40 protein-coding genes (1 of these 40 only partly in view) are annotated in these 57,671 nt (G+C 46.7%); 17 read left to right on the top strand and 23 right to left on the bottom strand.

The window, feature by feature from the left end; all coding sequences use genetic code 11:
- Positions 1–252, top strand: the final stretch of a protein-coding gene (locus ADIS_RS13220) for a LytR/AlgR family response regulator transcription factor (protein WP_010855049.1). The gene continues 465 nt to the left of window position 1, outside the view; only the last 252 of its 717 coding nucleotides appear in the window; the start codon falls outside the window, past its left edge; the stop codon is at positions 250–252.
- Here the strand turns inward: ADIS_RS13220 and ADIS_RS13215 are convergent.
- Complete coding sequence (locus ADIS_RS13215) at positions 247–606, bottom strand: response regulator (RefSeq protein WP_010855048.1); 360 nt, start codon at positions 604–606, stop codon at positions 247–249. The genes ADIS_RS13220 and ADIS_RS13215 overlap by 6 nt on opposite strands.
- A gap of 231 nt (positions 607–837) precedes the next feature.
- Here ADIS_RS13215 and ADIS_RS13210 point away from each other — a divergent pair, with 231 nt between their 5' ends.
- The gene (locus tag ADIS_RS13210; protein ID WP_010855047.1) at positions 838–1,773 is read left to right on the top strand and encodes a hypothetical protein; all 936 of its coding nucleotides are present in this window, start codon (positions 838–840) and stop codon (positions 1,771–1,773) included.
- 546 nt (positions 1,774–2,319) lie between these two features.
- Here ADIS_RS13210 and ADIS_RS13200 read toward each other — a convergent pair.
- On the bottom strand, positions 2,320–3,429 hold the full coding sequence (locus ADIS_RS13200; protein ID WP_010855046.1) for a PorP/SprF family type IX secretion system membrane protein: 1,110 nt from the start codon (positions 3,427–3,429) through the stop codon (positions 2,320–2,322).
- Positions 3,426–9,002, bottom strand: coding sequence for a PKD domain-containing protein (locus ADIS_RS13195; RefSeq protein WP_162141571.1), 5,577 nt, complete (start codon positions 9,000–9,002; stop codon positions 3,426–3,428). Before ADIS_RS13195 ends, ADIS_RS13200 begins: the two co-directional genes overlap by 4 nt.
- Positions 9,003–9,459: 457 nt before the next feature.
- Between ADIS_RS13195 and ADIS_RS13190 the strand changes: the two genes are divergently transcribed.
- A complete protein-coding gene (locus ADIS_RS13190; protein WP_035805948.1) occupies positions 9,460–10,749 on the top strand; it encodes a DUF445 domain-containing protein in 1,290 nt (429 codons plus the stop codon).
- On the opposite strand, the gene ADIS_RS13185 is transcribed toward ADIS_RS13190, so the two are convergent.
- The 4 genes from ADIS_RS13185 to ADIS_RS13170 form a co-directional block, all read right to left on the bottom strand.
- Entirely contained in the window at positions 10,723–11,376 is a 654-nt protein-coding gene (locus ADIS_RS13185; protein ID WP_010855043.1) for a nucleotidyltransferase family protein, read from the bottom strand. The two genes, ADIS_RS13190 and ADIS_RS13185, sit on opposite strands and share 27 nt — an antisense overlap.
- Positions 11,377–11,464: 88 nt before the next feature.
- The gene (locus tag ADIS_RS13180; RefSeq protein ID WP_010855042.1) at positions 11,465–12,496 is read right to left on the bottom strand and encodes an SMP-30/gluconolactonase/LRE family protein; all 1,032 of its coding nucleotides are present in this window, start codon (positions 12,494–12,496) and stop codon (positions 11,465–11,467) included.
- A gap of 10 nt (positions 12,497–12,506) precedes the next feature.
- Entirely contained in the window at positions 12,507–13,670 is a 1,164-nt protein-coding gene (locus ADIS_RS13175) for an aldose epimerase family protein (RefSeq protein WP_010855041.1), read from the bottom strand.
- A complete protein-coding gene (locus ADIS_RS13170; protein ID WP_081634940.1) occupies positions 13,667–15,517 on the bottom strand; it encodes a glycoside hydrolase family 2 protein in 1,851 nt (616 codons plus the stop codon). The genes ADIS_RS13175 and ADIS_RS13170 overlap by 4 nt, the downstream gene beginning before the upstream one ends.
- Before the next feature lie 184 nt (positions 15,518–15,701).
- On the opposite strand from ADIS_RS13170, the gene ADIS_RS22360 reads away from it, so the two are divergent.
- The 5 genes from ADIS_RS22360 (at position 15,702) to ADIS_RS13145 (ending at position 25,765) form a co-directional block, all read left to right on the top strand.
- Positions 15,702–16,523: a glycerophosphodiester phosphodiesterase gene (locus ADIS_RS22360; protein WP_010855040.1), complete on the top strand. Its 822-nt coding sequence runs from the start codon at positions 15,702–15,704 to the stop codon at positions 16,521–16,523.
- A gap of 153 nt (positions 16,524–16,676) precedes the next feature.
- Positions 16,677–17,369 (top strand): phosphoadenylyl-sulfate reductase, encoded by a 693-nt coding sequence (locus ADIS_RS13160; RefSeq protein WP_010855039.1) that lies wholly within the window; start codon positions 16,677–16,679, stop codon positions 17,367–17,369.
- A gap of 552 nt (positions 17,370–17,921) precedes the next feature.
- On the top strand, positions 17,922–21,122 hold the full coding sequence (locus tag ADIS_RS13155; protein WP_010855037.1) for a SusC/RagA family TonB-linked outer membrane protein: 3,201 nt from the start codon (positions 17,922–17,924) through the stop codon (positions 21,120–21,122).
- A 102-nt stretch (positions 21,123–21,224) separates the two neighbouring features.
- Positions 21,225–22,667, top strand: a complete 1,443-nt coding sequence (locus tag ADIS_RS13150; protein ID WP_010855036.1) for a SusD/RagB family nutrient-binding outer membrane lipoprotein — start codon at positions 21,225–21,227, stop codon at positions 22,665–22,667.
- A 449-nt stretch (positions 22,668–23,116) separates the two neighbouring features.
- Positions 23,117–25,765 carry a DUF7133 domain-containing protein gene (locus ADIS_RS13145; protein ID WP_010855034.1) on the top strand — a complete coding sequence of 883 codons (2,649 nt, stop codon included), beginning with the start codon at positions 23,117–23,119 and terminating at the stop codon, positions 25,763–25,765.
- A gap of 542 nt (positions 25,766–26,307) precedes the next feature.
- Here ADIS_RS13145 and ADIS_RS13135 read toward each other — a convergent pair.
- Complete coding sequence (locus ADIS_RS13135; RefSeq protein ID WP_010855033.1) at positions 26,308–27,744, bottom strand: sodium:solute symporter; 1,437 nt, start codon at positions 27,742–27,744, stop codon at positions 26,308–26,310.
- Positions 27,745–27,897: 153 nt separating this feature from the next.
- On the opposite strand from ADIS_RS13135, the gene ADIS_RS13130 reads away from it, so the two are divergent.
- The gene (locus ADIS_RS13130; RefSeq protein ID WP_010855032.1) at positions 27,898–30,912 is read left to right on the top strand and encodes a glycoside hydrolase family 3 N-terminal domain-containing protein; all 3,015 of its coding nucleotides are present in this window, start codon (positions 27,898–27,900) and stop codon (positions 30,910–30,912) included.
- Here the strand turns inward: ADIS_RS13130 and ADIS_RS13125 are convergent.
- Entirely contained in the window at positions 30,909–31,313 is a 405-nt protein-coding gene (locus tag ADIS_RS13125; protein ID WP_035806074.1) for a response regulator, read from the bottom strand. The two genes, ADIS_RS13130 and ADIS_RS13125, sit on opposite strands and share 4 nt — an antisense overlap.
- A 400-nt stretch (positions 31,314–31,713) precedes the next feature.
- Between ADIS_RS13125 and ADIS_RS13120 the strand changes: the two genes are divergently transcribed.
- Positions 31,714–32,034 carry a Dabb family protein gene (locus ADIS_RS13120; protein ID WP_238325441.1) on the top strand — a complete coding sequence of 107 codons (321 nt, stop codon included), beginning with the start codon at positions 31,714–31,716 and terminating at the stop codon, positions 32,032–32,034.
- A gap of 51 nt (positions 32,035–32,085) precedes the next feature.
- Here the strand turns inward: ADIS_RS13120 and ADIS_RS13115 are convergent, their stop codons facing one another.
- The 10 genes from ADIS_RS13115 to ADIS_RS13070 form a co-directional block, all read right to left on the bottom strand.
- Entirely contained in the window at positions 32,086–32,331 is a 246-nt protein-coding gene (locus ADIS_RS13115) for a hypothetical protein (protein ID WP_010855028.1), read from the bottom strand.
- A 155-nt stretch (positions 32,332–32,486) separates the two neighbouring features.
- On the bottom strand, positions 32,487–33,932 hold the full coding sequence (locus tag ADIS_RS13110; RefSeq protein WP_010855027.1) for an efflux transporter outer membrane subunit: 1,446 nt from the start codon (positions 33,930–33,932) through the stop codon (positions 32,487–32,489).
- A 49-nt stretch (positions 33,933–33,981) separates the two neighbouring features.
- Positions 33,982–37,143: an efflux RND transporter permease subunit gene (locus ADIS_RS13105; RefSeq protein WP_010855026.1), complete on the bottom strand. Its 3,162-nt coding sequence runs from the start codon at positions 37,141–37,143 to the stop codon at positions 33,982–33,984.
- Between the two features lie 28 nt (positions 37,144–37,171).
- Positions 37,172–38,389: an efflux RND transporter periplasmic adaptor subunit gene (locus ADIS_RS13100; RefSeq protein WP_035805940.1), complete on the bottom strand. Its 1,218-nt coding sequence runs from the start codon at positions 38,387–38,389 to the stop codon at positions 37,172–37,174.
- A 192-nt stretch (positions 38,390–38,581) separates the two neighbouring features.
- The gene (locus tag ADIS_RS13095) at positions 38,582–38,941 is read right to left on the bottom strand and encodes a hypothetical protein (RefSeq protein WP_010855023.1); all 360 of its coding nucleotides are present in this window, start codon (positions 38,939–38,941) and stop codon (positions 38,582–38,584) included.
- A gap of 101 nt (positions 38,942–39,042) precedes the next feature.
- A complete protein-coding gene (locus ADIS_RS13090; RefSeq protein ID WP_010855022.1) occupies positions 39,043–40,617 on the bottom strand; it encodes a solute:sodium symporter family transporter in 1,575 nt (524 codons plus the stop codon).
- Between the two features lie 122 nt (positions 40,618–40,739).
- On the bottom strand, positions 40,740–41,621 hold the full coding sequence (locus tag ADIS_RS13085) for an inositol oxygenase family protein (RefSeq protein ID WP_010855021.1): 882 nt from the start codon (positions 41,619–41,621) through the stop codon (positions 40,740–40,742).
- A 142-nt stretch (positions 41,622–41,763) separates the two neighbouring features.
- Positions 41,764–43,440, bottom strand: a complete 1,677-nt coding sequence (gene menD, locus ADIS_RS13080) for a 2-succinyl-5-enolpyruvyl-6-hydroxy-3-cyclohexene-1-carboxylic-acid synthase (RefSeq protein WP_010855020.1) — start codon at positions 43,438–43,440, stop codon at positions 41,764–41,766.
- Complete coding sequence (locus tag ADIS_RS13075; RefSeq protein ID WP_010855019.1) at positions 43,437–44,648, bottom strand: chorismate-binding protein; 1,212 nt, start codon at positions 44,646–44,648, stop codon at positions 43,437–43,439. The genes menD and ADIS_RS13075 overlap by 4 nt, the downstream gene beginning before the upstream one ends.
- Before the next feature lies 1 nt (position 44,649).
- Complete coding sequence (locus ADIS_RS13070; protein WP_035805937.1) at positions 44,650–45,072, bottom strand: hotdog fold thioesterase; 423 nt, start codon at positions 45,070–45,072, stop codon at positions 44,650–44,652.
- Positions 45,073–45,127: 55 nt separating this feature from the next.
- Here ADIS_RS13070 and ADIS_RS13065 point away from each other — a divergent pair, with 55 nt between their 5' ends.
- Complete coding sequence (locus tag ADIS_RS13065; RefSeq protein WP_010855017.1) at positions 45,128–45,742, top strand: histidine phosphatase family protein; 615 nt, start codon at positions 45,128–45,130, stop codon at positions 45,740–45,742.
- 3 nt (positions 45,743–45,745) lie between these two features.
- On the opposite strand, the gene ADIS_RS13060 is transcribed toward ADIS_RS13065, so the two are convergent.
- The 3 genes from ADIS_RS13060 to ADIS_RS13050 form a co-directional block, all read right to left on the bottom strand.
- A complete protein-coding gene (locus ADIS_RS13060) occupies positions 45,746–46,156 on the bottom strand; it encodes a hypothetical protein (protein ID WP_010855016.1) in 411 nt (136 codons plus the stop codon).
- A gap of 106 nt (positions 46,157–46,262) precedes the next feature.
- Entirely contained in the window at positions 46,263–47,030 is a 768-nt protein-coding gene (locus ADIS_RS13055) for a zinc ribbon domain-containing protein (protein WP_010855015.1), read from the bottom strand.
- Positions 47,031–47,033: 3 nt separating this feature from the next.
- Positions 47,034–48,134, bottom strand: coding sequence for a Nif3-like dinuclear metal center hexameric protein (locus ADIS_RS13050; protein WP_010855014.1), 1,101 nt, complete (start codon positions 48,132–48,134; stop codon positions 47,034–47,036).
- Between the two features lie 44 nt (positions 48,135–48,178).
- Here ADIS_RS13050 and lpxK point away from each other — a divergent pair, with 44 nt between their 5' ends.
- The 6 genes from lpxK to nhaA all read left to right on the top strand — a co-directional run bounded on the left by lpxK (position 48,179) and on the right by nhaA (position 56,617).
- On the top strand, positions 48,179–49,246 hold the full coding sequence (gene lpxK / locus ADIS_RS13045; protein ID WP_010855013.1) for a tetraacyldisaccharide 4'-kinase: 1,068 nt from the start codon (positions 48,179–48,181) through the stop codon (positions 49,244–49,246).
- Positions 49,236–51,188, top strand: coding sequence for a putative porin (locus tag ADIS_RS13040; RefSeq protein ID WP_010855012.1), 1,953 nt, complete (start codon positions 49,236–49,238; stop codon positions 51,186–51,188). Before lpxK ends, ADIS_RS13040 begins: the two co-directional genes overlap by 11 nt.
- 5 nt (positions 51,189–51,193) lie before the next feature.
- The gene (miaE, locus tag ADIS_RS13035; protein WP_010855011.1) at positions 51,194–51,805 is read left to right on the top strand and encodes a tRNA-(ms[2]io[6]A)-hydroxylase; all 612 of its coding nucleotides are present in this window, start codon (positions 51,194–51,196) and stop codon (positions 51,803–51,805) included.
- A gap of 74 nt (positions 51,806–51,879) precedes the next feature.
- Positions 51,880–53,124 carry an ABC transporter permease gene (locus ADIS_RS13030; RefSeq protein WP_010855010.1) on the top strand — a complete coding sequence of 415 codons (1,245 nt, stop codon included), beginning with the start codon at positions 51,880–51,882 and terminating at the stop codon, positions 53,122–53,124.
- A gap of 10 nt (positions 53,125–53,134) precedes the next feature.
- Entirely contained in the window at positions 53,135–54,823 is a 1,689-nt protein-coding gene (locus ADIS_RS13025) for a GMC oxidoreductase (RefSeq protein WP_010855009.1), read from the top strand.
- Positions 54,824–55,237: 414 nt separating this feature from the next.
- A complete protein-coding gene (nhaA, locus tag ADIS_RS13020; RefSeq protein ID WP_010855007.1) occupies positions 55,238–56,617 on the top strand; it encodes a Na+/H+ antiporter NhaA in 1,380 nt (459 codons plus the stop codon).
- A gap of 11 nt (positions 56,618–56,628) precedes the next feature.
- On the opposite strand, the gene ADIS_RS13015 is transcribed toward nhaA, so the two are convergent.
- Positions 56,629–57,645: an alpha/beta hydrolase family protein gene (locus tag ADIS_RS13015; protein ID WP_010855006.1), complete on the bottom strand. Its 1,017-nt coding sequence runs from the start codon at positions 57,643–57,645 to the stop codon at positions 56,629–56,631.
- Between the last annotated feature and the right edge of the window lie 26 nt (positions 57,646–57,671).

Genomic DNA, 57,671 nt, shown 5'->3' with positions numbered 1-57,671 from the left:
GAAGGCTTGTATACGATGATCGTTACGAGAGATAGAAACACATTCACAGAGCGCAAGTTGCTGAAGGATTTTCATGCGGAACTACCACAACATCAGTTTATCCGGGTGCATAAGTCCCATGTTGTAAATATCCATCATATAAAATCATTCAATAGTAAACATCTCTTGGCAGGCCACCTGCGGATTCCCCTTCGACGAGGCCTTTTCAGCAAGTTAAGCAGATTAATGGGTACGGATGAACGGAATTTATAATAGCTCGAACACCTTTGCAGCCAAGTTTTTCAGATCTACAGGTTTTTCGAAAAAAAGGTCAAACTGGTTAATTTTTAGACGTTCAAAAATTTTCTCTTTATTGCCAGCAGAAAAGCCAATAATGGGAACATGGCCTTTTGCCGGAGTCGATCGGATATAATCCAATAATTCTATCCCGTCAACGATCGGCATCATAATATCAGTAATCACCAAATCTATCTGGTTAGAATCGAAAAGCTCGATCGCTTCTTGCCCGTTAAATGCACTCAGAACTTGCAGCCCTTTAGAAGTCAATACTTTGGAAACCATTAGGTTGGCTCCTTTGTCGTCTTCTGCAAGTAGTATTTTTTGCATTGTTTTATTTTTTTATTCAAATCTAAACTAATACAAAAGTAGGTATAATTTCTGATAACAAAAAATCCCAAACTATGGGTAGGTGGATATTATAAAGAACCTATCGTGTTAATCATGCTGATTAACTTTTTGCTAAATACAAAGTCAATTCATTTATAAAATGAGTCTTTTTATTTTTTATTTTTAAGGCGTGTTATTTATTTTTCTATCTTTCTGGAAAAATTTGTATATATGATAAGTAGGGGATTTGGGGGTATTTCTGATATTTCTATTGACAACCGAATTGATCTATATCCGCTTACAGAGGGGGGAAGTGTCTATCCGATCGATGAAAAGGATAGTATTTTTATTTTTAACAATAACTGTGTTGTAAAATTGGGGTTGAAGCCACCTGCATTAAATAGCTATCATGGTCGTCCAGCTTTTGATGATTGGGTTAGTTACGTTATTCATGCCGGTATCTGCTTACTTAACACTTCAAAGAAATACTTAAATGCTAAGATTGGAATTGGATTGAAGGACTACTATCAAAACTATCATGACTTTTCATCCATTATTCCCATAAGGAAAGTACGTTTTTTGTATAACGGAAGAATGGGCAGTAAGTCAATTAGTATACGAGGGTTACAAATATTCCCCAATCTTTTTGGGCAAGCCAATTGGATTTCTAACAGGTACGGGATTAACCGGTTTGTGGTCCTAAGTTTTGGGATGGATTGTTTGGAAGGACTTTATTTTGAACAGGGAAAGCCATTTCTAAGCCAACGATATGTTTTGGGGCCGGGATTTAGTGAATTGGTTCGGATTCAGAATACAGAACCCTTCTTTGAAACCAATAATCTATCCGCCAAGCTTACAGAATCAAAAGTTAAGATGGAAATTGAACACGAAGAGTTCTATAATCAATTTCTTAAAAAGAAGATTGAATTTATATGTAGATCAGCTAGTTCTATTCCTGTTTTTTATATAAAAACAAGTGAAGTAAGTCAGGAATTTCATGGGTTTTTATATAGGAAGCTAGGCGGATTTGGTAAGGTGACTTCTATTGCTGACGGAGCTAATGCCTCTGCCCATGGACTTGCTTCAATTAAAATGTTTAGGAAAAGCAATCTATCCGAGGAGGTTAGTATATCTGTTTTTCCCGACCATACCACCTTTGTTTTGTAATATTTTATGATTATGTCAGTGGATTAAATTTAAGATATTTGATAATGTATGAGACTCTTTGAGTTGGTTAACGTTTTATCTGAAGGTAATAACTCAATTAAATTAGACATAAATGAAAGTGAATTGAGGTTGGACGATTTACGACATAGTAGTAATTACATCCTATCAATGAATATTGAAAGGATGGCCATTATGGATAATTCTTTGCTGATATATCTAGAAGATTCAATAGCAAATTCGCAACTCGAAGATTATGGTTATAGCTTTGAGGCTGGTGTATAGAGGTACCGTTAAAAGGAATTTTTTGGATATTTTAATGCGCTTTGTGTAGGCTTCATTTATACATGGTTAGATTGGTGCAAATTAGTTTTGAAATACTTTCACCCTTGGCGATTCATGTGTCTGGAGTTATCCTGCCATTTCACCACTTAGACGAAATTCCCGATCACTATCTTTTCATGACCATTATTGCAATGGAATCAACAGGTGACTACCTGCATGTTTACTTAGAATAGAAGTAATTTGTTTACCTTTTTTAAGGGTTCTTTAAAACGGGCAGGACAAAATAGTCCGTCGCTGATTGCGCTGACGGGGATCGCCGGCATACCAGGCATAGCGGAGGGAAATCTCGTGTGCGCCCGCCGTGGTGCGCCCAAATCGTGACAGGATATAGTCGTAGCTGTAACCAATGGCCAGCCCGCTGTCCAGGGAGACGCCAAAGAGGCCAACCAATGTAGCCTGATAGGGTAGGTCTTCGGAACTTACCAAGCCCCGGTAGCCGATACCGCCGACCACCATGCCACGCTGTTGCTGCATAGTCAGATCCAGCTGTTTGAAGGGCCCCTGTTCCTTGTAATTGGCAGAAAGTATCAAAAAATTATCTGGTATATGGGTACGGTAGTCCCGCACGTTCAGATCGATCATGTATCCCCCGTGTACACTCCACTTTACAGGTAGCCGGTTGTCGTTGTCGTTGGCAAAAAAGGTATAGCTGGGGCGGGACACATGATGGGCACTGCTGCCTAGCCAAAACCGTTCGTTCATAAAAAGAAGTCCAAAGGAATAATCCAGGTAATTGACCGGCTCTTGCAATGCCATTGCGTCCAAACTGCTGAGATTGATGGATCGGTCAAATAGATTGATTTGATCCCCAAACACCAAATGGTCCAAGGCAGCATTTCGCATCACGTAGGATAGCTGACCTCCAAAGCGGACGGAATTGTAGTCATCCAATGCCAGCTTATAGGCATAGTGAAGGCTGACATCCGTAAATTTCAGCTTCATATGGGTTTCCTCAAAGCTATTGATAGCGAAACCCACGCCGCTATTGTAATCAAAAATAAAATGATCGATGTAGGCGGAGTAGGAGTTGAAATCATATCCCAATCCCGGCCATTGTTTTCGGTAATTTACGCCAACCCTAGAGAGTTCCGTTGAGCCGGCAAAAGCGGGACTGAGGTATAGCGGAGCGGCATAGAACTGCGAAAACTGAAAGTCTTGCCCTTGGACCTGCGTTGCGAAGGCTAAGAGAAGTATCAGCATCCATTGAATCCGCTTCATCGGGTATTTGGTAGGTGTTGAGGCCAAGGCAGTTTTATTCAGGCTTACCGAAGGAAAGCGCTCCTTTCTGATTTCTTTCCCTTTTCTTTCCATCATCTAACCAATAAGAATACCCCAGTTTTGGTAAATGGCCTACCGTCTACGGTACTATATCTCACTTGGTAGACGTAGTTTCCGGGCACGGCGTCTTCTCCGTTCAATCTGCCGTCCCATCCGATTGACTGTATTTGATCCGTATGGAAGATAACTTCTCCCCACTTGTTCATGATTCTAAAATCAATACTCGCAATCTGCAAGAACTTAGGGTAGAAGTAATCATTCAAGCCATCTCCATTGGGACTGAAGACATTCGGAACAACCATAAAATGGTCGAGAATGGTGATTTCCATCGTATGTACATGCTCACAACCCACTATATCTATGGCCCGTAGGGTTACCTCATAGGTGCCTTCCGACTGGTAACGATGGGTGGGGCTGAATTCATCACTTCCATTTCCATCTCCAAAATCCCAATAGTAATTCACAACATCGCCACTGCTTTCGTTGATGAAGTTTATATCAAAATTTACCAAGTGCGCCTGGTAGGTTAAAAACGACTGCGATCGGTAGCTTCCCCCTAAAACCACCCGGCTGTTGGCCACTTCAAAGGACTCCATGTAACTACAGCCCTCCCCGTCGGTAACGGTAAGGGTGTACAATCCTGGTTCGCTTGCTTCCATGCGGTAGCCATTATTGGAAACTGCGCCACTACTCCACCGGATAGCGTAGGGTGCCACGCCACCTTCGATGTTAAGCTCGAATACGTCGCGAATTTCCCTCGGTTCACACTGCGCCTCCCCGTATTGTATCGTACGTACTTGGATAGGAAGGGGGCGGCGGACGGTAAACCGTTGGGTGGCATAGCAGCCGGCACTATCCAATACTTCCACAGCATACTGGCCCGAAGAAAGGTTTTGTACATTTTGGGTTACTGCGCCGTTACTCCACCTAAACTGGAAAGGGGGTCGGCCGCCCGAAATTATCAAATCAATGGAACCACTCTGACCATTGTCGCATGCCAACGCATCTCCCACGAATCCGGTGACGAGCAACAGGTCGGGTTCTGTGATAAAAAATTCTCTTCTGATTTGGCATCCATCATTTTCGGTGATGGTAACACCGTATTGACCGGGGGCCAAATTGAACAATGCAGCCGCCTCCGGTCCATGATCCCAAATGGCCCGCACTGGACGCTGCCCCCCGACCAGATTTAAATTGATAAATCCATCGTTTGCGCCAAAGCAGGTAATATGTCCAATCTCCGGATCCACATCAAAAATGGGTACCTCGGGAATTGTAACCGATTCCACGGTAGTACATCCATTGGCATCGGTGACGGTCATCTCATAAAAACCCGGGCCAAGGTTAGCAAGGTTGGGCTGTATGGATCCAAAATTCCAGCTGATCTGATACGGTGCCACACCTCCTGCGATTTCCGATTGGATGCTTCCGTCGTTTGCATTGTAGCAGGTGACCTCGGTGGCTGACAGCGATATCGTTAATGGAGCGTCCGGTTGTAGAATCGCTATGTCGGTTAGGGTTACCTGGCAGCCGTTTTCGTCGGTTATTTCAACCGAGTACACGCCCGCAGCCAGGGCCGTTTGATTTTGGCCACTAAGGGTTGTTTGGATTCCATCGCGAAGCCATACAAAGGAATAATTTGCATTTGCTCCTCCGGAAACGGATAGCGAAATGGCCCCAGTAGATTCACCATGGCAGAGTACGTCAACAGTACCCAAAACTGCTGCCTCCAAAAGAGGAGGTTCTGCCAGTTCAAAGGAGTCGCTGATTATACAGCCGTTTTCATCGGTTACCGTCACTGAATATATCCCAGCAAGTAAGCCATCAATGTTTTGTTGGGACGAGGTAAAGCCACTTGGCCCAATCCAGGAAAAGGAATAGTTGTCGGTACCTCCGGTAGGGTTTAGTTCGATGGAGCCGTCATTTCCCCCAAAGCAAGAAATGGAAAATCCACTATAGTCGGAGCGTGTGCCATCCAGCGCAAGTGGGGCAGGCTCCGTGATCTCAATAGGCCCGGTCTCCACTATACATCCATTGTCATCGCTGATGCTCAGTTCATAGATGCCGGGCGCCAGGGATTCTATAAGGGGACGGTCCGCGGTAAAACCATCCGGCCCTGTCCATAGATAGGTATAGGCACCGGTTCCTCCGGAAAGTACTACCTCGATTCGCCCATCGTTGGCTCCAAAACAGGAAATCCCGAATCCATTGTAATCTTCCACCAAGGTGTCCGCTATGGAGATTCCCGTATCGGGTTGGGAAATCACCAAATTATCAATTGATTGGGAACAGCCGTTTACGTCGATTACGGTTACCTCATAGGTACCTGCCGCGAGGTTTTCGAACACCCAGGTGGTACTGTTTATGCCTTCACCGCTTCCGGCACTGCCCAGTTCATTGCCCACTAACTGTATGTAGAAATTATAAGGTCCGGCGGAGGGCCGTGTGATTTCTATATGGATAACACCGGTACTTTCACCAAAACAGCGCACGTCTTCTCGAAGGGCCACAAATTCGGTTATCTCAAGGCTTTCTGGTTCGGTGATCACAAAGGTTCGGGGAATCTCACAGCCATTGCGGTCGGTGACGACCACTGAGTAGGTTCCGGCAGGGATGTTTTCCAATTGGGCTTCGTTGCTGGAAAATCCGTTGTCACCGGTCCATTGATATTGATAGTCTGGATTGCCTCCACTAGGGAATAGGCGGATATACCCGTCGGATGCGCCGTTGCATTGGATTTGGAAACCGTTATAGTCAGAAAGTTGATCCGCCAGAATAAATGGTTCCGGTTCTACCAATTCAAACGAATCCTCCAAGGTACAGCCGCTTTCGTCTTCAATCCGCAACCGGTACGTTCCCGGACCTAAATCGGCAAGGGTAGGGGTGTTGGCAGTGAAGCCATTCGGTCCCTCCCAGAAATACTGAACAGTTCCCTGACTTCCAGTAAGTTCGTAGAAAATCGATCCATCGGCAGCTCCATGGCAGGAGATCTGGAATCCATAGAAGTCCGAGACCACCAAATTTGTTAGCTCCAGCCCTTCTTCCGGTTGGGTGATCGGGATGTCGTCAATCATTTCCGCACAGCCATTGGCATCGGTAACCCGTACCCAATAGGTGCCGGAAGATAGGTTCTCGTAGGTATAGGATGTGCCGGTAAATCCCGAAAGCGATCGAATAGGATCCATGGAGCCACTTTCTCCCAATTCCAGAAGATAGGGGCCAATGGACTGAGAGACAAAGTCAAAATGAATCACGCCGGTTTCTTGGCCGAAACAGCCCACGTTTTGTCGAAGCGACTCGTCTTCTTCGATTTCCAAGGGTTCAGGTTCGGTAATCTCGATGGTTTCCGGGGCAATTGCACAGCCATTGGCATCTGTTACTTGAAGCACGTAGGTGCCCGGGGGAAGTTGGTCGATATCCGCATTTGTGGAGGAAAACCCATTGGATCCTGTCCATCGGATAGTGTATTCACCGGCACCGCCTTGGATAACGCTTCTGATAAATCCATCGTTTGCACCGTTGCAGCTGATCTGAAACCCGTTGTAACTGGAGATTTCAGGGGAAACCGTCAGCGGATCCGGTGCGGTCAGGGTTACCTGACCGGTGGTTGCCGTACATCCGTTTTCATCGGTGACGGTAAATTCATAGATGCCTGCGGCAAGGTTTTCGATTTGTTCGGTGTCCGCAGTAAATCCATTAGGTCCAGTCCAAGAGTAGATCAGTGCACCAACTCCGCCAACAGCTCGTAGACGTATGAACCCGTCGTCAGCGCCACTGCAACTTATTTGAAACCCGTTATAATCCGAAATTACTTGGTCTTCGATAGTCAGTCCATCATTGGGCTGGGTCAGCACGATACCGGAGATTTCTTCAAAACAGCCTCTTGTATCGGTAATTCGGACGTTGTATTCCCCGGCCCCCAGATTGTCTATGGTAAACAAGCCGGTTTCGCTGCGGGAGAAAGAGCGAACGGAGCCAAGGTCACCGCCCGCTAACTGAACCTGTACCAAATAGGGAGCGGTAGATCCCTGGTCTATTGAGATAGCAAAGGAGCCATTCGTTTCCCCAAAGCAGCGTATATCTACCCGCTCACCAGCATCCTCACTGATCGCAAGCTCTTCCGGTTCCACAATGGTAAAGTTTTCGGCAATAAAGCACCCGTTCTCATCCCGAAGCAAAACAGCATAGTCACCTCCTGTCAGGTTTTCACGCAGATTGGGCGTGGATCCGGGCGGGGCTGCCAATGAGGTCACCTCGGAAAGATCCGGATCCGTAAGATCAGTGAAGTTGCCCCGGTACCAATTGATTTGGTAATTTCCTACTCCTCCAGTAGGATTTATTGAGATAAACCCATCCTGTTGTCCGAAGCAGGAAATATCGTCTGATTGGCTGTTTAATCTAAGGATCTCGGGCCCTTCTATTTGGAACAGTGGCGTGCGCGTAATGCATTCTAGTGGATCGGTTTGAGGGAATTCAAATATTCTGCCCCGATCGTAGATTTCTGCATAATAAAAACCGGAAGTAAGCCCTGATACTTGGTTTCGTACACCACGAATGCCTCCACTACCATCCAATAGGAAATTGCTTTCAGAACCGCCTACCATCTGCCCCGACTGGGTATACCAAAGGACCGTATACATTGCATAGGATTCCCGAAGGCTACCCGGGAACGGCTGGGACCATCCTCCTGTGATATCCAATTGGATTGCGCCATCGAAGTTTTCGGGACAGGAAATTGGCGTTATTTCGGACTCATAGGAGATCGGGCTGGGGACAAGGATTTCGAACTCCCTTCCACCCTCGCAGGTGAATCGGTCCCGGATCTCTACCCGATAGGATCCAGGCGGAAGGTTGGCTACTTGTGCCACGACGAGTCCACCTTCTTGGGATTGGACGTCAAATTCAGTAGTGAAAAGGTTGTCGTTTTGGTCGTAGACAACAAATTCCATCAACGGCAACGCCGCATTGTTGATCACAAACTCGGCAACGCCTGTCCTATCTTCCGGGCAAACCAGCCCACCGAAGTTCATGGCCAAATCCAACGAATAGGCTTGCCCGATTGGTCCTGCTGCCCGTTCGTATTCACGACCTATCCTGTCTCTTACCACCAGTCTATACTGCTCATCCCGGTCTAAAGGGTTGGCAAGACTGCCGAAGGTAGCCGTTGCACTTTGGTCGAAAGGTGAACCGTTCATAACTATTCGCTCATCGAATAAATTGCCTTGGCTGTCAAATAGTTGAAAAACAAATTCAAAAGAAACCGTACTGGTTATGGTGGGTTTATAGGCAGAAGCGGTGATGCTGATAGTCCCTTGGCAACTATTTTCATTGTAGCTTAGTGGCAATATAGGAGGAACCACCACTATCTCTACCGGAAAGATATTGCTTTGATCTGTACCATCGCTCAGCTGTACGTTGACACGGATTCGGACACCTTCCGCCGGCCAACTGGGAAGATAGGTGACTGTAGGAATAATTTGGTTTCCCGGTAAAACGTCGTACCCATCCCCCGGCAGAACGGAAAACGTAAGCGTTCCAGGGCTTCCTCCATGGTCATATTGGTATTCAATAAAGCTAAAGTCTATTGTAAGGGTCTCTCTATATAACATGGACAACCTTGGGGCTTGTCCGGTAATAGTGATCCTATTAAATGAGAACCGCACGTCCGCACCGGAGTAATAGAAGCTTAAAAGGGATAGAGAGATCGCTAAAAAAGTTGCAAAAATAGGCCTTAGACTCGGCTGATATGTAAAAAACCGGGAATTCATTGCTAAAAGTCGTTTCAAATATGATTTGTTAGGTGTTGCAAACTTTCTTGTATCCTCCCCCTGTTTGGGAAAAAGCAATAACCAAGCAGCAATAATATTTATATTTTCCCACATATTTACATGTTATGTCTCATAAATTTTGCTCGGGAATACCAATAGGATTTATTGCACCGACCGGAGGTAAAGGAATTGCCGTTAGTTATAATTTCTTTTTATTTGTCGTCGGTAGAATTCAGAGTTGCTTGCTGGTCTTCGTATGGTTTTTTGGTTGGGGCACCTGGTTTGTAATGGGTACATTATGCAATTGACAAAAAGCAGCATTGGAAAGAAATCCTTGGTAGCGGCTGTGCTTGGCTTTGCCTGTCTTGAGCTGATGTGGCAGCTCGGCTGGGTTCAGGGACCCTTTTGGCGGATCCTGCTGGCCGGCTTTGAAGCAGCTACCATTGGTGCAATCGCCGATTGGTTTGCGGTTAGCGCATTATTTTATGAAATCCCCATTCCCCTGGTGCGAAGACATACCAATATCATCGTAAAAAACCGTCGAAAGTTAACCGAGGGGATAGTCGACATGGTCACCAATAAATGGCTGTCTCCCGAGCGTATTCGTGAGAAGCTGGCGGACGTACGGCTGGGCAGACGACTGGTAGAGGAACTGCATGAGGGGGAAGCATTGCCCCGATTGGTCAATTTGCTGAGGAAAATAATGCTTGATCTGATCGTTCAGTTGGATATGGCCAAGTTGGCGATATGGCTACAGTGGCAGTTGAAAAACAAGGCTGAAGGGTTGGAAATAGAGAAGCCATTGGGTCAATGGCTTGCGGATATGGTGAACGGAGGAAGGCACCACCGGTTAGTTGAAATCCTATTACAGGAGGCTCAGGAATCGATCCGAAAGCCGGAAATTCGCGAGGTGGTCTATCGAAAGCTTCGTACGGCGCTCGATGCCTATAGCCGACAGGATTGGGTCAAGGGAACCACTGTCTGGCTAGGGAAGAAATCTGGAGGGATAGACCTGGATCTGTTGGCAGACCGGCTTATCGACATTGCGCTGGTTTTGGCCAAAGAAGTAGAAAGGGATTCCACGCATCCCTTAAGGGACAAATTGGATGGAGCCTTATTGGAATTTGCCATCAGCCTACAGGAAGCTGGCTCTCCCTCGCAGCAGTATTTGAAGCAGCTGAAGCGAAATTTGATGCTACATGACGGTATGCAGGATGTGATCGCGAAGGCCCTTACCGAGACAAAGGAGGGAGTGGAAGCGCAGCTTTCCCACATAGACACGCCTTGGATGCGGTTTATTTTGGATAAAAGCCGGGGATACGTAGAAGAGCTGCTTACGGATGCAGCAAGCATACAGGCATTGGATGATTGGCTAAAGGGCACAATCTCCAACCTCTTGAACACCTACCATCCGGAAATAGGAAACATCGTGCGCGAGAGCTTGGAAAAGTTGGATAACAAGGGGCTGATGGAGCAAATCAGGGACAAGGTGGGCAATGACCTGCAGTATATCCGTCTGAATGGGGCCGTGGTGGGTGGTTTGGTAGGGCTTTTGATTGCGTTAATCCGGTGGTTTGTGGGAGGATGATTTTTCAAGAAAATACGGCCGGTCGTTGGCCAAGAAGGCTTGGTAATCTGCTTCCGTATCGATATCAATATGGCCCAACGGAAAACGAACATGGGTGACATCCTCGTTAAATTTATGGATGAGCTGCTTGGCACCTCCCTTTCCTGTCAGTGCCAGCAAGTGTGGGAAATACTGTTTCTTAAACAGAACAGGTACCCCAAAGGACTCTCCGTACGTGCTGGCAACGATGCCCTTGTCGGTTTCCAGCCCACACTGCAACAAAGCCGTTAGCTGCTCTGCATCCAAGAAAGGCTGATCGCACACGGAAACGATGACCTGATCCAGGGTAGTTTTTTCCAGCAAACACGCCATGCCAACGCCTACGCTTGATCCCATGCCCTCTCTCCATCGGTCATTGGTGACGAGGGAGAATGAAGAAGGAGAAATGTTCTTTTGCAAGGTTTCGCTAAATGCCCCCAATACTAACACCTTTTTATGAAAGGGCACCTGCGCCGCCTCCTGCATTAGTTTGCCCAGCAGGTGGGAGTCACCCGTTCCCAGCAGCTGCTTGGGTCGTCCCAGGCGGGAGGAACTGCCGGCGGCAAGGATTACTAGTCCGGTTCGAATCGAAGGAGGGTCGGCATTCATAGGGTATATACACCAAAAACGGGTAGGTGGCTTTTCCAGCCTGTCAATGGTTGGAAAAGCTTGAGAAAAACCTTTTTTTGTCTTCCGGTTACTTTCCGATGGGAATTCTGATCACGTAGCTGTTTGCCGTCACGTAGAGAAAGCTTTCTTTCCCGTCAAGTGCTACATTGGAAGTAAGCTGGCCTACTTTTACCTTTCCTATCAGGACACCCTGTGCATCAAAAACCCAAACACCACCGGGGCCGGTAGCATAAATGATCCCGTTGGAGGCAACCTTCAGTCCGTCGGGAAGACCCTTGTCAACACGCAACGCTTCGGAGGCGTCGTGAAAGATTGCGCCATCTGCTACCGATTTTCCTTGATCTGCCAACTGGTACACGTACCAGTAGGGCTTTTGGGGATCGGAGTTGGCAATCAACAGGGCCCTTTCACCGGGCAGCAGATGAATGCCGTTTGGCCGGGTAATGCTATCGAGCAGGAGTGTCAGGGAGTTTTCTGATGCACTGTACCGATAAACGCCCTGAAAAGGCAGCTCCTTCAACGGGTCGTCCATGTTCTTTTCCAAGCCATATGGAGGATCGGTAAAATAAAGGTTACCCTGACTGTCGTAGACGGCGTCATTGGGACTATTGAACCGCATTCCCTCGTATTGGCCCACAATGGCCGTGTACCTAGGCCGTGGACTGGATAGGGGGGCGTCCATCTTGGCCATTTGCCTGTCTCCATGCTGGCAGAGCACCAATTCGCCCTGAGGGCTTAGCAGAAGCCCGTTCGATCCCACTTCACCTCCCCGTCCACTGTCACCCGTATAGCCGGAGGGATGTAGATAGGGTTGTATACCTTCCTTTTCCGACCAGCTATGCACTGTATTGGTAGGTATTTCGGAAAACAACAGGCGTTGCTCGGTCTCAAGCCAAAGAGGCCCTTCGGTCCACTCAAATCCATGCCCCAACACCTCCACCTCGGTGCCCTCGGGAAACAGAATCTCCATAAGTCCGTGGTATCGCTCTATTTGCAGGGGCAGGGAGGGTTCAGCTACCTCCTCTACCGCTGTTCGCTGACTGCAAGCGGTCAAGATGGTCAAAGAAAACAACAGTAACAAGGGTGTTGAGTGGCTCATAACTGGCGGGTTAGGGTTCTACTGAAAACTTGTATATGCAAACGTGCTGGTATTTTTCTCCCGGACTAAGCACAACGGAAGGAAAGCTGGGCTGATTGGGAGAATCCGGGAAATGCTGTGTTTCCAAACAAATCGCTCCTCTTTTTTCGTAGACCTTGCCTTCTTTGGACTTCGATTTTCCATTCATAAAATTCCCGGTGTATATCTGAACGCCAGGTTGGGAGGTAAATACCTCCATTTTGCGTCCATTTTCAGGCACCAGAACCGTGGCCGCCCATCCAGCCTTTGGGCTGTTTTCGGTCTTGTTCAGTACCCAGTTGTGGTCATAGCCACCGGCAAGGACCAATTGCTCGAAATCATCGTCTATTCGCTCACCGACCAAATGGGGTGTTCGGAAATCCATGGGTGTTCCCTCTACGGGGGCGATTTTTCCCAACGGGATCAGCACCTCGTTGACAGGGGTGTAATGGTCGGCATTTAGTGTCAGGAGGTGATTGTGCACATTGCCGTTTCCATGGCCATTTAGATTATAAAAGCCATGATGGGTTAGGTTTACGATGGTTTTTTGGTCGGTTTCTGCCTCATAGTCGATCCTGAACTCATTTTCATCGGTCAGCTGATAGGTCATGATGACGGCGAGGTTTCCGGGAAACCCGGCCTGCCCGTCAGGAGAAAGGTATTTTAATTTTAAGAGCTGATCGGAGGACTCCAACACCTCCCACACGACAGCGTGGTAGCCGCCCGGCCAACCGTGCAGGTTGTTGGGGCCGTTGTTTGCCTCTAATTGGTAGGTCTTTCCGTCCAAGGTAAACCGGGCATTCGCGATGCGGTTGCCATACCGCCCAATGGGCGCGCCGAAATAGCCGCCCCCAGCTTCCATGTAGTCATCCAAGTTGTCAAAACCCAGGTTGACATCTTCAAAATTGCCATTCCTGTCCGGTGCAAACAGTTCCAAAATACGGCCCCCATAGTTAGTGGCGGTCATCTCCAAGCCGTTTTTGTTTTTAAGGGTAAAAAACCGAACATCTCCGTCAGGAAGTGATCGTTCAAATTTTGTAGGGTCAAGTTTACTGTACATGGTTTTTTCGTTGGATTGTTCTTCGGTTTGGCCGGGATTGCCCCCGCAGGCAGCAGTCAGCAGGGCCAGACCCAGCAAATGGGTTAGTTTTTTCATTTCGTGCTTATTTTAATCTCATAAAGGGACTGGTGGAGCTCAAATAGGAACTTGGGGTCAAATTTCATGACCTTGCGATCGTAGGTCATGAGGCCGTTCACCTCTACCTCTACATCAGTCGTTTGCGTATAAATGGCGGCGGAAAGGCCAAGCGGAATGAGTGGCCGAAGGTCCTTGATCAGTTGTTCATAGCGGCTGCCGAGTTCTGCTTCATTTTTGAAGCTTTGGTAACCCCAGTTGTCCTTTTCCTGCCAGGTATGGCCTTCGACGGGCAATCCGAGGCCTCCGTACTCACCAAGTACGATGATTTGATGGCTTCCCCAGATCGCCGGGTCGGGCATCACCGGATCAGGATAGTTGTGCATGTCCATGATCTGGCCTGAAAGCGTGTAATTTCCACCGCTGGCTCCATTCACCAGACGGCTGGGATCGTACGCTACCGTCCAGTCTACGATTTCCTCGGTTTTAAACTGCCCCCATGCTTCGTTAAAGGGTACCCAAACTACGATGGATGGAAAATTGTGGTTGGCGTCCATGATCGCCTTCCACTCCTTTTTAAAAATCGTTTCTGATTCGGGAGTCCGTTGTTTTTCGGTGCCTTTTCCGATTACACCAGGGCGGGATTCCCAGCGGTTGCCCATATCGCCGCTAGGCATGTCCTGCCATACCAACATGCCCAGCCGATCACAATGGTAATACCAGCGTGCCGGCTCCACCTTTACGTGCTTTCGGATCATATTGAATCCCATTTCCTTGGTCTTTACAATGTCAAAAAGCAGTGCCTCCTCAGTAGGCGCTGTGTAGAGGCCATCCGGCCACCAGCCTTGGTCCAAGGGGCCGTATTGGAACAGAAATTCGTCGTTTAAGAGCATGCGTTGAATGCCGTTTTTGTCCTTTTCCATGCTGATTTTTCGCATGGCGGTATAGCTGCTGACTTGGTCAATTACCCTGCGGCCCTCCATCAGCTGAATTTCCAGGTCGTAAAGAAAGGGGTGTGCGGGTGACCACAGACGGGGATTGGAAACCGGAATAACCGCTTCCGATCCCGGAGCAACCTCCCGTTCTCCCACCAATCGACCTGACTCCAACACCCGAATGCGAACCCGATGACCAGGTTTGGCGGAGTGGATATGGGGATGGATCGAAAAAGCGTTTTGGTCTACGATGGGCGTGTTTTTCAATTGGCTGATATGCGATTCGGGTACCGTTTCCAGCCAAACAGACTGCCAGATTCCTGTTACCGGTGTGTACCAGATCCCGTGAGGGTTATTTACCTGCTTTCCTCTCGGCTGGGGACCCTCGTCTGTGGGATCCCAAACCCGTACTTCGAGTGTCTGGGACCGCCCCGGATTCAGCTGCTCGGTGATATCGAAATAAAAGGGATCGTACCCACCCTGATGGATACCAACGGATTTGCCGTTTACAACTACTTCGGCCTCCCAATCCACCGCTCCAAAATGCAGCAGCACACGATCCGTCCTTCTGGGCTTTTGGATTTCCAACGTCCGACGGTACCAAAGTTCCTTGGTTGCCCCCACCGCTTTTCCTACCCCGGAAAGCGCAGATTCCACCGCAAAAGGCACCAAAATATGGCCATCGTAGCTTGTGGGTTTTTGGTCCCCCCTGTTGGTGATTGCATAGAACCATAACCCATTGAGGTTCTGCCAATTCGAGCGTTGCATTTGGGGACGGGGATACTCCGGTAGGGGGTTGGTTGGATCGAGCTGTTCTGCCCAAGGACTACGTATTTTATCATTTACCGGAGACCAAGGACCGGTTTGCGCCGGGGTGAAAAGCGGAGCTAAAAGCAGTAATAAAAAGAGAAAATTCCGTAGCTGCATAGTCATTCGTTTGATAGCAAATTTAGTTCTAATATCGGTTACCTCCTTGTATTCAATTCTTTTTTTTGGCTACTTTTGGCAATCACCGAAGGAACCTAGTTTCTGACCTGCGACCGGCAAGAGAAGGTTTTCTTCGGTTTGATTCCACATTTCAGACGATCTAGTTCACTCAACCAAAAACGGATACAAGATGAATGACTGCCCTGTGAATGGTAAATTTTTGGTAGTTGTAGGCGTATTGGCCATGGTTTTTTGCAGTAAATGCGTGCTTGCCCATCAGCAGGAACTTCCGCTACGGGGTCTGTGTGCACATCGGGGGGCGATGGGTACCTTTCCGGAGAACACCCTCCCTGCTTTTGCGGAAGCAATTCGGCTAGGGGCGGAGATGATAGAGTTTGATGTGCAGCTAACGAAGGATGGGTCCTTGGTTGTGATGCACGATGCGACGGTAGACCGTACCACGAACGGCAGCGGCAAGGTTTCGGATCTCACGTTGGAACAGATCCGGTCATTGGATGCCGGAAGCTGGATGGGGGAGAGGTTCAAAGGTATACAGGTACCGGAGTTACATGAAGTTCTGGCGATCATGCCCAGGGACATCTGGCTCAATATCCATCTTAAGGGGGGCGAGGAACTTGGAAGGCGGGTAGCCCAGGTGGTTCTGGCTAGCAGCAGAGTTCATCAAGCGGTGTTGGCGGTGGAGGAGGCCGCCCGACTTGGAGCGAGGGAGATTTCTACGGAACTATTGATCTGCAACATGGAGCGACAGGGAGGGGGTTGGGACTATGTAAACAGCACCATAGAAATGGGGGCGGATTTTATCCAGCTTCGTGGGGCCGTTTCACCTGATTTCGCGGCGTATGCCAAACGGCTCAAATTACATGGGATTAAGATCAACTACTTTGGTACCGATGATCCTGGCGTTGTAAAGAATCTGTGGACTATGGGCATCGATTTTCCCTTGGTCAACGACCTGTATAGCGTGGTAAATGGCTTGGCAGTGGCGGATTGATTTGGGAACTTCTCAAAAAATATTTCTCGGCATTTTTTTGCTTAACTAGATAAAACCTATCATTTTTGTAGGAAATTCAATTTGTTACCAAAAAACCAACACCGATCAAATTTCAACAGCAGTTGTGATCGGTTAGGTCTAATGCCAAATGCTATGTCGGATTCCCTCGTTTCAAAAAAGACGTTTTCAAAAGAAGAATTAAGGCTATTGAATAAGCGGTATCATCTCCTTTCGGTAGAAGACCGTGTACGGCAGTTGTACGAGGATTTTTCTGCCGATGAAGTAATGCTTACGAGCTCCTTTGCTGCTACTTCCGCACTGCTGCTTAGTATTTTTGCGGGGATTAATCCCAAACAGAAAATCTACTTTATTGATACGGGGTACCATTTTGACGAAACACTGGCCTACAAAGAAGAACTGACCAAGTTGTACGGATTGGACGTGGTGTCGGTAAGTGCCTCCGAGGAGGACCACCGGTTTACTTCCGAAAACCAGACCTGGAAATCGGATCCCGAACTATGTTGCTCCATCAACAAGGTGAAACCGTTGGAATTGATCAAAAGCCGGTTTAATGTGTGGGTGAGTGGCCTGATGTGGTGGCAAAGTGACCACCGGGCCACGTTGGACATTTTTGAAGAAAGGGGTGGGATTTTGAAGTTTTATCCGTTGCTGGACGTGAGTCCGGAGGACCGGGACAAATATATCCAAGAACATAACTACCCTTTTCACCCACTTATTGCAAAGGGCTATCATTCGATCGGGTGCAGGCATTGCACCGTCCCCGGAAATGACCGTAGCGGTCGCTGGAACAACAGCCCCAAAACGGAGTGCGGCCTGCATTTGTAATAGAAACCAGATCGGTCGATCCTAAGCTAGCGGCTAGGGTTTGGCCGATCCAACACCCTTAATTTTATTTTTTAAAAGTTTTTAAAGCTTTTTTATTACCTGAGTGCGGTAGGTATCGAAGTCGAGTTCGTTGGCCTTTTTTAAAAAATTTCGCACAATCCCTCCGTAGCCATATAATATTTTTGTCCGTTTTTTTCGAAAACGGACAGGTCTGAACAATTTAGCCGTTTCCATCGTTAATTTTGTGATTTCATTAAAAGTCAAAATCGATCAATCAATATTTTGTTTTGTTTGTCATTTGTTGAATGTGTTTTTTGTAAATTTAAAAATTAGATTTGAATAGTATATTTTTTAGTGTTTTATTCTTTTACTAGTTTCAAGTATAAATTTGTACCCTTCGTTAATTTTTTTTCACACAAATTTATTTGTTTAAAGTATTGTTTTTCAGGTTGTTGTGTGTTAATTTTGTGTGTTTAGTAAAGAAGGTGTTTAAGTAATTGTTAATTTTCTCAGATCCTTTTTTACATTTGGTCATAAACTAATTAAAACAATATGAAGAAAAATTTACTGTTTACACTGTTCTTCAGCTTTTTGGTGCAATTATCTTTTGCACAGGCTGTGGAGGTAAGAGGCACAATTATCTCGTCGGAAGGCAATGAGCCTATTCCGGGAGCGAGTGTCTTGGTAAAAGGTACCACCGTCGGCTCGGTATCCGATATGGATGGTAATTATACGATCAATGTACCCTCAGGAAGTAATGTGTTGGTGTTTTCCTTTATTGGGCTCGCCTCACAGGAAGTAGAGATCGGAGGTCGTTCGATAATCAACGTTACCATGGATCCTGAGGTCAGCGCACTTTCCGAGGTTGTGGTTACTGCTCTGGGGATTTCCCGTGAACGGGCATCTCTTGGCTACGCGGTCCAGTCGGTGGACGGTGAGCGATTGGCGGATACCCGGGAAACCAACATCGTGAATGCCCTGCAAGGTCAGATCGCAGGTGTTCAAATTCAGGGTACTCCTGGTGCCATTGGAGGATCATCTCGAATCACTATTCGAGGTGTCAACTCATTCCTAGGTGAGAATCAGCCTTTGTTTGTGGTGGATGGTATGCCTATCAACAATGCTAATTACGCTACGGCGGATCAGCAAAGAGGTTTTGGTGGTGGTGCGTACGACTACGGTAACGCGGCTTCCGACATTAACCCGGAGGACATCGCGTCTATGGAAGTGTTGAAGGGTGCTGCAGCTACGGCTCTTTATGGTACCCGAGGCTCAAATGGCGTAATTTTGATTACGACAAAGAGCGGTGGAACCGCCAAAAGAGGAATTGGTGTAGAGGTGAACTCTACCACTACTTTTGAAAATCCGATAGCGCTGATGCCCCACCAGCAACTATATGGTGGCGGAGATATCGCGGATACCGAATCGGGGTTTGTTGAATTTTTTGAAAATGGGCAAAAATTCCTAGCGCCTATTTATGCCAAAGATGGTGCTTGGGGCCCACGTTACGATCCAAATGTAAGGGTTCGTCATTGGGACTCGTGGGATGTCGATTCCCCTACTTATGGTGAAACAAGACCTTGGGTAGCTCCGGCAAACCCCTACGAGCGATTCTTTGAAACCGGCGTTACGCGTCAAAACAATCTTGCCGTGTCTGGTTCCAACGACGTAGGTAGCTTCCGTCTTAGCTATACCAACCTGGATCAGGCAGGTGTAATTCCAAACTCAAACCTGTCGCGAAATACGATAAGCTTCAACACTTCTTATAAAGTAACGGATCGCCTGACCGCTTCTGCTGCAGGTAGCATGGTGATCCAAAAAGCAGATGGACGAAATGCTACGGGTTACAACAACGCCAACCCAATGCAGGGCTTTACCCAGTGGTGGCAGACCCAGTTGGATGTAGAGAGACTAAAAAACGATCGTTTCCTCGATGGACGTCAGCAGACATGGAATCCAATTGGGCCTGTGATCGATCCTGAAACAGGTCAGTTGCTGTCCTTCAATCACCGGCCTCGGTTTTTTGACAACCCGTATTGGGTAAGACGAAACTACCTACAGGAAGATACCAGGGACCGTTTCTTCGGTAACTTCAACTTGAACTATAAAATCATGGATGGTCTTAGCTTCAATTTTAGGGCTATGCGCGATGGATTTACTTTCAGATCGAGAGAAGGTATCCCTCAAGGCGGCATTACGCAATCCAGGTATAGGGAGGAAGTTCGCACATTCGCAGAGACTAACCTAGAGGCAACCCTTCTTTATGACAAAAGGCTGAACGATAAATTCTCTTTGAATGCCATGTTGGGTGGTAACCTGATGAATCAACTGAATACCAGAAACACCATCAACACGGTAGGTGGATTAGCGTTGGACGGTTTCTTTAACATTGCCAATTCGGTCAATGCTGCTCAGGTAATAACCAATGAACAAGAGAGAGCGATCAACAGTGTGTTTGCCACCACATCAGTAGGTTTTATGGATATGGTGTATGTTGACTTGGCCCTGCGTGGTGACTGGTCTTCTACCCTTCCTGTAGATAACAACAATTATTGGTATCCATCGGTGTCTTCCAGCTTTATATTTACCGAGCTTGAGGCCCTCAGAAATTCATTCCTTTCGTTTGGTAAGGTGCGCGTTGGATATGGTCAAGCAGCAAATGATGCTTCTCCTTATCAGTTGCAGAACGTTTACAGCAACGTAGTACCTAACTTTGGAAGTTTCCCTCGTTACACCGTTCCTTTGGGAAGCCCTAATGCCAACCTGCGTCCGGAGCGTACGAATGAGATCGAGTTCGGGGTAGAATTTGCCGTTCTAAACAACCGTTTGTCGTTTGATGTGTCGTACTACGACCGTACTACAGTGGATCAAATCTTCAACGTGCCGTCCTCTGCTTCTACTGGATTTACTTCCCGTATCCTAAACGCTGGTTCGATGAGAAACCATGGTATCGAAGTGACCATGAATGCTACACCAGTAGTTAAGGGTGATTTCAGCTGGGATTTGATGGTTAACTTCGCCACATTCAACAACGAAGTAGTTGAACTGGCGCCGGGTGTACAAAACATCATCGCCGGTACCACCTGGGCGGCGGATGTGCGTATACAGGAAGGATTCCCTTACATGTCATTGTTTGGCCAAGATTTTCGTCGTAACGATGCCGGTCAGGTTATCGTAGGAGCAAATGGGTTCCCAATTGCAAACAGTAACCGAGAGTTTTTGGGCAGTACAATTGCAGACTTTGCAGGTGGGGTTCGAAACAGCTTCCGTTACAAAGGATTGGAGCTTGGCGTTTTGGTAGACTACCAAGGTGGGGGTATTATCCACTCAACCTCATTGCAATGGTCTAAATACTCTGGTATGGATCCGGTAACAGTAGAAAACAACGTGCGTGAAACTGGTATGATCGTGCCTGGTGTTACAGAATCAGGAGAGCCAAATACCGTGGTCATCAGCCCTCAGGCCTATTACCAAACTATTTGGTCGGTTGCTTCTCCAAACGTATTTGACGGTTCTTTTATCAAACTTCGGGAGCTTTCCTTATCGTATGCTCTTCCTAACCGAGTTATCTCCAAATTGCCAGTGAGAGATGTTCGATTGCGTACCTTTGGCAGGAACCTCGCCATCTTGCACAGCAACTTGCCTTACCTTGACCCACAAGGGGTAAACGGAGCAGGAAACGTGCAGGGATTGGAAAATGCGCAAGTACCCACTACGCGATCTATAGGGTTTGACCTCAGCTTTAAATTCTAATATAGATTCGTGTATGATGACAGGTTGGCAAATCGACAATGCTAAAAGAGCCTACCTGCATCTAAATCCTGTTCAAGCGAACATTAAAAATTTAAAAAAACCATGAAATATATATCAAATTATTTACTGGGTCTATTTCTCCTAAGTTTGGGAGTAATGAGCTGTACAGAGGGTTTTGAGGAGATGAATATCGACCCAAACAACCCCACAGCAGTTCCCGCTGAAAACCTGCTTACACAAGCCGAGTTTTCTCTTTCGAACCAGATGTGGAGCCGTGGATTAAACTTCGATTTTGGGATGCTGATGGTACAGCAATTCTCCCAGAGTGAATACGCGGAAAGGTCTCGCTTCAATTTTAACCCTACCAATTTCGACGGTATCTGGAATACGTTGTACGCCGGAGGGATGAATGACTTACAGGCAGCCATGCGGATCACGGCAGCAAACCAAAACCTGACCGACGCACAACGAAATAACCGGTTGGCGATATTGGAGTTGCTTCGTATCTGGTCATTTCAGAACGTGACCGATATCTGGGTTAACGTTCCTTACTCACAGGCCTTCAACCCCGCGGAGTTCCCAAATCCTCAGTATGATCGGCAGCAGGACATCTATGCTGGCTTGGCTGTTGAGATCGATGCGGCACTCGCCAAGATTACCGTGGGAACCTCCAGTTTTTCTTCCGGAGACATCTTCTACGGAGGCGATATGGCAAAATGGCGGAGGTTTGGTAATTCGTTGAAAGTAAGAATCGGGATGCGAATGGCAGATGTTGATCAGGCTACGGCTAGGCGTATGGTATCAGAAGGCTTTGCTGCAGGTGTTATCAGTGCTTACAATGAAGGCTTTCATTTTCCTTTCCAATCCGATCAGCGGATAGCAAATCCATTCTTCGTCGACAATACGATCAACAATCGGGACGATTTTACGCTCTCAAATGTCCTGGTAAATGCCATGAACGAGCGTAACGATCCCCGTATTTCTGCTTTTGCAAATCCAAACGTAGCGGGTCAATTTGTGGGTCTGCCGTATGGACTTACGGATGGGGAGACGTTTGCTCTGCAAGGTACTGCTTCCAGGCCAAGCACCCGTCTACGCTCAGCTACTGCCCCAGCCTATCTCTTGACCCATGCCGAGATGAAGTTTTTTGAGGCAGAAGCCATCCAAAGGGGTTTTATCAGCGGTGATGCGGCTGAAGCCTATAATGCAGGCGTTGCTGCATCCATGAGGCAATGGGGTATTACTAATGAACAGGCGGTTAATGATTATTTGGCATTGCCTATAAATGCCTATAATTCCGAAAATTGGAAACAATCCATCGGCATGCAGAAGTGGATTGCGCTTTACGGAAATGGCATTGAGGCATGGTCTGAGTGGAGACGTCTTGATGTGCCTCAGTTGGCCCTTCCTGCAGCAGCCGTCCGTACATCCATTCCTGTAAGAGCGTTGTATCCGGCAGTAGAATTGGGTAACAACCCGGCTGCCGTAGCCGGTGCAGGTTTCGAAAACGAAATGGATATCAAACCCTGGTGGGACGTCAATTAAGATTTTGAGTTCAATAATTCGATCAGCTGAAAGGCCACTTCCTATCTGGGAGTGGCCTTTTTTGCGCTTTTTTCCACCAAATTCGCCTATTTTTAGAATGGTTCTGCACACCCGTTTGTTCGCCGATGCCGCAGATGTACACAGCGTCAGTAGACGATATCCGGGACAGGATATTCGATAGTTGGTTTGCCGGCAATCTATGGCGGTTTTCCGGAGATGGTGGTCTATGGTCTTCCCTGAGATGCCGATCATCGGGTTTCTTCCCATGTTTGATAAATCGGTGTTGAAATCACAATTTCCAAATTTTGTTGGTTTAAGTGGGTGAACGGATTACTTTTGCCTACCGAGCGGAATGCGTTGTGCTGAATGCTCCAATCCAAAAATAAGAGGTTCGGCCTACGATAGATTGATCGTGCGGCATCCCGAACGCAGAAAACCAAATATAAACCATGAAGAAATTTCTAATCGTTTCCCTGATGATAGGGGCCTTTTCTTGTGCCGAAAAAGAGACTGAGGTACCCTGTGAACCGGCTCCTGAAACAGCAGCGTTACCTTCGTTGGACTCACTAGCTGCCGCCTTGGATTGGCCAAAAGAGCTGACCATTACGCCTTTTTCCGATTCGGAGGTAACGCCAAGTCCTGCATGTATAGCCGTATCCCATTCCGGTGAGGTGTATGTCGGTGTTGACATGATGGGCTCGTTGGGCAAGGAACCCGGAAAAGGCCATATTGTGAAATTGATTGACTGCAACCAAGATGGGATCGTAGACAGTTACACTACCTTTGCCGATGTAGACAATCCGCGGGGAATCATTATTTTGGATGAAAAGGTTTTTGTCCTGCATACGGTGTTTGGCGAGGAGGGCATTGCTACCGGAATGAACCTTGTCGTTTTCGAAGATAAAGACGGCGATGGCGTCGCCGATGGGCCATCTAAGCCATTAATTGAACACATCAGTTCTCCCAAATTTCTACAGGGAAGAGGTACCGATCATTCCACCAACGGGATTCGCTTGGGAATTGATGGGTGGATTTACATTGCAGTTGGTGATTTTGGGTTTCACGATGCCGTTGACAGGGAAGGGACTACGCTGACTATGCTTGGCGGCGGTATTGTTAGGGTACGTCCAGACGGTACAGAAATGGAAATATATACCCATGGTCTACGCAACATCTACGATGTGGCGATAGATCCGTTTATGAATATGTTTACCCGGGACAATACCAATGACGGTGGCGGTTGGAACATACGGTTTAGCCATCAGATACAGTCCGGTGAATATGGGTACCCAGTGCTTTTCAAGCACTTTACGGAAGAAATACTGCCTGCATTGGTGGATGTGGGCGGCGGATCTGGAACCGGTGCCCTTTTCATGGATGATGCGAGATGGCCTGAACAATTCAACCAGGTACCCATGATGGCTGACTGGGGAAGAAATCAGCTTTATATTCATAAGGTCACAGAGGATGGGCCCTCCTATACCCAGGAGGAACTGTCCTTTATCAAGCTGCCCCAAATTACCGATTTGGACGTGGATGGTACCGGTAGATTGTACCTGGCCGCTTGGGATGGTGCAGGTTATCGAGGCAGTCCATCCAAGGGTTTTGTCGTAAGAGTGGTACCGAAGGACTGGACCTATGAGGCGGCTCCCAACCTAAAGAAGGCATCCCTCAATGAATTGATACAGCACCTAGGCAGCGGAAGCGCAGTAACACGGCTCTATACGCAGCAGGAACTGCTCAATAGACCGGCCAAAAAGGCGTCGGATGCGGTACTCAAAGTAGTGAAGGACAGTGGGCAACCACTTTCTACGCGGGTTGCGGCATTGTACGCCTTTACCCAGATCAACGGAGTAAAGGGAATGAATAAGTTTGAAGAACTGTATCAATCTGCAGAGCTCCGTGAACATGTAATAAGGGCATTCACCGACAGAAGGGAGATGTTGGAAGCCGCGCTTGTAGATCAACTTATTAGCAGCCTCGGGGATTCCTCTCCACAAGTTCGTAAGGCGGCCATCATAGCCTTGGGACGCGCGAAGGATCCCAAGGCTATTCCGGCATTGCTGAGTACGCCGGTACCTTCTTCCTTTGTGGCACCGGAATGGAAAGAAGAAGGCCCGCATGCAGATCCGAATTCAGCCATTGTGCCTGCACACCTAGCGGTAAGGGCACTGGTCAACATGAAAGCAGCAGAGGCCTGCTTGGATGCAATCGGAAGTTCCAATCAAACCCTGGCATTATGGGCATTGCGGTACATGCATGATCCAGCAGTTGTAAATGGTTTGATCGAAAGGTATAGATCCAGCTCAGACGAAGGCTTACGAACGGAAATTTTGGGCGTGCTGGCCCGGCTATATACCCGTGAAGCTCCCTACGATGGTTCGTGGTGGTGGGGTACTCGTCCCGACACCCATGGCCCTTATTATAAGTCAGTCCTTTGGAGATCTTCGGCATCCATAAAGGATCTGTTTATGCAGGAATGGAGTAAAGGAGGTACGGAAAATATGGCCTTTATTGGAATGTTGAATGAAAAGAACCGTATGGGTATAACGGAGTTTGGCGGTGATTTTACCGTTGCTGAAATGCTGGAGGAGCCCGATGTCGATTTGGAAAAAATCAAAAACAAGAAGGGGCAAGTCGGCTCCACTTCCATCGAAGATGTTTTATTGGCCATTCAGGAATTGCCAGGTGATGCTGTTTTGGGCAAAACGATTTTCGAACAGCAAGGCTGCCGGGCATGCCATAGCCTGGAGGTAGGAGAGGCGATGAAAGGGCCATTTATGGGACAAATTGGTAGTATTATGAGCAGAGACCAAATCGCAGAGTCGATTCTAAAGCCGGATGCTTCCATATCCCAGGGATTTGCTACGGTGCTTATCAAGACCAAGGACGACAAATCCTACATGGGCTTCGTTACCGAAGAAAGTGCCGAAAAAATCGTGATCAGAAATATCGTCGGCCAGGCCTACACCCTGCCGGTTGCTGATGTGGTCGAGCGAAAGGAAATGGAAAACTCCATGATGCCGGAGGGGCTGGCGAATGCGCTCTCCTACGAGGAATTTGCTTCCTTGGTGACATTCCTTTCCCAACAAAAATAGATCGGCTTTTCTAGGCAGACAATTTGCCCATAACCGAACAGTAGGCTGTACGGTTATGGGCATTTTTCTATCCAATACCCCGCTATATTCCCGATTTTTAACTGGCACGGCTTTGGTGCACACTCCCAGCAAACCTTTTTCTTTTTAGGAAGAGGCCTTAGGTTTTAATTGTATTGTTTGAACCCATTATCAATGTGGTTAGTGCATTCGAAATTCCAACCATCGAAAAAATTATTATAGACACATGAAATCGAGCACGACGCAAGCGACACACGAAGGGACGATTGTAATTCGTGCGAGATTCCATCTGACCGCTTAAAGACATATTATAAACAGATGAAATTATTTATGAACCTCGTCCTCTGGGCAATACTTTTTGTGCTTTGCTGGCCACTTGCGGTATTGCTTGTAGTGCTGTATCCACTTATTTGGCTATTGCTCTTGCCGTTTAGGTTACTTGGGATAGGTGTTACTCTTACCCTCTCCATGATTTTGGCCGTTTTTCTGTTTCCCTTTTCCCTTTTGAAATCGAGTTAACAACCTCATTTTTTTGCCAGCATCCACAGACCGAGGTAGGTGAAGGTGCCGTTCACAAGCAGGATTTCAAATCCAAACTGGTAGCCGTCAAACCACTTCGCCGAGTTTTGGTCTAGAATAAAGGACATAATGGGGCTCAACACGCATACGAATGGTACAAAGCGATCTTTAATGGTGGTTCGGTTGGTAAGCCCGAAGACGAACAGCCCTAACAGTGGCCCATAGGTGAATCCGGCTGCTTTGAAGACAGCACTCACCACACTTCGGTCGTTAAGTTCATTGAAAACAACGATCGTGAAGAAAACCAAAAACGTAAACCCTATATGTATAAGCAGACGGGTTCTGTCTTGGTTGATATGCTTTTTTTCGGGCAAGTTGATGATATCTATGCAAAATGAAGTCGTCAATGCTGTAAGGGCTGAATCGGCGCTTGAAAATGCTGCGGCGGTTATACCTAGTAAGAAGACAATCCCGGCAAGCGTACCGAATTCATTCAAGGCGAGCGAAGGAAAAAGTTCGTCGGTAGCAGTAGGTAATACCAGCCCATTGACCGACGCGTAATAATACAGCAATACCCCCAAAGCCAAGAAGAGGAGGTTGGAAAAAAAGAAGGACAGGGAGAACCAGAAGACGTTTTTTTGGGCCTCTGCTTTGTTTCTGCAGGTGAGGTTTTTCTGCATGACATTCTGATCTAGGCCGTTCATGGCAATGGTAATAAAAATACCGGCAGCAAACATCTTGAAGAAGTTCTGTCCGGAATTGCCATCCCAGACCCAAATCGTGGATTTTTCGTTTTTCGAGATCAATTCCAATAATTCCCATCCACCCTTATTCAAGTGGCCGGCGATCACCAAAATACTGATTACGACCGCTGCCAAAAGAAACGTTGTCTGCAGCGTATCGGTCCATACGATGGTTTTTATTCCGCTTTTAAAGGTATAAAGCCAAATTAACACCATGGTGGCGAAAACCGAGCCATAGAAAGGAACCCCAAAGCTTTCAAAAAAGGCAAGTTGAAGCACTGTAGCTGCCAAAAATAGCCGAAAGGACGCGCCAATGGTTTGAGAAATCAAAAAGATCGTAGCTCCTGATACGTAGGATCTTGATCCGAAACGGGATTTTAGATACTCGTAAATCGAGATGAGGTTCAGCTTGTAAAACAGCGGTATAAGCACCAACGCAATAACTGCATACCCTACCATGTTGCCCATGACCAGTTGTAGGTAGTTCCAGTTGGTGTTTCCTACTTCTCCCGGCACGGAGATAAAGGTCACACCTGATAGGGATGCACCCACCATACCAAAGGCGACCAGAAACCAAGGGGATTCGCGATTGCCTGTGTAAAAGGTCATGCTGTCCGACTTCCGTGAAGTAAGGTAGCTAATAAGGATCAGCAACAGAAAGTAGCCGGAAATTACGCCAAAAACCAATACCGGACTCATAAACAGAGGTTAGGGGTACTACAATGCAACATTTTCCACCAAGATATATATTTTACGGGAAGGCAGTCTGCCCTACTTGCCAAAATGCCGTATATTTCCAAAAAAAACTGCCTTGCCTAGTTTCGGGTGGCGTTTAATCAAATTACTCGGTATATGGACCCAGCAAGCACCCAACTTTCCAGATTGAAAATGCGATTGTTTATCAATTTCTTTGCCCTATCTGCTTTTTTGGTTGGCCTGGTTGGTTCAGCTTTTGCGCAAGATCATTCGATTCCCTTCCTGAACTTGGAAGCAGAAAAGGAGAAATGGGTGGAAGAGGCCTACCTTTCCCTTTCCTTGGAAGAGAAAATTGCCCAACTTATCATGATCCCGGTGTACTCCAATAAGGATAAGGTACACATCGACTCAGTCAGTAACCTGGTAAAGAGATACCGAATTGGGGGCATGATTTTTTTTCAAGGTGGGCCGGTACGCCAAGCCCAAATGATAAACCGTTTTCAGCAAGAGTCCAAGGTTCCTTTGATGATCAGTATCGATGGGGAGTGGGGGCTCGCCATGCGATTGGACAGCACGCTTCGTTTTCCCTTTCAAATGGCCCTGGGGGCAGTGCGGAATGATTCCCTGATATATGAAATGGGGAGGGAAATCGCGAGACAATCCAAGCGGGCAGGTCTGCACGTGAATTTTGCTCCCGTAGTGGATATCAATAATAATCCTGCCAATCCAGTGATAGGGTTTCGTTCCTTTGGGGAGGATAAAGAGCGGGTGTCGAAAAAGGGAGTAGCTTATATGAGCGGCATGCAGGATGAAATGGTCTTGGCTTCGGCCAAGCACTTTCCCGGGCATGGAGATACGAATGTGGATTCCCATTATGGCCTTCCCGTGATTCATTTTTCCAAAGAGAGACTTCACGAATTAGAATTGTACCCCTTTCGTAAACTGATGGAACAGGGGCTTGGTAGCGTAATGGTCGCCCACATGCACATTCCCGTGTACGACAACACACCCAATCTGGCATCTACACTAAGCAAGTCGGTAGTAACCGGCCTCCTTAAGGAAGAAATGGGATATGAAGGCCTTGTTTTTACCGACGCATTGAACATGCAGGGGGTTGCCAGCTACTACGAACCGGGAGTAGTTGATGTAAAGGCTTTATTGGCAGGGAACGATATGTTGCTGAATACCATGGATGTGCCCGCGACCATTACCGAGGTGAAAAAGGCAATTGAATCGGGAGATATTACCGGAGAGGAACTTGACAGGCGTGTGCTGAAAGTGTTGAAGGCGAAGGCCTGGCTCGGGTTGGACAATTGGGAGCCTATCAATACATCCTCGTTGGTGTCGGATCTAAATGCTCCCTACGCCCGCCACCTGAGTAGACAACTGGCTGCTGCGTCTCTTACGGTTCTTAAGAATAAGGATTCGGTGCTGCCCCTAAAGAACCTGGACACACGTCGTACGGCATCCGTGGCACTGGGATCCGCTACGTTAACATCCTTCCAGCAGGGATTGGATCGGTATCAACGACTGGATCATTTTTATTTGCCCAAGGATGCGGATAGGAATAAGTTGGTCAATTTGCTCAATGGGTTGGAGGGCTATGACCGTATCGTAATCGGAGTACACGGGGTCTCCCTGCGGGCTGGCAGCGATCGTTTTGGCATTACGCCCGAAATGAACCTGTTACTCAAAGAACTGAACAACACCAAAGAGGTCGTGATTTGTGTGTTTGGCAACGTGTATGCCTTGAATGAATTGGTGGACCTACCGCAATCGGCTGCGGTCATCGCAGCTTATCAAGAGACAGCCGATACGCAGGACTTGGTGTCGCAATTGGTTTTTGGGGGAATAGGAGCCACCGGAACCTTGCCGGTAGCCCTTTCATCGGTGTTTCCCTTAGGGGCAGGAATGGAATTGGAAGGAGGAATACGGGTTTCTTACGGCATGCCCGAAAGTGTAGGCGTACGGTCAGAGCAGCTAGCAGGCATTGACTCATTGGTTCAGCTTGCTATCCGTGAGAGGGCAACTCCAGGTGCACAGGTTTTGATAGCGAAAGGTGGAAGAATATTTTTTCACAAGGCGTACGGACACCATAATTATGAGTTGGCGCGGGAGGTGTCCATCGATGATTTGTACGATCTAGCGTCCATCACCAAAATCAGTACGGCACTCGCCGCGCTTATGCACCTACAAGGGGAAGGGAAGTTTGATGAGAACGAAACGTTGGGGCATTATCTGCCAATGGCCAGAGGAACTAACAAGGAAAGCCTCGTTTACAGGGATATTCTAACCCATCAGGCAGGGCTTACTGCATGGATTTCTTTTTGGCAGGCCACCCAGCGTAAAAATGGACGCTTCAGGTGGTACACCTTTAAGCAGGATTCGTCGCTGAGGTTTCCTGCGAGGGTAGCCGATAAGTTATACATACACCGAAAGTACGGGGATAAGATCTACAGGGAAATCATGGACTCCAAGGTAGACCCGAGTCAGGGATATGTGTACAGCGATCTCTCGTTTATTCTGGCGCCGAAGGTGGTCGAATCCATTACAGGCATGGACATGGAATTTTACCTGCGCTCAAATATTTACCAGCCACTGGGAGCCGATGGGTTGACCTTTAACCCTTATCGTGTCTTTCCAGCAACCCAAATCGTTCCTACTGAATATGACTCACTGTTTAGAAGGCAATTACTACACGGAACTGTGCACGATGAGGGAGCCGCCATGCTGGGTGGTATTAGTGGTCATGCCGGATTGTTTGGTTCGGCCAACGAACTCTCCAAACTTATGCACCTCTACCTGAATGACGGCAGGTATGGAGGGGAATCGTTGATTAAACCGGGCGTTGTACGCAAGTTTTCAAAATGTGTCTTTTGTGAGACCTCCGGTAATTTTAGAGCCCTTGGATTTGATCGACCCAGTCGCCCTGGTGATCCAAACGGAAATGCCGCTGCGAGTGCACCCGTGACAAGTTTTGGCCATTCAGGGTTTACCGGCACCTATATATGGATAGATCCTGAAAACGAGTTGGTCTATGTGTTTCTATCAAACCGCGTACACCCCACCCGAGAAAACCGAAAACTGTATCAGCTCAACATACGCACCGGCATTCTGGAAGAAGTCTACCAAGCCCTAAAGGCCAATGGGCTGTATAAAAGTGGTAATTAACCGGGATGGTTTTTCTCCACCTTTTCCTTCAATTCTTTCACCTTTTCCAAGGTCAAAGGTTTAAACACATACCCATCCACAAAGGAATAAGCGTTGGCCCGGTCTATTTCTTCTTGGTTAATGGATGAGGAAACGACGTAAATTTTGGTTTCCCTTTTGAGGTTTCGTTTTTCGTATTCCTCCAAAAACTGCCAGCCATTCATGATGGGCATGTTGATATCAAGTAGAATTACCTCTGGAAATTGGTCGTTTTCGATCAGGCTTAATGCTTCAATGGCCTCATGGCCATTTTGGAAAAAAAGGCTGCTTTCTGAAAATTTTGTGAATTCAAACAGTTTTTTGATCCCGAAATTATAAAGAGGATCATCGTCTATCACACAGGCTGATTTTATTCTTGACATAAAAGTTATGTTGTTGATAGCTATGAATTTGTCCTTTGGAATTTTATTTGAAAAACCAGCAAAAAACACCATTATTTTTTATTGATTTATCCCGAAAGATATCAAATATAAAGAATTTTTTCCAACGGTGTACGACCCTGATTCAAAGGATCGGGAGATTTTTTGATACCTTTTACGATTAGGCGATCAATTAGCGGATCGTTTAATTTAAATAGGTATTTAGAACAAATCATTGCCAAATTTTTGTTAATTTTCGATTTTAACCAACCAAATTTCTAACAAAGCAATGATCAGAAGTTCTATTTATTCCCTAGCTATCTTAATTGCGGGCATTATGTTGTGGGCGTGTAATCCCCAACAAAGCGGCACGAATGAAGATGAAGTTCAATCCCCAACCCAAATGACAAGTATGGATAAGCCATTATTGAGACACGTGGTACTTTTAAAGTTTAAAGATGAATCATCACCTGAGGATATACAAAAGGTCGAAGAGGCATTTATTGCTTTGAAGGATAAAATTTCCCTCATAAAAGATTTTGAGTGGGGTACCAACAACAGCCCTGAGGGTTTAAATAAAGGTCTGACCCACTGTTTTTTCGTCACATTTGAATCGGAAAAAGACAGGGATGATTACCTGCCCCATCCTGCCCACAAAGAGTTTGTCGATCTGCTGTTGCCTCATCTGGACGATGTGACTGTGGTGGATTATTGGGCGAAATAATCTTTGTAGGTGAGCGTATGCGACGTAACCTATCGGCGCATACGTTCACTGTCAATTTTCAATCAGCGCTCGTTCAATGACGTCTTTGGGACAATTGAGATCCTCCCAGTTACCTTCAATCTCCTTTTGAAGTAGGTATTCTACTTCAAAAATCAGACCATGCACAAATATTTCGTCCATTTTTAGCTGGTCTTGAAATCTCCTAAGCTTCTTTCTTCCGGTTAATTGGATACCGTAGCTATGGAACAGCTGAATCAACTGTCGGATGTTCCTGATCTGATTGTTTTTAGGTTTCATGTGTCTATAATTGTTTTTTAATGTTCCTGACTTGCCCCGTCCTTTGGGGTAGTTTCGGATGGTTTTTGGTCATTCCAGTGAGTGACGGCGAAGTTATCCCTGTCCGCTATTGGCAGACCTTATTTTATCACCCACCGGAATGCCTAGTTAGTCCGTCACATTCTCCCTCCTCCCAAAGCCCGAAATAATTGGCTATAGTTTTGCATAAGATCTATTCGTAGCTGCACGTAGGAGAGCTCTGATTCCAATGAACGGCTTTGCGAATTGATTACGTCCAAGTAATCGGCATAGCCTACCCTAAACATGGTTACTGCATTATCGATTGAGCGCTTTTGGATTGCGACCTCTTCGGATTTTAGGGTCAATTGCTCGCTTAGGAATCGATAATCATTGACCAGACCAAGTATCTCGAGATAGCTCGCCAATGCTACTTGTTCATAGTCCAGGAGGGCAATCTGTTGATCGGCTCTAGCCGTTTGATAATAGGCCTGTATTCGCTTTCGATTGAAAACCGGTGCTACTATTCCCCCGCCTAATTGATACACCGTAGAGGCAGGGGTTAGAAATAGCCTTCCGAAGTCGAATGCGTTGAATCCGGCCATGGCTGCCACATTGAATGTTGGGAAAAAGGCAGTTCTTGCTATGTCAACCTGAAGGTTTTGTGCAGCCAAACTCCTTTCTGCGGCTACCACGTCCGGTCTCAGCCTTAGGAGATCCGCCGGTATTCCCAGTTTCAAGACTTCGGGCAGCTGATCTGTGGCGTCGAGGGCTTCAATCTTTATATCCGGATCCGTTGACGCAGTCAGCTGCATCAGCGAGAAGTTGACCTGTTGCAGCATCTTTTTCTTATCAAGTAAAAGGCCTCTGGAATTCAGTAGGATACCCTCAAACTGATCCAGTGATAGTTGGGAGTCTTTTCCGGTTTCTTTCAAACTTTTCCCCAGTTCAAATTGCTTTTCCTGAAGGGCTATGTTTTTTTCCAAAATCCGGATTTCCTCTGCAAGACCTGACGCCAGAAAATAACTCTCGGCGATTGAGACGATCAGGTTGGTTCGTGCCAAGGCATACATTTCTTCTGATTCAAGGTACCTCGCCAAGGCCTGTTTTTTTTGCATGGCAAGCCTGCCCCAGATATCTATTTCCCAACTAAAATCCAATCCAAGGTTAAAATCCCTGTAGGGATCTGGGATTTTTTTGTCTTCGGGTACGGTAGGGGAAAGATTGGAATCTGCATTTCCCACGCCGTCCATCGTGTATTCCCCAAATCTACGTAGACCCGTGCCGACAAATGCATTGAGTTCAGGAAGCCTTCCGAGCTTGGCCTGTTGCAAGCTGGCTTGGGTCCTCTGGATTGCGTAGAGCGTTTTCAGTACCTCTTGGTTTTTCTTAAGTCCGGCTTCGATCAGTTGTTTCAAATGTGGATCTTTGAAAAACTCGCTCCAGTGTAGCAGCGCCCAGGTACTGCTATCAGGAATCGATGGGGGTACATCAAATTTTTCAGGCAACGAAGCGGATGTAATTACATCCCGGCTGGGTACACATCCGATTATAGCGGATGCTATAAACAATATGCTATATAGGGCTAATCCTTTGAAATTCATCTTGTTTGATTTTTTCAATGAGCAGAGTTTACCGTTCGTTTCTCCAGTCTCAGATATTTTTTAATTCGGGTAGAAATGCAGCGCTGGTTTTCTCATGTCCCGGTTTTTTCAGTACCGTAGCCCAGGACTCAAAAACATAGTAGAGTCCCGGAATCAGGACAATTCCCACCAAGGTTCCGATCAACATCCCGCCGGCGGCGGCCGTACCAATGGTTCGGTTGCCAATAGCACCTGCACCCGACGCTATGGTCAACGGTATCAGGCCGCTGATGAATGCAAAGGAAGTCATAAGGATAGGCCTCAATCGCTCTACCGCACCGTTTACCGCCGATTCCAAAATACCCAACCCTTTTTGTCGCGACTGCACCGCAATTTCAATGATCAGAATGGCGTTTTTTCCCAATAATCCGATCAGCATAATCAATGAAACCTGTGCGTAGATATTATTCTCCAATCCGGTCAACTTCAACAACAAAAAGGAGCCAAATACCCCCGCGGGGAGTGAAAGAATTACTGGGAATGGCAACAGGTAGCTTTCATATTGGGCAGCCAATAAAAGATAGACGAATATCAGGCATATCAGGAAGATGTAAATGGCCTGGTTTCCGGAATCAATCTGCTCTCTGGTAATCCCGGACCACTCGATGTCAAAGCCTCTGGGCAGTACAGCCAAGGCGGTTTCCTCTACCGCCTGAATGGCATCCCCGCTGGAATAGCCATCGCTTGCGTCACCATTGATCATCGCCGAAAGGAACATGTTGTACCGGCCAATTTGTTCAGGTCCGTATACCCGCTCCATGGTCACGAAGTTGGAGTAGGGTACCATTTCACCCTGATTGTTTTTGGTGTACATCCGAAGTAGGGACTCAGGGTTGGTGCGGTATTCTGGGAGTGCTTGAATCATCACTTTGTACATCTGTCCATAGCGGATGAAGTTGGACGAATAGAAACTCCCAATATAGCTCTGAAGGACATCCATCGCCTCATCCACCGCCACTCCCAGTTTTGCGGCTTTATCGTGGTCCACACGTAATAGGTATTGAGGAAAACTAGCGTCGAAGTTTGTAAAAACCTCCTTAAGTTCAGGGCGTTGATTTAACGCTTCGAGGAAATCCGAGATGGTTTCTGAGGTTCGATCCAAGGATCCTCCCGTCTTGTCCTGAAGCCTCAACTCGAATCCTGAGGCATTTCCGAATCCAGGAACCGGCGGGGGGGCAAAAAATTGGATCTCAGCACCGGTAATGTGGGAGGTACGTTCTTGGTATTTTGAAATCAGCTCATTTACCCCTTGATCTCTTTCGCTCCAGCCAACCAAGTTGATCATCCCCATGCCAAAGGAAGCTCCCGCAGTCTCCGTCAGCAGACTGAATCCGGAGAGGGTCGATATGGTTTCCACTTCCTCAAAGGGCAATAGGGCAGCTTGGATATCGTCCATGATCTGCTGTGTACGCTCCACGGTAGATCCCGGAGGAGTGGTTACGCTTACGTAAACCATGCCTTGGTCTTCATTGGGAATGAACCCGGTGGGGAGAATACTTGCCGCTCCGAATGTGAGTAGAAAGAAAATTATCAGCAGGCCGAAGGTTAGGGATTTGCGTCCGGCCGTGCCGCCGATAAAACGGCCATACTTCTCTGAAAAGCGGTCGTACCTTTCGTTAAATCCGGTAAAAAACCGGCTTAACAATCCTTTTTTTCCTTCATGGTGTACAGGCTTCAGTAACAGACTGCATAGGGCAGGGGATAGGGTCAGTGCATTGATACCAGAAATAACAATGGCGATAGCTAAGGTCAGTGAGAACTGTCGGTAGAAAATCCCAACCGGCCCGGTCATAAACCCGGCGGGCACAAATACCGCGGACATAACCAACGTGATGGCGATAATGGCACCACCGATTTCCTTCATGGCTGCAAACGTGGCGTCTTTAGCGTTTAGGCCCTCCTTGTGCATTTTCACGTGAACCGCCTCTACCACGACTATGGCGTTGTCGACCACGATACCGATGGCCAAAACCATCGCGAACAGCGTGAGGAGGTTTAGCGAAAAACCGAACAGATTCATGAAAAAGAAGGTGCCGATCAACGATACCGGCACGGCGATCGCCGGAATAAGGGTAGACCTAAAGTCCTGTAGGAAAATGAAAACAACGAGGGATACCAAGAAAAACGCTTCAATAAGGGTTTTTACTACCTCATATATAGAGGCGTCCAAAAAGCGGGAAACGTCATAGGATACGTTGTACTCCATACCGGGCGGAAAGGAAGTGCCTTCCAACTCCTCCATTTTATCCTTGATATGTTGGATAACTTCCCTGGCGTTGGATCCTGGCCGCTGTTTGATCATGATGGACGCTGACGGCCTCCCATCGGTGGTGGACACCATGCTGTACTCCTGAGATCCGAATTCAACATCTGCCACGTCTCGTAGCTTCAGCAAAGAACCGTCGGGAAGTGCCTTTAGGGTAATATTTTCGTATTCTTCCTCGGTGTTGAATTTGCCGGTATACTTAAGCACGTACTGAAGCGCTTGAGGTTCCCGGTCGGAACTGATGCCGGATTTGCCGGGAGCAGCTTCTACGTTTTGGCTGCGGATAGCGGCGTTTACGTCAAGGGGAGTGAGTCCGTACGCAACCAAGCGGTCGGGCTTTAGCCAAATTCGCATGGAGTAATCCCTGAAACCCATGATCTGCGCAAATCCAACCCCGTCTATCCGTTTTAGCTCGGGCAGGATATTGATGTCGGCGAAATTGTATACGAACCGCTCATCTTGCGTAGTGTCGGTCGTCATCAGGTTGAGGTACAGCAACATGGAGTTCACTTCCTTTTCTGTCTGCACGCCCGCACGTATTACCTCTTCGGGCAGCTCATCGAGTACGGTGGAGACCCGGTTTTGCACATTGACCGCGGCTTGGTCGGGATCTGTGCCTACCTGAAAATATACGGTGATCAGGGACACGCCCTCATTGGTATTTACCGAGGTCATGTAGGTCATGTTGGGTACACCGTTTATGGCCCGTTCGATGGGCGTAGCGACCGCCTTCGTCAATACGTCGGCATTTGCTCCTGTATATTTGGCGGTAACGGTTACAGAAGGCGGTACAATCTCTGGAAACTGTGTCACCGGAAGCGATATCAACGCCAGCAGTCCTAGAAGGGTAATCAATACAGAGATTACTGTGGACAGAATAGGTCTTTTGATAAATATATCAAACATCGGATGTAAAGATTAGAAATGATCCTGGTTAGAATGATGTTTGGGCAAGAGTCTCCAATGAGCCGTATACCTCCTCTGCGCCGGTTTCTCTTGGTTTGATCGCCACGCCATCTTTGAGTAGCTGAATGCCCTCCAGTACCACCCTATCTCCTACTTTGAAATCATCGGATATATAGAATAAACCATATCTTCCCTTTGGCCTAAAACTCCTGATTTGTGCATTGTTGTCCGGTCCGACCAAATAGATATACGTGTAGTCCTGAATCTCAAATGTGGCCTTCTGAGGTATCAGGTAGATGTTTTCCAATGGCTTGGTCATTTGAACCTTTCCACTTGCACCGTGCTTTAGCAATCCATCCGGATTAGGAAATCTGACCCTGAGCGCAATAGACCCTGTTCCTTTTTCAAAATCAGCCTCCATCGTTTCCAGCTCGCCGGTATGCTGATAGGTCTGACCATCGGATAGAATCAGCGTGATTTCCTCTTTCTCTTCTTCAAGTGTTTCTTCCAGGGCATGCTTGAGGTTCTGCTTTGATTCTTTTTTGAAATTTTCCTTATCGATTCGACCCCGCATATATTCCAAATATTCGTTTTCCGTAATCTTGTAATAGGCGAAAATCTCGTGAATGTCCGTGATATTGGTCAATAGGTCTCCACTGTTGACCAAGCTGCCGGTTTTATAGGGTATTCTATCCACCATCCCGTCAAAGGGTGCCCGAATCGTTGTATAGGATAAACCCAAGCGGGCGTTTTTTAGCATGGCCTCGGATTCCATGATGGCCGAACGCGCCATATCCAATTTGGATTGGGCCAGCTCCAGTTCAGAGGAAGAAAATATGTTTTTTTCAACCAATATTTTTAGCCTCGCAACCTCTAACGAAGCTCCTTTTTCCTCTGCTTTGGCTTGCATGAGTTTGGCAGTGGCCGAATTGACCAGTTCGCTGTATTCGGTAGAGCTTAGCTGAAATAGCGGCTGATCCTTCTTTACGATTTGGCCTTCATCTACGTAGATCTTTTCGACAAAGCCCTCGATTTTCGAACGAACTTCTACAAATTGGCGTGCTTGAATGTCGGCAACATAGGTTTGAGGAATCTCGATGGTCATCTGATCCAGCGACAGAACCGGTACTTCCAGTCGTTTATTTTCTGTATTGTTCTTGCTGTTCCCCGCACTGCAGGCACTAAACAGTATTCCAGCGGAAAGCGACAGGAAAAGGATAAATTGAAAGGAACGGACTAATGCCATTGTTCCTAATAGGGAATTGCAATTTTTCATAGGTAGAATGAGTAAGAAACTCGATGAGTTTGTGAGATGATCAACTAAAAAGCCCGATTGCTGTCAAAATGGGATTCGCTGATAGGCAGCAACGATAGAATTCCTATTTTGGGATTCCGGCAAGCCCAGGCTATACATTCAACAGCAAAAATCAAAAAGGGATCAGGGAGCGTTCTTACAAATGACTACCTTTACAAGGTTAGAAATTAAAGGATGTAATAAATTATGACTTAATTGGTTGAGGGTTGCCTCGGAAAGCAGGTACAGGGATCTTGGCCTGAAATCAACCGAAAAGAAAGCTACCTCAGCGATTCGCTGGAGACTGGAAAAACTGACTGTATTGTTCCTGATTAGAGAAACGGGGAAGTCAACGTAGTCATATTCAACCTCTGAAACTTGGAAATCAAAATGAATGATTTCATGCTCAGCTTCTTCTCCATCGGCAATGGAAAGGCAAACAAGAAATGCCGCCAAAAAATTGGTCAGGATATTTTTATAAAAAAACGGAATCAAACGTTTCATTTTATTGATTAAAATGCAAAATTAATCAATGGCTGTTATAAATATGCATTTGTTACTTAAAATAGTTTTTGGCCATATTTAGTTTCATTTCCAACAAAAAATTATTGAGCCAGCCAAACATAAATCAAAACGACACAGGCTACCAAAACAATTGCGAGAGGTTTTGCGTATTTCCACTCTTTAAGATCCAGTTGGGCTTGGTTCATCCGCATGGGGGCGATAGTCGCCGGGTATTTCATACTTACCAAGTACATCGCGACCATATTGATTACAAACTCTATCCCCCAGATATGAATGAAATGAATGTTGATTTCCAAGATAAAAGTAGTGAGCAAATAGAAGGAAAGCCCCAGGGTTAACCCTACTTTGGCGCCTGTGGCAGAAATCTTTGGTATGAAGAATCCGGCGATCAGAATAGAGGCTATCGGTATAAAAAAGATGCCGTTGAGTTGTTGCATCAATTGATACAATCCTTCTGGAGCATTTCCGACTAGGGGAGCAACGAATATGGAGGTAACGGCCAAGATAATGGAGCTGCTGCGACCCACCCGTACCAACGTTCTGTCAGAGGCAGAAGGGGAAATGAATTTTTTGAAGATGTCCAGACTGAAGATGGTGGCGGCAGAGTTTAGCACGCTGTTGAACGTACTCAATATGGCACCCAATACAACTGCGGCAAAAAATCCGGTAAGACTTATCGGGAGGACTTTGGCCAACAATATTGGGTAGATAAAATCCTGATCATCGTAGTATTGGTTGCCATAATAATAGAACGCAATGATTCCCGGCAACACGATAATCAATGGAATGAGTATCTTAAAGATACCGGTAAAAAGCAGGCCTTTTTGAGCCTCGGCCATATTCTTTGCGCCAAGCGCTCTTTGAATGATGGTTTGGTTCATTCCCCAAAAATAAATTTGGTTTATCATCAATCCGGTAAAAAGGGTGCTAAACGGCAGCACGGAATCTTCGGAACCGATAACATTGAATTTTTCCGGTACTACCTCGTAGACCTTTTGCATGCCTAGGATCAGATTTCCATCCCCAATGTCCCAAAGTGCAAAAACCGGTACCATGAGTCCGCCAATGACCAGGCCAATGGCATTGACCGAATCGGAAAGAGCCACGGCTTTCAATCCACCAAAGATGGCATAAATTGAACCGATCACCCCGATGACGGCTACCGTGATCCATATTCCCTCACCTTTCGAAACACCCAAAACTTCGGAAACATTAAAGATGCTCTCCAAATTGATCGCCCCTGTATATAGTACAATCGGGAGTAGGGTTACGACAAACGACAACATAAGCAGAAATGCCACTATGGCCTTTGTACTTGCATCGTATCGAGATTCCAGGTATTGCGGAATCGTGGTGAGTCCCATTCGCAGGTAGATGGGCAAAAAATAGAGTGCTGCGATCACCAATGCAATGGCCGAGGTTACCTCCCAAGCGATGATGATCATGCCGTTTTTATAGGCAGAGCCATTCATTCCAATAAGGTGCTCTGTCGAAATATTGGTAAGAATCATAGACCCGGCGATCACGCCTCCAGTCAGTGTCCTGCCGCCAAGAAAGTACCCATCCCGTGAGCTAATATCGTCTTTCCTAAGCTTGTACCAAGAGAAAAATGCCACAAACAGGGTAAACCCCAAAAAAGATAGAACGGTAAGCATGAATGGACGGTGGTTAGGTTATAAAATTCCCCAAAGAGGCTGGTCAGCACCGCTTTGGGGAAAGGTATTGGTTGTTGATTGGAAGAATTCAAATAACCCCATGGGGTAATACGGATCCTAAATCAAAACTTCAACGTAGCCGGAAGGTATTTGGCTACCAGATCTTCGTAATACGGTCTTAATGCCTTGGCATCGGGTGGAACGGGAACCTTCGAATAGAGATCGTACGGATTGAATTTTTCAACCCACTTGAACATCTCGCGGTCATGGTCATTTAGTAAATGGTCGTAGGCGTTTTCCCTATGTTGGGCATAAAAGGAATGGTACCTGATCATGTAAAGGGCAGGTTCAGGAAGGTAGTCCTTCATCATCTGGTACATGTATTCATCGTGGCCCCAGGACATTTTCACTTGATCAAGCCCACAGTTGGGGGCATAGACCCCGTATTTGGAGTTATACCGCTCGTCGTTTGAATCCGGGTTGTCGGAAAAAAACTCAGGGTAGACAATGGCGTCAGCGTGCTTACAGCCTACCGGGAAGGTGTCTCCCACTACCGCCCATTGCGGCTCTCCAAACAGGCACAACACTTTGCCCAGGTCATGAATAAATCCGGTCAATACAAACCAGTCAGGATGGCCATCTGCTCGAATCGCCTCCGACGTTTGAAGAAGATGCTGAAGCTGGTCAAGATTAATATCGGGGTCGGAATCGTCCACCAATGTATTCAGGTAGGCGACAGCATCCCAAAAAGGCATTTCCTTTTTCTCGAACTTCAAAAATTCGTTTTCTTTATCTACCACGAAATCATACGTCTGGTATTTATGATTCAGGCGGTAAAATTCCCTCACGGTATCCACACGCTCAGAATCGTGGTAATTTCTATAGTCTTCTTTGGCTTTCGCCTGCTTTTCCTTTGGCTCAGGATATCTAACCAGCAGATCGTCTTCCCAGTCTTCAATGCTGTTAAGAGGAGCTTTTTCGTTTTCAGTGTATTTTGATTGCATGGATATAGGTTGTTTTTAGGACATTTAACGGCCAAACCCGCTTCTGTTTCGAAAATTACCAAAAAATAACTCACTATTTTGGAATTTGTCCCGAATAATTTTCACGACTCCAATACCCTTGAATTAGGCCAGGTTTCGTTTGCTAGGTTAGACCTGCTTTTATTTCCTTAATGATTCGGGCATTTTCCGGAGAACTGGAAAAAACCTCGATAATTTTCGGTCGTATCGAATGCTGGAAGAATTCAGGTAGGGTATTCAAAAGGGAGTCCTCCCGGTGAACAGGCAGGTATTCGAAATTGAATTCCATCGCCAATGATTGTGCTGTTAACGCTTGTTTGGTCTCGAAAAACTCTTCTAGTTCGGGTAGTCGGCTCGGACCTTCTATTAACCTGAAAATCCCTCCGGCATGGTTGTTTAGGACGATGATTCGGAGATTGGGAACGTCGTAATTGTGCCAGAAGGCATTCCTGTCGTAAAAAAACGCCAAATCTCCAGTTATCAATGTCACCTGTTCTTTGGTGGTAAGGGCACACCCTACGGCTGTGGAGTTGGAGCCATCTATACCGCTGGTTCCCCTGTTTGCGATTACTTCAACGTCCTCCGGTACCATGCTCAGGAAGCTCGCATAGCGGACTGCCATGCTATTTGCCAGATGGAGTTTTGATGGGCTGGGCAGATGGGCTAGGCAGTGATATATCGCTTTAAACTCTCCGAAATCAGCCATCTTCATTGCGTTCGGGAGCTTTTCCCGGATTCTTGACTCTTCGCTATTCCATTTTGAAGCAAATGCCTTGGCGGGAGTATGTGAACAGGAGCGAAACCAGGTGAGAAAATCAATTGGTTCTACCGGCAGTACCTTTCTGAGTCTTTGAAAGGGATCGGGAACGTATCCCTGGCATTGTAGATGCCACTGTTCGGCCTCAGAAGAGCGAAGATACTGTTTCAGTGCCTTGGAAAGAATGCTTTTGCCGAATGAAATGATCAGATCTGGGTTTATTGCTTCCCTGTCCGAAGCCGTCTGGAGAAGAAAATCCGGATGCCGTATACCCTGCGTTCCCTGGAGGTTACTGATTAGGTCAGTGATTACAACCGCACGGTGCGATTGGTGGATTTCCTGCAAAATCAATTTCAGTTCAGGAGCAGGTTTTTGCTGACCGGGTACGATCAAAATATGCTGAAATTTGTTCAATTCAGCCGCCAATCCGTCCCAATGCGTGTTGGAAAAGATGGGGCGAGATGGCGTATCGTCAATCACTTGAACCCATCTTGAAAAATCAACGTCTTCTCCACCTGTGGGATAAAAAGGTTCCCGGAGGGGGATATTTACATGAACAGGCCCTTTTGGAAAGCGGTTTGCTTCGTTTATTGCCTCATTTATAATCCGGTGCAGATGCCATACCTTGTCGGCGTGCTCGAATGAGTCGGGTAACACAAAGCTTTTTTTAACATGGTTGCCAAAAATCCCGGCTTGTCGGATGGTCTGTCCGTCCCATTGGTCTATCCATTCCGGTGGACGGTCTGCGGTAAGGATCAACAAGGGGATTTGTTGAAAATAGGCCTCTGCGACACTCGGGGCATAGTTGTAGGCCGCCGATCCACTCGTACATACCATGACCACCGGTCGGTCCAGTTGCTGGGCCATTCCCATCGCAATAAAACCAGCAGAACGTTCATCTGAGATGGTTCGGCAATGGAATTGGGGGTGTCTAATAAAGCCGATTGATAAGGGTGCACACCGTGAACCCGGGGATAAAATAGCCTCTCGGATGCCATGACGGGCAGCGATGCTTACTAGATCACTGATAGCCTGTAGAATCAAGACAGTTCTGGTTTAAGCAGGAACCTCCTTATAATGTCGCATTTCATTTCTGTTTCCTCCCATTCTTTTTCGGGTTCCGAATCTTCGGTTATTCCGGCACCTGCATAGAGGATCACCTGGTCTCCCCTCAGTTGGCCACAGCGAAGGTTGACAAAAATGCTTGTTTCGCCGCCAATATTTACCGGCCCAAGATAACCTGCAAAGAAGCCTCGCTCAAAACCCTCGTGGGTTTCGATAAACTGGTGGGCCGTTTCTTTGGGCATACCACAAACGGCAGATGTCGGATGGAGCAAATCGAGCATCACTGTCCCAAGTTCGGGAAATCCGGTAGCTTTCATATCGACAAAAAAGTCTGATTTCAAATGAAGCAGGTTTCCAGCCATGCTGGTCTTTGGGCCTATTTCATCGTATTCTCTGAGGCGGATTTTTTTGAAGCAGCTCACAATATATCTGCTCACCAATGCCTGTTCTTCTATTTCCTTTTGGGTCCAAGCAGTGTTTTTTACCGGATTATCACCAACGGCACGCTGGGTGCCTGCCAATGCCATCGTGTGAAAAAGCTTTCCTTTGGTTCGGATCAACAATTCGGGAGTGGCCCCTAGCCAAGTTCCGATGCCTGGGATTCGGAAAAAATTCACAAATGAGTTTGGATAGGCAGCACATAGTGCCAAAAATGTCTGCACAAGGTCAAATCGGGTGGGTAGGGGACAGTGTTTTGTTCTGGCTGTCACTACTTTGAATAATTTCCCAACCAGTATTTCCTGCTTGGCCTCTTCTACCATTGCGAGGAAAGCCTCCTTTGCGGTTGGCTCTTTAGTATCACCCGTTTCCGATGAAATCCTTTTTTTTAGGAGCTGCCGAATCGTTTCACCTGAGGTGAATGAATGCTCATCGAACCCGCTAACGAGATTTTCGGGCAGCTCATAGGCTGTATCTGCCTCTAAATCGAATGAAAAATAGGTTTCGGCAGGAATAAAATACGCGGATTTAGTATCAGCAAAAGGGTGGAGGATAAAGCCACTCGGCAGTTGCTCTAGGTGAGGGATTACTTGGGTCGCATTTCCATTCGAATCCAACACGACTTCTATTTTGGATGTGCCCGGTTTTCTCCAAACAGCGAATTGAACGTCTCCTTCCAATGCGGAGAGGAAGATAGCCTCCAAAAATTCAACAACAGATACGGTTTTCTTTGCAGCAACGGTGCTCATATTACTTTTTTTCCAGAACGGCTAGTGTTAGACGGCTGATGCAGCTAAGCTTTTTTTCGGAGGTATGGATTTTGATTTCCCAAACTTGGGTATTTTTTCCAATATGTACGGGTTTGACGATGCCTGTTACTACCCCTTCCCTTACGGATTTTAGGTGATTTGCATTGATTTCAAGGCCAACGCAGAACTGCTTGGTTGGGTCGATTACAAGCATCCCTGCAACACTCCCGAGCGTTTCGGCCAGTACCACATTTGCCCCCCCATGTAACAATCCAAGCGGCTGTTTGGTTTTGTCGGTAACGGGCATGGTGGCTTCCAAATAGTCGTCGCCGACAGCGGTAAATTTGATTCCTAGGTGCTCGACCATGGTGTTTTGGCCCATTTTATTTAAAAAATCCAAATCGGGTTTTGACCTAAATATCATGTTTTTGTCGTATAAAAGCTTTTTCTTTGAACCTGGTTTCAAAAATAGGTAAATCTTGAGCAGTAAAAAAATTTATATCGTCCGGCATGGGCAGACTGATTACAACCTCCGTGGAGTCGTACAGGGAAGCGGAATAGACGCTCCGCTAAATGAAACGGGAAGAAAACAAGCAGCTGCGTTTTTTGAGCAGAATCGTCACATTCCTTTTGACCTCGTGTATTATTCCGGCTTAATTCGTACCAAACAATCCATACAGCCGTTTTTGGAGATGGGCATTCCAGGACTATCCCTGCCTGATTTAAACGAGATAAGTTGGGGCAAGTACGAAGGCATACCGATGGACGAAAATGGTCATCAACATTATCAAACCATGTTGAACAGGTGGTCGGAGGGGCAGTTGGACTATCGGATCGAAGGGGGTGAATCTCCACTGGAAGTGTCGCATAGACTTTCCCGCGCAATAGATCATATCACTGGAAATGGAGGGGAGAATATCTTGGTCTGCATGCACGGAAGGGCGATACGCATCCTTATGTGCCTCTTGTTGGGTAAGCCGCTACACGAAATGGACTATTTCCAACATCAAAATCTTTGCTGTTACCAATTGGACTATAAAGGAGGAGATTTGTACGAGTTGATTGGGTATCGCGGTTCACCAATACATCAATAATGATTAAAGGCGTACGAGATTGGTTTTTTTCTTTCCATTTTTTCCGTCGTCGGAAGATTTGGACAGCAGGTTTGCGTATCGATCATCAGTTTGTTTTAAATCAATAATCCGAAATGCCACCTCTTCCAACTTCACAACTCGGTTGTCACCAAGAATGATCAGTGATTTACCCATATCACATTCAGTCCAATCCTCAAACGGCACCGTGATCAAAAGGGCGGCGTCTGAATTTCCCGCATAGGATTTCGTCTGAAAGTTGTCCAAAAAAACCAATTCGATTTTAGCACTGCTTGTTTGGTGGGAACGGAGCTCTTCACTGTTGAAGATTATCAAAAAAGTCTTCTCTTTCTTGTCCTTCGCTTCGGAAAGAAAACTTACTCCAACTAAAAGAATTAAGGCGATCCAGATTCTCATGGGTGGAAATTTAATTATTAAAACCGATTTGCACAAGAAAGGTTTCGCTTTTCGTCCCATAACTCAAAAAAAAACCCAACTACTGTCGGGTTTCTCAATGTTTATCTTAAGCTCGGCTTCTTTTCTTTTTTGTATTGCCATCGTCTTCGATTTCCTCTTCCACGCCGGCAAATATTCTGCCGCAATGCTCACAGACTATCAGTTTCTTTTTCTCGCGGATCTCTGCTTGCCTTTGCGGCGGAACAACATTAAAGCAACCTCCACAGGCACCGCGTTTTACAAGTACGACCGCTAGTCCATTTTTCGCATTATTGCGAATTTTTTGATAGCTTTTCAGCAACCTCTCGTCCACCTTTTTGGTAGACTTTTCGCGCTCGGACTTCAATTTGTTTTCCTCTGATTCGCTCTCGGAAACAATCACCTCCAACTCGCCTTTCTTTTGGTCGAGGTCGTGCTTTCTGTCTTTCAGGATGTCTTTGACTTCCTCAATGTCCTTCTCTTTCTCCTCAATACGAAACTGCGCCTCGCCTATTTTCTTTTTGGAAACCTGTATCTCCAAGTCCTGAAGCTCCAATTCTTTGGTGATAGCATCGTACTCCCGATTGTTTCGGACGTTCATTTGCTGCTCTTGGTACTTTTTGATCAGTTTTTCCGACTCTTTGATTGCCTCTTTGTATTTTTTTATTTCTTCACCTAGGGCAGCAATATCCGACTCAAATTTGGACAACCTGGTCTCGTAACCGGCAATTTCGTCTTCTAGGTCTTGAACTTCTTCGGGGAGGGCACCTCTGACTTTAAAAATAGCGTCTAGTCTAGAATCTATGTTTTGAAGGTGTAGAATGGCTTCTAGTTTCTGTGCAACGGTACTTTCCATCAATTATAAGTAGCTTATGGGATTTGTGACTACGTTCGTCAAATAGAGTGCAATATTAGTGAATTTCTCTGACAATTTGTCCTTTATAAGTTCTTTTGTAAAAATTTCACTTTCGTAGTGTCCAATGTCTGCGATAATTATTTGGTTATCAGCGTCGAAAAATTCATGATACTTTACATCGGCGGTGACAAAGATATCCGCGTCCGATCTTTTCGCTTTGTCCAACAAAAATATACCGGCACCCCCGCATACAGCAACCCTCCGTATGGGCCTGTCAAGCAGCTTGGTGTGGCGAATAACCGATAAATTCATTCTCTGCTTTAAAAGGGATAGAAAAGCCGCTTCTTCTGTCGGTTCATCCAACTCACCGACCATTCCGGCACCTACTTCCTGGTGTTGGTTTTCTAGCCGATGGAGGTAATAGGCCACTTCTTCGTAGGGGTGGGCCTGACGAAGGGCATGGATGATCGTACTTTGACGGTGATTGGGAAAAATGATCTCGATGCGATCCTCCGAAACCTCCTCCACTTTGCCCAGATTCCCTATCGTGGGGTTGGCAGCCCCGGTGGGCAGAAAAGTACCGGTACCGTTGATGCGGAAGCTGCAGTTTTGGTAGGCTCCAATCTGACCTCCCCCGGCTTGGTACAGGGCATTTAGTACGGTGGGGGTCTCGTTTACAGGAACAAAAGTGACCAGTTTGGATAGCATGTCTTGCTTTGGAGCGAGTATGCGACAGTTCTTCAGCCCTAGCTTTTGGGCGATTTTCGAGTTTACACCGGTTGATACATGATCCAGGTTGGTATGGATTGCGTAAATGGCCACATCCTCCCGAATAGCTCTGAGGACAGTACGTTCTATGTAATTTTTGCCCGTCAAGCTCTTTAGCCCCTTGAATACGATGGGGTGGTGTGCCACGATCAGGTTGCAGCCGAGCGCTACTGCTTCGTTTACTACCTCCTCGGTTGCATCCAATGCGCATAGGATGCCGCGTACCTCTTGGTTTGGATCACCGACGATCAGCTGTGCATTATCGTAGCTTTCCTGGTAGGACGGCGGAGCCCATGCCTCCAAGTAACTTACCACATCTCTAATCAAATAAACCATATATTTGCGGTTGTTAAGCCATCAAAAGTAACAAAAATCTTTCAATGCGGTTTTATGAGCCTATTCTTTACCCCTTTGCCGTGCTATATTCGCTGGCAACGAAATGGAGAAACCATCTCTTTGATATAGGCTCAAAAAAAAGCACCTCGTTTTTGGTACCCGTAATTGTGGTAGGGAACCTGTCAGTAGGCGGCACCGGAAAGACGCCCGCAGTGGAGTTTCTGTTACGCCATCTAAAGAGCATTTTTTCGTTGGCCGTGGTGAGTAGGGGGTACAAAAGGAAAAGTTCCGGATTTTTGTTGGCCTCAGATGCTACCCATCCTTGGGAGTTGGGTGATGAACCGTTCCAACTGTACCAGAAGTTTGGAGCGGATGTAACTATTGCGGTAGGCGAGTCAAGGGCATTGGCGATTCCGCAGGTATTGGCTGAAAGGCCTCAAACGAACCTATTCATTTTGGACGATGCATTTCAGCACCGGTATGTACAAGGGGACCTTTACCTTCTTTTAACCACCTACCAAAAGCCGTTTTTCACTGACCGAATTCTTCCCTTGGGGACACTTCGGGAAGATCCCAAAGGTGCCAAACGGGCGGATGCGGTGATTGTTACCAAATGCCCGAAGGGCATAGAAGAAGAGGAAAAAAGGGAATATGCCGAAAAAATAAACCGGTATACGCGGTCGGGAGTCCCTGTGTTTTTTGCGTCGATACGCTATGGCGATCCAATTCAAATTTCGGAGGGAGATCATTCACTGGGAGGGTCTGTCATAGTGGTTTCGGGCATTGCTTCCAACACCAGTTTGTTAGAAGAGGTCAGACGGCGGTTTGTGGTACTGGAAGTTCTGGATTATTCAGATCATCACCAGTACCGCCATTCGGATTTGGACGTTATCTCCAAGCTATTCCTAAAACACAAGGAAAAGTTTCCTGTCCTTCTAACGACCGAAAAGGATGCCGTCAAATTAAAGGTGCCTGAATTTCTTCCTTTTTGGACAGAAATTCCCATTTTTGCGTTACCTATGGAGATGTGTCTGGCCGAAGAAGACCTACAGATGCTGTTGGAAATGATTTTGGAAAAAGTTAAAATAAAGGGCTATCAGAGTGGGGTATAAGCAGCTGTTTATTTTTTTGTGGCTGACGGCAGCAATCGTGGGGTCGGTATATGGGCAGCAGATTCCCCGAAATCAACCCCAGGGACAGCAGCGGTCTCCCCAAGGGAATCAAGATAGTGACGGTCAGCGCAGAGGGCTTTTGGACGATTCGACCAAAATGGTTTACGGACCTAAAACCTCGCTCTTTTATTATGAAAAGTATCTGCGGTACAACCGATTCGAACAGATGGAAGTGGACACCTCACTGACAGGGTTTCACAACTACGAACCGGTGGCCAATACTTGGTACAGGTATCAAGACCTGGGAAACCTCGGAAGTGCCGCTAAACCGGTTTTTTACGAAGTTCCCCGCCAAATTGGTAGGACATCCGGTTTTCATGTATACGATCTATATCATAACTCCGCAGATAGTATCAAGTACTTTAACACCAAGTCACCTTATACGCAGTTGGATGCCTTCTTTGGAGGAGGTAACCGAAATAAGCTGGATATAGCGTTTACCCGAAACATTACCCCCAAGTGGAATGTGGGTATCAATTACGGAACCATTCGCGCGCGTAAAATGCTGAACCCCACGAGAAGGGATGACAATATGGTCGTAAATGATTCCTATTCTTTTCATACAAACTACCAGTCAGACAACGAGAAATATTTTTTATTGGCAGCTGTCACTCGGATGAAACACCGGGTAAATGAACAGGGGGGAATCATACCTCCCGAGGTAGACACTACATCCATCTTTTTTACGTACGAAGATTCCAAGGTCTGGCTGCGCAATTCAAGGGCCACGGACCTCAGGCAGGAATACAAAGTTTACCACCAATATGAAATTCTTAAAGGCTGGCAGGCGTATCATGTATTTGACAAGAAAAAGCAGGAGGTAACATTTTTCTCCCGCCTGGCTACCAGTGATTCACTGTTCTTCAATGCCAATCGGTTTCACTCTTCGGATACCACCCTATTGCACAGCAGAAGGGACACCACCAACAACCAGCACCATTTTTCGGAGTGGCGAAACGAAGTGGGCTTTAAGGGCGACTTTGGCCCAGTTTATTACAATGCCTACCTAAAACTGCGGACAGGAAGAATGGCGAGCATATTCTTCGACACTAACAATTCCTTTACCGAGCTTTTTTTGGGTGGAGCCCTGCGTGGGGAAATCAACGAAAACTGGTCTTTTGAAGCAGAGGGGGAGTATCTTATACCCGATGGGTACCGAATACAGGGGCTGTTTGTATCTCCGTTTATTGATCTGAGTTATACCAAGGCATTGTACAAGCCTACGTTGGCACAACAAAAGTACCGCGGTAACCATTTTCGTTGGGACAACAACGACTTTTCCAGTGTCGGTGTAGACCAAGCAAAAGGGGTGATCAAAATCGATCTTCCCAATCTACGGATAAGACCAAATCTGACCATCAACCGTATCAACAACTACATTTACTTCAACCGGGAAGCCATGCCCGAACAGGCCAGCGGTGAGGCATTTATGGTAATGCCCGGCGTAAACTACCACTTGATTTTGTCAGGAAAATTTCACTGGCAGACGGAATTAATCTATACCGCAATTACAGGAGGTGCGGCAGATGCCTTCAGGATTCCCAATGTTTTTGCCAATAGCCGGTTTTTCTTCGATGGCCCTTTGTTTAATGACAATATCTACGTGCAGCTGGGATTAGAGGGCCGATACCGAAGTGATAATTTTGCCGATGCGTATATGCCATCCACGCAGCAGTTTTACCTCCAGGATCATTTTAATGTGTTTGCCTACCCTGTGGTGGACGTTTTTCTGAATTTTCGGATTAATCGAACCAGGGTGTTGTTTCGGTATAATCACCTAAATGCCGGTATGATGGAACAAAATGGATACTTTGTTACTCCCTATTTTACAGGATTGAAACAAATGTTGGATTTGGGTATTACATGGGCTTTCTTTGATTGATGAGTATGAGCTGGCAAGACAATACCAAAGGAAAGATGTTGCACCTTCAGCTCCCAACCGATCCCCGTTGGGTAGATGTGGCTAAAATGAACTTGGGCGATATCCTCGTGGACCACGCCTATTGCGAACAAAAGGCAGCTTCGTCGTGTATTTCGCTGATTGTTCGGTTTCCCGAGCTCGAAAAGCTGGTTGAAGTACTTACGCCGGTGGTGGCAGAAGAGTGGGATCATTTTGAGCGGGTAATGGGACAGCTTAAGAAGCGGGGCCTACCTTTTGGCAAGCCGAGGAAAGACGAGTACGTGCTCAGGCTCCAATCCTTTATTTTGAAGGGAGGTAGCCGTATGGAGCATTTGACCGAGCACCTGCTCATGAATGCGCTGATAGAAGCGAGAAGCTGCGAACGATTTAAATTGCTTTGGAAAAATCTAGAGGATGAGGAGCTTAGGGAGTTTTACTATGAACTGATGGTTTCTGAAGCAGGCCACTACGTCAATTTTATCGATTTGGCAAAAACCTACTATCCAAAGGAAAAGGTGGAGAAACGCTGGGCCGAATGGTTGGCCCATGAAAAGCAAATCCTAAAGGAAATGGAAATTAGAGGGGACAGAATGCATTGATTTTTTTCAAAATTGGTTAATATTAGGCTATAAAAGTCCAATAGTCGGGAAAATTGTCCTAAAATGAACAGTATATGAATTTGTTCGAAAATATTCGGGAAGCCCTTCGGTCCGTGAAGACAAACCTCCTTAGAACCATTTTGACGGGGTTGATCATTGCTGTCGGCATCACTTCCCTGGTGGGGATGTTGACAGCGATCGATGCCATGAAAGCACAGATTGAGGAGAGTCTTTCCGGATTTGGCTCCAATAATTTCACTATCCGCTCCAAAGGGGTTTCAGGGGGCAGGGCGACAACCTCTGGTATCGTTGAAAAGAACTATCCGCCGGTATCCTACAGAGAGGCGGTAAATTTTCAGGATAGATATGAAGCGAGAGGCCTGTCGACGGTTACCACGTTTGTCGGTGGGGCAGTGGAAGTGAAACGTAAGTCAAAAAAAACCAACCCCAATAGCAGGATCACCGGAGGCGATGAAAATTACTTCCTGATAAATGGAATAAAGGTAGAAAAGGGACGCAGCTTTAGCAATGTGGAGCTTCAATATGGCAATAATGTGTGTGTAATAGGAACGGAGATAGCCAACGCGCTTTTTTCGAAGGAAGAAGATCCGTTAAATGATTTCATTTCGTTTTTTGGCCGGAGATATACCATTGTAGGCGTGATGGAGAAACAGGGAGGGGTTGGTGGCGACACGGGGGCTGACAGGGCGATCATAATCCCCGTGTTGAATGCCAAAAACCTGGATAGGCGTGGTACCTTTCGGTATACCATCACGGTGACAGCACCGGATCCTTTAAAGATGGAGTATGAAATGGGGCATGCCACGGGAATCATGCGTGCGGTGCGTGGAGATGGCGTAGGGAGTGAAGATTCCTTTGAGGTGGCGAAGTCGCAGACATTGGGTGATCGTTTGGAAGAAATTGCCGGATTTCTTCGAATTGGAGGGTTCGGTATAGGTTTTATCACATTGCTTGGAGCGGCCATAGGGCTAATGAATATTATGTTGGTATCGGTAACCGAGCGTACCCGTGAGATCGGAATACGAAAGGCGCTAGGAGCCACGCCGCTTCGTATTCGTCAGCAGTTTTTGATAGAAGCCATTGTCATTTGTATCCTAGGAGGTATATTGGGGGTGGTTTCAGGCATTTCCATCGGCAATTTGGTCGGTAATCTGGTCGGGCCGGGAGGTTTTCTCATTCCTTGGCTTTGGATTATCGTGGCCTTTTGTATTTGCGTTCTGGTCGGTTTACTTTCCGGTTTTATTCCGGCCTATAAAGCCAGCAAATTGGATCCGATTGAATCCCTTCGATACGAGTAAATTTTATCCCATGAATGACCATACATACGATGCGATTGTAGTAGGTTCCGGTATCAGTGGAGGCTGGGCGGCAAAGGAATTGTGCGAAAAAGGCCTAAAAACCCTGGTTTTGGAAAGAGGGAGAGATGTCGTCCACCGAGAGGATTATCCTACTATGCATACACATCTCTGGGAATTCCCGTTGCGCGGCGCACTCCCGCTCTCGGTCAGAGAGGAAAATCCGGTGGTTTCCCGCTGCTACGCTTTTAGGGACGACGCAGACCATTTTTTTGTAAAGGACAAAGAGCATCCTTACCTACAGGATAAACCCTTTGACTGGATCAGGGGCTATCAGGTAGGCGGTAAATCGCTGCTTTGGGCGCGGCAGGTGCAGCGATGGAGTAAGTATGATTTTGAAGGCCCCGGGAGGGATGGGTTTGCAGTGGACTGGCCGATCCGGTATGATGATTTGGCTCCCTGGTATAGCTATGTGGAACGCTTTATCGGAGTTGCTGGCAATAAAGACGGGTTAGAAACGCTGCCGGACGGGGAGTTTCTTCCCCCTTGGGAAATGAACAAAGTAGAGCGGGATATACAGCAGCGTATTTTGACTGCCTTTCCCGATCGGAAATTCGTGATAGGTCGCTGTGCCCACCTCACAAAACCTGCCGAACATCATACAAAACTGGGTAGGGGACAGTGTATGGCGCGCAGTTTGTGCCAGCGTGGCTGTCCCTTTGGGGCCTATTTCAGTTCCAATTCCTCAACCATTCCTGCGGCGGCATTGACAGGTAATCTGACCATCCGCCCCCATTCAGTGGTTCACTCCCTTATCTACGACGAACAGAAGGAAAAGGTAACAGGCGTTAGGGTTATCGACGCGGAAACCTTGGAAGCTACCGAGTTTTTTGCGAAAGTCGTTTTTGTGAATGCATCCGCCCTCAACTCCAACCTGATACTGTTAAACTCTACTTCAAGTAGGTTTCCAGAGGGGTTGGGCAATGATAACGGGTTGTTGGGTAAATACATAGCTTTTCATAATTACCGAGGTAGTATTTCGGCTAGTGTAGATCGTCACTTGGATTCCTATTACTATGGGAGGCGTCCAACGGCCGTGATGCTTCCCAATTTCCGGAATGTGAAGCTGCAGGAAACAGACTTTTTGCGGGGGTATATGAGTTTTTACTCCGCCAGCCGCAAGGGATGGGGTGGGGCAAGAAACGAGCCTTTTGGCCCCGGGTTTAAAGAGGCCAACTCCGAGCTCGGCGATTGGTCTGTTTATATGATGATGCAGGGAGAAACCATACCCAAAGAAGAAAGCCGTGTTTATTTGGACTCAGCACAATCCGACCGATGGGGAATGCCTTTGTTACGGGTAGATGTAGGCTACGATGACAACGATGAAAAGTCATTAAAGGATTTCTTGGAGCAGGGTGTTGCCATGTTGGAAAAGGCCGGCTGTTACGGTATTACCACCCGCGACAGTAAACAAGCTCCGGGCTTGGATATCCACGAGATGGGTGGTGTTAGGATGGGTAGAGATCCCAAGACCTCTTTGCTCAACCAATGGAATCAGCTACATACCTGTACCAATGTGTTCGTGACCGATGGTGCGTGTATGACGTCTACCGGTACGCAGAATCCTTCCATTACGTATATGGCCTTGACTGCTAGAGCCGTAGATCATGCCGTGAATGAATTGAAGAAGGGAAATTTATAAGCAGCTACTTTTTTACCCGAGGCGGATAGGTATTCCTCGAAGCTGGTCTTATGATGATCGATCTATGCGATTGGGCATAAGGGCGTCTGAAAACAGGTGGGGTATGGCTGTTTCAAGTGATTCACCCACCTTTTCGGAGAGGTTAACAGGCGCGGATTTTTTCAACAAAGGGATTTTCATACGTGTTTATTTATCAGGTAGTTACAATTTTTTGGGGAAAATTTTACGTTTCTTTGTTTTTTCGAGGTTTACAGAAAATAATTAAATTTTTTTCAATCTTTCTTTTTGAATACCCGTATCAAAATCTTCGAAGCCCTAGTTTATTTCGGATAATCAGTATTATCAAAAGCATTTATGGATTCCATAAGCCGCATGTTGGCTATCCGAATAATGTTTCATTAACCGAAGATCCTTATGAAAGCAGAAAAGATGGTATTCAGTGCGCTCAGTCCAATGGTACAGTTTATCAAAAAAAGTACCTTCAGCTCGTTTTTGTTGTTCTTTTCTGCGCTATTGGCATTGTTATTGGCCAATTCGCCTGCAAATGAATCCATTCAATGGATGCTGAACCAACGCATCGGTTTTACTATAGGAGATTTCAGCGTATACAAGTCTTTACTGCTTTGGATAAACGATGGGCTGATGTCTATTTTTTTCTTTGTGGTTGGTCTTGAATTAAAACGGGAAATCATTGCCGGCGAGCTCTCCAACCCGAAGAATGTACTGATGCCGATGGTAGCCGCCGTGGGTGGAATGCTTTTTCCTGCGATCATTTACATTGTATTGAACAGTGGGGGAAACCCGGAAGCCATGAATGGCTGGGGAATCCCCATGGCGACGGACATAGCTTTTGCGTTGGGTGTCTTGTACCTTCTTGGCCCAAAGGTTCCTATTCAATTGAAGGTGTTCCTTACCGCACTTGCGATCATCGATGATTTGGGCGCGGTATTGATCGTAGCCCTGTTTTACACTTCCGAAATCTCTTTGACAAACCTCAGTCTTGGTGCTTTCCTGTTGTTCGTCTTGTTTTCTCTCAATAAGTTGGGTGTACGAAGTGTAATGGTATATGCGGTACTTGGTATCGGCGGAGTGTGGTTGGCTACGCTTCTGTCTGGAGTTCATGCCACGGTGGCTGCTGTTCTCGTAGCCGCTATTATTCCAGCTGATAGGCGTATAAACAAAGCAAAATACCTGGAGTCCATTACCAAACTTACCCAGCAGTTTAAGGTTGCCAATAGAGCCAAAAACGATAAATTTCTGCTTTCTGCAGATGAGGAGAATGTGATCGGTGAAATCAAACGTATCTCCAAAGCTTCGATTTCACCATTGCAGCGGTTGGAAAGGAGTATGCATGGAGCCGTTGTTTACTTGGTAATGCCCATATTCGCCCTGGCAAATGCGGGAGTGGTAATCGAAGATGATTGGTTACGAATGATCTCAAGTCCAGTGGCACTCGGCGTAGGTCTTGGGTTGGTAGTCGGTAAACTAGTGGGTATTTTCGGTTTGTCCATGTTGGGTTTAAAGCTTGGCTGGTTTAAGAAACCCAAGAGCATTAATTCTTCCATGTTACTGGGAATTTCCCTACTGGCTGCGATTGGGTTTACAATGTCCCTATTTATCAACTCACTGGCTTTCACTGACCCAGTGTTAATTGGGCAGGCCAAAATGGGAATAGTAATGGCTTCCATCGTTTCCGGATTTGCTGGATACTTGGTTTTGAAAAGGGCAATACGCAACCTTGATCCTATCGAACTGGAGGAGGCCAAAGAACCTGCACCTCTTCAGACAGCCTAATCCCAAACTCTTTAAAGATCCAACAACTCATCAAGGGCAAAATGAGTCAGCATCTCATGATTTCCCTCGAAAAGGACAATACGTAGGTTACCTACCTGTTTGGAAAGAAAAACCGACCTCCCAGAGATAGATCCAAAATCTCCGAGGGGTCGGGTTTTTTCCATCAAATCCAGTTTTTCCTCCATCGAGATGTAGCTGGAAGGATCGGTGATTCCCAAATCTTTGACCACCTTGTTGTAGAAATTTATGGTATGGGTAAACGGAACACTTCCTTGGATGCCGTCGTAAACTCCTGCATAGATGGTGAGCGTGGCCTGGTCAAGCTTTGTGACAGGCGTTGGCCAAAATAGAGGAGAACGTGACTGTGCTTTTGCAGAATCCAAGTGCTCAATAGATCCGGTGCAAGCTAAAATGTCCTGTTCATAGCGATTTTTTCGGATTTGACTCTCCCGGTGCCACGCTGTCAAATCTGAGATCGATGCCCAAGCGGAAAATTTCTTAATTGGATGGGAAGATTTCATAAACGTACTTAGCGTAGCATACCCTCCTCCGCTGACTCCAATAACGTATATTTCTGAAATACCCACAGGTACATTTGCGATGGCGAAACTGATTGCATCATCTATGTCCTTCATGGCCAGGTCACTGCAGCAAGCGCTTGGAGTTCGGTTTGGCCCTCGGAAATCCGGATGGATATAATGGATGTTTTTATCACGGCAGATCAGAGAGATGTCATCCTTTTGCTCAAAGGAACCACTCCACGTGTGCAAACTCACCACCAATGGCCTTGGTTCGGTGCCCTTAGCAGTAAAAAAATAGGCAGGCTGTATGGAACCATCCACGCTGGATGCTATGTCCACCCGCTGAAAATCACTTGGCCAGTGTGGGACAGAAGTGTCGTCAAAGCGTATCGTTGCTTCCTTTTTTTCCTGTGCCGGAGGGAGAGGGCTCCCCTGTTGGGCATATCCTCTCTGCCAAACGAAAAGAAGTAGCGTAAGTAGAAAGCGGAATAAAAAGCTGTAAATCATAATTCTTTAGAGATGTGGAATATACG

The sequence above is a fragment of the Lunatimonas lonarensis genome, from assembly GCF_000390185.1.
Lineage (GTDB): Bacteria > Bacteroidota > Bacteroidia > Cytophagales > Cyclobacteriaceae > Lunatimonas > Lunatimonas lonarensis.
The sequence above is the reverse complement of the archived record's forward strand: the minus strand, read 5'-3'. Positions and strand labels throughout refer to the sequence as shown.

What these genes read in the sequence shown, in the direction of transcription:
- ADIS_RS13215 (WP_010855048.1), bottom strand. Translation starts at nt 606, where the DNA reads ATGCAAAAAATACTACTTGCAGAAGACGACAAAGGAGCCAACCTAATG.
- ADIS_RS13210 (WP_010855047.1), top strand. Translation starts at nt 838, where the DNA reads ATGATAAGTAGGGGATTTGGGGGTATTTCTGATATTTCTATTGACAAC.
- ADIS_RS13200 (WP_010855046.1), bottom strand. Translation starts at nt 3,429, where the DNA reads ATGATGGAAAGAAAAGGGAAAGAAATCAGAAAGGAGCGCTTTCCTTCG.
- ADIS_RS13195 (WP_162141571.1), bottom strand. Translation starts at nt 9,002, where the DNA reads ATGTTATATAGAGAGACCCTTACAATAGACTTTAGCTTTATTGAATAC.
- ADIS_RS13190 (WP_035805948.1), top strand. Translation starts at nt 9,460, where the DNA reads ATGCAATTGACAAAAAGCAGCATTGGAAAGAAATCCTTGGTAGCGGCT.
- ADIS_RS13185 (WP_010855043.1), bottom strand. Translation starts at nt 11,376, where the DNA reads ATGAATGCCGACCCTCCTTCGATTCGAACCGGACTAGTAATCCTTGCC.
- ADIS_RS13180 (WP_010855042.1), bottom strand. Translation starts at nt 12,496, where the DNA reads ATGAGCCACTCAACACCCTTGTTACTGTTGTTTTCTTTGACCATCTTG.
- ADIS_RS13175 (WP_010855041.1), bottom strand. Translation starts at nt 13,670, where the DNA reads ATGAAAAAACTAACCCATTTGCTGGGTCTGGCCCTGCTGACTGCTGCC.
- ADIS_RS13170 (WP_081634940.1), bottom strand. Translation starts at nt 15,517, where the DNA reads ATGACTATGCAGCTACGGAATTTTCTCTTTTTATTACTGCTTTTAGCT.
- ADIS_RS22360 (WP_010855040.1), top strand. Translation starts at nt 15,702, where the DNA reads ATGAATGACTGCCCTGTGAATGGTAAATTTTTGGTAGTTGTAGGCGTA.
- ADIS_RS13160 (WP_010855039.1), top strand. Translation starts at nt 16,677, where the DNA reads ATGTCGGATTCCCTCGTTTCAAAAAAGACGTTTTCAAAAGAAGAATTA.
- ADIS_RS13155 (WP_010855037.1), top strand. Translation starts at nt 17,922, where the DNA reads ATGAAGAAAAATTTACTGTTTACACTGTTCTTCAGCTTTTTGGTGCAA.
- ADIS_RS13150 (WP_010855036.1), top strand. Translation starts at nt 21,225, where the DNA reads ATGAAATATATATCAAATTATTTACTGGGTCTATTTCTCCTAAGTTTG.
- ADIS_RS13145 (WP_010855034.1), top strand. Translation starts at nt 23,117, where the DNA reads ATGAAGAAATTTCTAATCGTTTCCCTGATGATAGGGGCCTTTTCTTGT.
- ADIS_RS13135 (WP_010855033.1), bottom strand. Translation starts at nt 27,744, where the DNA reads ATGAGTCCGGTATTGGTTTTTGGCGTAATTTCCGGCTACTTTCTGTTG.
- ADIS_RS13130 (WP_010855032.1), top strand. Translation starts at nt 27,898, where the DNA reads ATGGACCCAGCAAGCACCCAACTTTCCAGATTGAAAATGCGATTGTTT.
- ADIS_RS13125 (WP_035806074.1), bottom strand. Translation starts at nt 31,313, where the DNA reads ATGTCAAGAATAAAATCAGCCTGTGTGATAGACGATGATCCTCTTTAT.
- ADIS_RS13120 (WP_238325441.1), top strand. Translation starts at nt 31,714, where the DNA reads ATGACAAGTATGGATAAGCCATTATTGAGACACGTGGTACTTTTAAAG.
- ADIS_RS13115 (WP_010855028.1), bottom strand. Translation starts at nt 32,331, where the DNA reads ATGAAACCTAAAAACAATCAGATCAGGAACATCCGACAGTTGATTCAG.
- ADIS_RS13110 (WP_010855027.1), bottom strand. Translation starts at nt 33,932, where the DNA reads ATGAATTTCAAAGGATTAGCCCTATATAGCATATTGTTTATAGCATCC.
- ADIS_RS13105 (WP_010855026.1), bottom strand. Translation starts at nt 37,143, where the DNA reads ATGTTTGATATATTTATCAAAAGACCTATTCTGTCCACAGTAATCTCT.
- ADIS_RS13100 (WP_035805940.1), bottom strand. Translation starts at nt 38,389, where the DNA reads ATGGCATTAGTCCGTTCCTTTCAATTTATCCTTTTCCTGTCGCTTTCC.
- ADIS_RS13095 (WP_010855023.1), bottom strand. Translation starts at nt 38,941, where the DNA reads ATGAAACGTTTGATTCCGTTTTTTTATAAAAATATCCTGACCAATTTT.
- ADIS_RS13090 (WP_010855022.1), bottom strand. Translation starts at nt 40,617, where the DNA reads ATGCTTACCGTTCTATCTTTTTTGGGGTTTACCCTGTTTGTGGCATTT.
- ADIS_RS13085 (WP_010855021.1), bottom strand. Translation starts at nt 41,621, where the DNA reads ATGCAATCAAAATACACTGAAAACGAAAAAGCTCCTCTTAACAGCATT.
- ADIS_RS13075 (WP_010855019.1), bottom strand. Translation starts at nt 44,648, where the DNA reads ATGAGCACCGTTGCTGCAAAGAAAACCGTATCTGTTGTTGAATTTTTG.
- ADIS_RS13070 (WP_035805937.1), bottom strand. Translation starts at nt 45,072, where the DNA reads ATGATATTTAGGTCAAAACCCGATTTGGATTTTTTAAATAAAATGGGC.
- ADIS_RS13060 (WP_010855016.1), bottom strand. Translation starts at nt 46,156, where the DNA reads ATGAGAATCTGGATCGCCTTAATTCTTTTAGTTGGAGTAAGTTTTCTT.
- ADIS_RS13055 (WP_010855015.1), bottom strand. Translation starts at nt 47,030, where the DNA reads ATGGAAAGTACCGTTGCACAGAAACTAGAAGCCATTCTACACCTTCAA.
- ADIS_RS13050 (WP_010855014.1), bottom strand. Translation starts at nt 48,134, where the DNA reads ATGGTTTATTTGATTAGAGATGTGGTAAGTTACTTGGAGGCATGGGCT.
- lpxK (WP_010855013.1), top strand. Translation starts at nt 48,179, where the DNA reads ATGCGGTTTTATGAGCCTATTCTTTACCCCTTTGCCGTGCTATATTCG.
- miaE (WP_010855011.1), top strand. Translation starts at nt 51,194, where the DNA reads ATGAGCTGGCAAGACAATACCAAAGGAAAGATGTTGCACCTTCAGCTC.
- ADIS_RS13030 (WP_010855010.1), top strand. Translation starts at nt 51,880, where the DNA reads ATGAATTTGTTCGAAAATATTCGGGAAGCCCTTCGGTCCGTGAAGACA.
- ADIS_RS13025 (WP_010855009.1), top strand. Translation starts at nt 53,135, where the DNA reads ATGAATGACCATACATACGATGCGATTGTAGTAGGTTCCGGTATCAGT.
- nhaA (WP_010855007.1), top strand. Translation starts at nt 55,238, where the DNA reads ATGAAAGCAGAAAAGATGGTATTCAGTGCGCTCAGTCCAATGGTACAG.
- ADIS_RS13015 (WP_010855006.1), bottom strand. Translation starts at nt 57,645, where the DNA reads ATGATTTACAGCTTTTTATTCCGCTTTCTACTTACGCTACTTCTTTTC.